A 50,019-nucleotide genomic window follows, 5' to 3' on the forward strand; every position below is an offset into this window, starting at 1 on the left:
GCGCCCTCGGTGTCCTCGTCGGACTCCGGGTGCTCGGCGGAGTCTCCGCGACGGCGGCGACGGCCGCCGCGGCGGCGACGACGGGAGGGGCGGTCCTCGGACTCGTCCTGCTCCTCCGCCTCGTCGGCGGCCTCGGGCTCCGCTTCGGCGGGCTCGACGGCCTCGGCGACGGGCTCGGCGGGCTGCTCGGGGGCTTCGGCGCGACGACGACGGCGACGACGGCCGGCCGGCTCGGCGGCGGGCTCGGCCGGGGTCTCGACCGGCTGCTCCACCGCCTCTTCGAGCTCGTCGGTCTCTTCCGTCTCCTCGGGCGCCTCGTACGCGGCGGCGGCCGCGGCGGCCGTCTCCGGGGTCTGGAACATCGGCTCGGCGAAGACCGGGGCCTGGAAGACGGCGACGGCGGGGCGGGCGGCCCGGCGCTTCGCGCCACCGGCCTCGGGGGGCTCGGCGGTGAACTGCGGGGCGACGACCCGGCGGCGGGAACGGCCCCGGCTCGCTGCGCTCTCGGCGGCGGCGACCTGGTCGCCGTGGGCGGCGATCTCGGTCACGGCGTTACCGGGCAGCGTCTCGCCGGACCCGGCGGCCTCGGCCGCGACGGGCTCGGGAGAGGTGGTCTTACGGGTGGCGCGGCGACGGGCACGCGGCGCGGGCTCCTCCGCCACGGCCTCGGCGACCGGCTCGACAACCGTCTCGGCGGCGACCGGCTCGGGGGACGTGGTCTTACGGGTGGCCCGGCGGCGGGCACGCGGCGCGGGCTCCTCCACGACGGCCTCGGCGACGGGCTCGGCGACGACCGGCTCGACAGCGGCCTCGACCGCGACCGGCTCCGGCGAGGTGGTCTTACGGGTCGCGCGGCGACGGGCGCGGGGAGCGGGCTCCTCCGCCACCGCCTCCGCTACAGCCTCGGCGACGACCGGCTCGGCGACCGCGTCGGCGGACGTCGCCTTACGGGTGGCACGGCGACGGGCACGCGGAGCGGACTCCTCCACGACGGCCTCGGCTACGGGCTCGGCGACCGGCTCGACAACCGCCTCGGCGGCGACCGGCTCGGGGGACGTGGTCTTACGGGTGGCCCGGCGACGGGCCCGCGGAGCGGGCTCCTCCGCCACAGCCTCGGCTACGGGCTCGGCGACGACCGGCTCGGCGGCGACGGGCTCCGGGGCGGTGGCCGCGCGTGTCGCCCGGCGGCGCTTGCGCGGGGCCTCCTCCTCGGCCGGCTCCGCCGCCACCGGCTCGGTGGTGGTCTCGGCCGCGACCGGCTCGGCGGACGTCGCCTTGCGCGTGGCGCGGCGGCGGGTACGCGGCGCGGCCTCCTCGGCCACGGCGTCCGCGGCGGGCGGTCCCGCGGGGCGGGAGGCGGCGCGGCGGCGGCGCGGGGGCAGGGTGTCGCTGGGGCTGTCGGCCCCGGGGGTGGTGGTTCCGGCGGTGCCGGATTCGTTCGACTCGTGCATGCGGGCGGTTCTCCCGTCACGCTCCCGGGCGGACGCGTTCACGGTCCGGCCATGTCCGCGCTCGGCGCGGTGATGCCGTCCGGGGCGAGGCCGCCGCACGGGAGCTGAATTGTCTGGCTCGCCGGTTCCGTGCGCGATGTACACACGGCCTGGCGAAAGTCTTGTGGTCTTCCGCGGCCCGACCCAGGTGGCTTCCGCGTACGAGGGCCGCGCTCGACGACGATCCGGTCGCGAACGGGACCGGACCCGCGTCCCCGTGGGGACGCCCTCGCGTCATCGAGGGGAGACGGTCCCGGCGGCCATGGTTGGAGCGGCCGGTACTGCCTCGCGGTCGACTGCGAGCGGGTCGGTCACCGTGCCGGACTCCTCGTCGAAGAGCCCCTGCGCCAGCCTGGTCACCGCTGCGGGGACCGGCGGCGCCAGGTCGGCCACAGCGCGGAGACCGGACAGGACGTCGTCGGGTCGTACAGCAGGCGTCACGTGCCGTACTACCAGCCGCAGTATCGCACAGGCCCGCGCCGGCGGCCCATCGGCCTGCGGGGGGAACACGTCGAGTGACACGACCGCGCCGCGGGCGTCGAAGGTCCGCATGCCGTTCTTCGTCCGCCGCTCGACCTCGACGGTGTCGGCCGCGAGGAAGGCCGTGACGGCCCGTTCGGCGTCCGCCGGGTCGACCCGGTCGAGCCGGAGCTCCCAGACGGAGGCGGTCAGCCGGTCGGCGAGCCCGGACGTACGGGCCTCGACGGCGTCGGTGATGTCGAGACCGTCCGGCAGCGACTCGTTGAGCAGGTCGCGGAGCGCGTCGGGGTCCCGGGTCTCGGTGAGGGCGATCTCCAGGTACTCGGCCTCGGAGCCGGTACCGGTGGGGGCGGCGTTGGCGTACGACACCTTCGGGTGCGGGGTGAAGCCCGCCGAGTACGCCATGGGCACCTCGGCCCGGCGCAGAGCCCGCTCGAAGGCGCGCTGGAAGTCTCGGTGGCTGGTGAACCGGAGGCGGCCGCGCTTGGTGTAGCGCAGGCGGATGCGCTGTACCGCGGGTGCGGGCGGTGGGCCTTCGGGCTGTCGCTTGCCCAGTGGTTCTTCTCCTCGGTGCGGGGCGGTCGCGGGTGACGCCGCCCTCGGAATGCCTGATGTCCCGTGGGCGCCCGCCCGGCTCGCACCCGCTTCGCGCGGGGGAGCCCGGGGGCGGGCCGCCGCTGTCCGTGACAGTCGTTCTTCTACCCAGAGTACGCGCCGGGGCCCCCACCGGTTCCCGGGGTTCCGGGACGGATACCGGCGGCGATGCCGGATTCCCGGGTACGGGCGCCGTCCGCGGGGGCGGCCGGGACCGCCCCCCGGGGGACTACTTCACCACCGTCAGCGGGAGCAGCTTCTTGCCGGTGGGGCCGATCTGGATGTCCAGGCCGAGCTGGGGGCAGACCCCGCAGTCGAAGCAGGGGGTCCAGCGGCAGTCCTCGACCTCGGTCTCGTCGAGGGCGTCCTGCCAGTCCTCCCAGAGCCAGTCCTTGTCGAGCCCGGAGTCGAGGTGGTCCCAGGGGAGGACCTCCTCGTAGGTACGCTCCCGGGTGGTGTACCAGTCGACGTCCACGCCGTACGCGGGGAGCGCCTTGCCGGCACAGGCCATCCAGCGGTCGTACGAGAAGTGCTCGCGCCAGCCGTCGAAGCGGCCGCCGTCCTCGTAGACGGCGCGGATCACATCGCCCACGCGGCGGTCGCCGCGCGAGAGCAGGCCCTCGACGATGCCGGGCTTTCCGTCGTGGTAGCGGAAGCCGATGGAGCGGCCGTACTTCTTGTCGCCGCGGATCTTGTCGCGGAGCTTCTCCAGCCGGGCGTCGGTGGCCTCGGCGGAGAGCTGCGGGGCCCACTGGAAGGGGGTGTGCGGCTTGGGGACGAAGCCGCCGATGGAGACGGTGCAGCGGATGTCCTGGGAGCCGGAGACCTCCCGGCCCTTGGCGATGACGTTGACCGCCATGTCGCCGATCTGGAGGACGTCCTCGTCGGTCTCGGTGGGCAGACCGCACATGAAGTACAGCTTCACCTGGCGCCAACCGTTGCCGTAGGCGGTGGCGACCGTACGGATCAGGTCCTCCTCCGAGACCATCTTGTTGATGACCTTGCGCAGCCGCTCGGAGCCGCCTTCGGGGGCGAAGGTGAGGCCGGAGCGGCGGCCGTTGCGGGTCAGCTCGTTCGCCAGGTCGACATTGAAGGCGTCGACGCGGGTGGACGGGAGGGAGAGCCCGATCTTGTCAGCCTCGTACCGGTCGGCGAGTCCCTTGGCGACGTCGCCGATCTCGGAGTGGTCGGCACTGGAGAGCGAGAGCAGGCCGACCTCCTCGAAGCCGGTCGCCTTCAGACCCTTGTCGACCATCTCGCCGATGCCGGTGATGCTGCGTTCCCGCACCGGGCGGGTGATCATGCCCGCCTGGCAGAACCGGCAGCCGCGGGTGCAGCCGCGGAAGATCTCCACGGACATCCGCTCGTGGACGGTCTCGGCCAGCGGGACCAGCGGCTGCTTGGGGTAGGGCCACTCGTCGAGGTCCATGACGGTGTGCTTGGAGACCCGCCACGGCACGCCGGAGCGGTTCGGTACGACCCGGCCGATCCGCCCGTCGGGCAGATACTCGACGTCGTAGAAGCCGGGGACGTACACCCCGCCGGTCTTCGCGAGCCGGAACAGCACCTCCTCGCGCCCGCCGGGGCGGCCCTCGGCCTTCCAGGCGCGGACGATGTCGGTGATGTCGAGGACGGCCTGCTCGCCGTCGCCGATGACGGCGCAGTCGATGAACTCGGCGATCGGCTCGGGGTTGAAGGCCGCGTGGCCGCCCGCGAGGACGATCGGGTCGTCGATCCCGCGGTCCTTCGCCGCCAGCGGGATGCCGGCGAGGTCGAGGGCGGCCAGCATGTTCGTGTACCCCAGCTCGGTGGAGAAGCTGAGGCCGAAGACGTCGAACGCGCCGACCGGACGGTGGGAGTCGACCGTGAACTGCGGGACGCCGTGCTCCCGCATCAGCTCCTCCAGGTCCGGCCAGACGCTGTACGTCCGCTCGGCGAGCACACCCTCGCGCTCGTTCAGTACCTCGTAGAGGATCATGACGCCCTGGTTGGGCAGTCCGACCTCGTACGCGTCCGGGTACATCAGCGCCCAGCGGACGTCACACGACTCCCACGGCTTGACGGTGGAGTTCAGCTCACCGCCGACGTACTGGATCGGCTTCTGCACATGCGGGAGCAGAGCCTCTAGCTGTGGGAAGACCGACTCGGCAGCAGACATCTCAGAGATCTCAGGGCTTTCGTGAGCTGGCAGGGGTGACCATCCAGCGTACCCCGATCGGACGATGCCCTCAGCCGACGCCGTGCTGGTGCAACTTCCCCCGGTCGGCGGCGGCCCAGACGTCCGGCAGCTCCAGCTCCCGGTCGGCGGCGGCCCGCTGCTCACGCCCGTACAGGAGTCCCCAGGTGAAGGCCGACTCCCCCGCCGCGTGCGCCTGGATCGCGATATCGCGCAGGGTGTCCCGGGCGACGACGCTGTCCTGGTGCTCGCCGAGCACGGTCTGGACCGCCTTCATCCGTTTGGCGAACCACCGGGCGGGGCGGCCGAGGGCCGCGGTGGCCGCCTCGCCCGCGTACCGGGCGCGTTTGGCGGCCTTGCGGGCGTCGTGCATGGCCAGATCGCGGTCCCTGCCCGCGGGCAGGGAGAGGGCGTGGTCGATCCGCTCGGAGAGCCGCCCGTAGTCCTTGAGCAGCGCCTTGGGCAGGACGGCTTCCGGCGCGCCCGCGGCCCGTTTGCGCAGCGGTGGATCGGCGAGCAGGGTGTCGAGGGCGGTGAGCAGGGCGAGATAGCGGGCGCTGTCGAGGGCGGTCAGGGCGCGGCGGCGGGCGCCGGAGCCGCGGGAGGCCGTCCAGATCCGCAGCCGGCCGCGGACGGGGCCCAGCAGCAGGGGCCTGGGGAGGGCGTCGAGTCCGCCCCGCAGCCGTTCGGCCAGGACCTCGGTGTCGCGGGCCGCGCCCAGCTCGCCCGCCAGCCATTTCAGCTCCTCGCCGACCGGGTCGGTGACGGCGCGGTCGAGTACCGAGGAGTACGAGCGGAACGCGCTGCGCAGCCTGCGGGTGGCGACCCGCATCTGGTGGACGGCGTCGGGGGTGTTGCGGCGTACCCCGGGGTCGTGGGCGAGGAGGGCGGTGACCTGCTCGCGCAGATAGACCAGGACGGAGGAGCCCGCGTCGTCGCCGGGGGCGGGCGGGGCGGGGGCGAAGGCGGCGTCGAGGCCGGTCTCGCCGAGGGCGCGGGCCAGCTTGGAGGGGGCGTCGGCGGCCCTGATACCGGCCTTGCGGAGGCGTTTGCCGACCTTGTCGAGAAGGGCCGGATCGCCGTCGTCGGCGAGTTCGACCTCGATCTCGTCCCAGCCCGCGGTCCGCCCGTCGTCGAGCCGTTCGGCGCGTACCGCGTCCCGGCTCAGCTCGGCGAGGAGGACGCCGTCCGCGTCGAGGAGGTGGTGGATCTCCCGGGTGGAGAGCAGCCGGATCACGGGTTCCGGCTCGGTGGACCTGGTGCGGGCCCGGATCAGGGCCCGCAGGGCGCGGGGCAGCGCCGGGGAGAGCGGGGCCGTGATCTCGTCGCGCACTCCGGGGGCGACGGGCAGTTTGAGGTGCCAGCCCGCGTCGGCGCCGCCGGTACGGCGCCGGAGGGTGATGGACGCGGCGGCGAGCCGCAGGTCCTGGGTGTCGTAGTAGACCGCGTCGAGTTCGGTGGTGCCCTGGTCGACGACGGTGGAGACGCCCGGCACCCGGGTCAGGTCGGGCAGCCGGGTCTCGGGAGTGGCTTCGTACTTCCGCTCGATTTCGCGCTTCGTGTCCGCCATACATCGAATCTAATTCGGGATGATTCGTTACGGCAGCCCCGGAACACCGCCGAATCGCGCGTTCGCCGTGCTCGGGCGGTGTTCCGGGGGCCGGGCGGGACGGGCCGGGTGGTGGCTCAGGCCGTTATGGGGCGCTGTACCCGGATGGACTGGAGGAGTCCGACCGCCACCCAGACGGCGAACATGGACGAGCCGCCGTAGGAGACGAACGGCAGCGGGAGTCCCGCGACCGGCATGATGCCGAGGGTCATCCCGATGTTCTCGAAGGACTGGAAGGCGAACCAGGCGATGATGCCGGCCGCCACGACGGTGCCGTACAGCTCGGTGGTCTCCCGGGCGATCCGGCAGGCCCGCCACAGCACGACGCCCAGCAGGACCAGGATCAGCGCGGCACCGACGAAGCCCAGTTCCTCGCCCGCGACGGTGAAGACGAAGTCGGTCTGCTGCTCGGGAACGAACTGCCCGGTGGTCTGGGACCCCTTGAACAGCCCGGTGCCCATCAGCCCGCCGGAGCCGATGGCGATCCGGGCCTGGTTGGTGTTGTAGCCGACACCCGCCGGGTCCAGCTCGGGGTTGGCGAAGGCGGCGAACCGGTTGATCTGGTACTCGTCGAGCAGTCCGAGCGCGGCGACCAGGACGGCACCGGCCACCCCGCCGCCGATGAGTCCGAGGACCCAGCGGTTGGGCGCCCCGGAGGCGAGCAGCACCCCGAGGACGATCACCACCATCACCATCACGGAGCCGAGGTCGGGCATCCGCATGATGATCAGCATCGGTACGACGGCGAGCACCAGCGATTTGGCGATGACGCGGTGGTCGGGATGGGCCGTATCGCCCGCGTCGACCCGGGCCGCCAGCAGCATCGCCATACCCAGAATGATGGTGATCTTGACGAACTCGGACGGCTGGATGGTGAGGCCGCCGCCGATCACCAGCCAGGCGTGGGCGCCGTTGATCGTCGCCCCGAGCGGGGTCAGCACCAGCAGGATCAGGAGGATGGAGATGCCGTACAGCACGGGGACGGCGCCGCGCAGGGTGCGGTGGCCGAGCCAGATGGTGCCGACCATCAGGGCCAGGCCGATGCCGGTGTTGAGGGTGTGCCGGAAGAGGAAGTAGTACGGGTCGCCCTGGTTCAGCTCGGTGCGGTTGCGGGTGGCGGACCACACCAGCAGGGCCCCGATGGCGCTGAGGGCGAGGGCGGAGAACAGCAGGGGCCAGTCGAGGCGGCGGACCATCGAGTCGCGCGAGCTGAGCTGCGCCCACAGTCCACCGCGTCGTGGGCCGTAGCCGGAGACGGAGAAGCCATTGGTGCCGGCCATGTGCCCTTAGTCCCTCCGAGCGGGTGGTCCCGCGAGCCGCTGATCCTGGTCCTGCTGGTCCTGCTGGTCCTGGTCCTGCTGATTCGGGTCCTGCTGGTTCTGCTGGTTCTGGTCCTGCCGGGTGTCGGCGGTGCCCTGTTCGTCCTCCGGCTTCGGGGGGACGTACGGCTTGATCTCGGGCGCGTCGATGTTCCCGTCGGGCTGGACCTTCGGCAGCGTCTTCTGCGGTCCGGGCAGCAGGGCCCGCTTCAGGTCCTGGCCGCCCTTCTCGTCGAGGCCGTACATCGCCTCGTAGATATTGCGGACCGCGGGTCCGGACGCGCCCGAACCCGTACCGCCCTGGGAGATCGTCATCACGATCGTGAAGTCGTCCGTGTACGTGGCGAACCACGAGGTGGTCTGCTTGCCGAAGACCTCGGCCGTGCCCGTCTTGGCGTGCATCGGGATCTTGTCGTGCGGCCAGCCCTGGAACCGCCAGGCGGCCGAGCCGGTCTTCACGACTCCCGCGAGGGCATCGTTTATCTGGTCCCTGGTCTGCTTGTCCATCGGCAGCCTGCCGTGCGACTTCGGCTTGATCTCCTCCACCTTCCTGCCGTCGGGGCTGATGATCGCCTTGCCGACGGTGGGGTTGTAGAGCGTGCCGCCGTTGGCGATGGCCGCGTAGGCGGTCGCCATCTGTATCGGGGTGACGAGGATGTCGCCCTGTCCGATGGAGTAGTTCACCGAGTCACCGGCGCGCATCTGGTTGCCTTCGAGGCAGTTCTCGTACGCGACCTGCTCGCCGTAGTCCCCGCCCTTCTTGCCGGTCTTGCACCAGGACTCCTTGTTGGCCTCCCAGAAGCTCTGCTTCCACTCCCGGTCCGGAACCCGGCCCTTGACCTCGTTCGGCAGGTCGATCCCGGTCTCCGAGCCGAGCCCGAAGTCGTGGGCGGTGCGGTAGAACCAGTTCTTGGCGTCCTTCTTCGGCTTGATGCCGCCGTCCTTGGCCCACTCGTTGTACGCGAGGCCGTAGTAGACCGTGTCGCAGGAGACCTCCAGGGCCCGGCCGAGGCTGATGGAGCCGTAGCCCTTGGACTCGAAGTTCTTGAACTCCCGGCCGCCGAAGGAGAGCGACGACGGGCAGGGATAGTTGCCGTCGAACTCGTAGCCGGCCCGGACGGCGGCGGCCGAGGAGACGATCTTGAAGATCGAGCCGGGGGCCGCCTGGCCCTGGATGGCCCGGTTCAGTAGCGGGAAGTTGGAGTCGTCGCTGGTCAGGGCGGCGTAGTCCTTGGCCGAGATACCGCCGACCCAGGCATTGGGGTCATAGGTCGGCAGGGACGCCATGGCGACGACCCGGCCGGTCTTGTTCTCCATGACGACGACGGCGCCCGCGTCGGCCTTGTAGTTCACCTGGGTGTTGCGGTCGAGTTCCTTGCGGGCGGCCTTCATCGCCTCGTTCAGCTCGTACTCCGCGACCGCCTGCACCCGGGCGTCGATCGACGTGACCAGGTTCGCCCCGGCCCTGGCCTGGTCGCGTTCGGCCTCGCCGATCACCCGGCCCAGGTTGTCGACCTCGTAACGGGTGATCCCGGCCTTGCCGCGGAGCGCCTTGTCGTAGGTGCGTTCGATGCCGGAGCGGCCCACCTGGTCGGAGCGGAGATAGGGCGATTCGCTGTCCTTGGCCTTCTGGATCTCACCGTCGGTGACGGGTGAGAGATAGCCGAGGACCTGGGCGGTGTTGGCCTTGCCGGGCGCGGTGTAGCGGCGGACGGCGGTGGGTTCGGCGGTGATGCCCCCGAAGTCCTCCGCGCGCTCCCGGATCTGGAGCGCCTGCTGGGTGGTGGCCTCGTCCGTGACCGGGATGGGCTGGTAGGGCGAGCCGTTCCAGCACGGCTTGGGGGTCTTGGAGTCGCAGAGCCTGACCTTGTCCATGACCTCCTTCGGCTTCATGCCGAGGACGTCCGCGAGCCGGGTGAGGACGGCCTTGCCGTCGTCCGGCATCTTCATCAGCTCGGTACGGGACGCGGAGACCACGAGACGGGTCTCGTTGTCGGCGAGCGCCACGCCGCGGGCGTCCAGGATGGAGCCCCGGACCGCGGGCTGGACGACCCGCTGGACGCCGTTGTTCTTCGCCTCGTCCGTGTACTCCTGGCCGTTGCGGATCTGGAGGTACCAGAGCCGCCCGCCGAGGGTGAGGAGGAGGGAGAAGACCAGGACCTGGATGACGACGAGCCGGATCTGGACCCGGGGGGTCCGGCCGGTCTCCGGGATGTTGCTCATGGTGTGTGTGCCCCTCCCTCGGTCACAGTCGCTTGACGCCCTTGATCCGGCCCGCGCGTGAGGCCCTCGACCGGGCGGACCGCAGTCTGAGGCCGCCGCGCTGGCTGCCGATCCGCAGTCCGGTGCCGGAGGCCAGCCAGCCGGACGAGACGTCCCCGCCGCCCTGGGCCTCGGTCACCGGGTCGTTCTCCGTCCGGCGGGCCAGGGCCATCACGACCGGCACGGTGAACGGGGCGAGCAGCAGATCGTAGACCGCCGCCGTGAACAGCAGACCGCCCAGGCCCACCTGACGGGCCGCGCTGTCGCCGACGAGGGCGCCCACGCCCGCGTAGAGCAGGGTGGAGCCGACGGCCGCGGCGACGACCACGACCATCGGTCCGGTGGCGGAGCGGACCTTGCCGTCCTGGGGGCGGGCGAGCCCCGCGAGATAGCCGATCACGCAGAGGACCAGGGCGTACCGTCCGGCGGCGTGGTCGGCGGGTGGCGCGAGGTCGGCGAGGAGTCCGGCGCCGAAGCCGATCAGGGCGCCGGAGACGTGCCCGTAGACGAAGGCCAGTCCGAGGACGGTGAGCAGCAGCAGATCGGGGACGGCGCCGGGCAGCTGGAGCCGGGCGAGTACGGAGACCTGGACGACGAGCGCGACCACCACGAGCGCGCTGGACAGCAGGATCCGGTTGATGCGCATACGGATCTCCTACCGCTGCTCGTCGGTCTGGCCTGCGGGGCGGCCCGGTGGTGTCGCGTCGGCCCGTCCGGGGTCCGGGCCCGGGGCCTGTCCGGTGTCCCGGGCGGCGTTCGGATCCGCGTTCGGGTCCGGGTTCGGGTCGGCGCCCTGTGCCGTACCGGGATCGGCGTTCGGGTCGGCGTTCTGATCGGTGCCCGGCACGGTGCCGGTGTCGCCGCCCTGCTGCCGCAGATCGGCCGACGCCGACGGGTTGACCGTGACGGTGACGGTCGGTACGGGCTTGACCTTGGGCTTGGGCGGCAGGACGGAGTCGCGCGGGTCGCTGCCGGGCGCGGCGACGACGACCCCGACGATGTCCAGCCGGCTGAAGCCCACATAGGGGCGGACGTAGACGGTACGGGTCAGATCGCCGCCGAGCGGGTCGACCTTGACGACCTCGCCGATCGGGACGCCGGGGACGAACGGCCGGGACGCCTGCGAGCCGAAGGTGACCATCCGGTCGCCCTTCTTCACCTTCGACTTGCCGTTGAGGAGCTGTACGGAGACGGGGCGGTCGCCCTGCCCGGTGGCGAAGCCGAGTTCGTCGGTCTTCTCCATCCGGGTGCCGACGGTGAAGCGGGGGTCGTTGGCGAGCAGCACGGTGGCGGTGCCGGGGCCGACGGTGGTGACCCGGCCGACCAGGCCGTCACCGTTGATGACGGTCATGTCCCGCTTGATTCCGTCCTCGGAGCCGACGTCGACGGTGACGGTCCAGGAGAAGCCCTGAGCCGCTCCTATGGCGATGACCTCGGCGGCCTTGACCCGGTACTGTCCGGCGCCCGCGGTCCGCAGCAGCTTGTCCAGCTCCCGGGCCCGGCTGCCGTTGCGGTCGTCGCTGCCGAGCTTCGTCCGCAGCTCGGCGTTCTCCCGCTCCAGCTCGGTGATGCGGTTGTGCCGCTCCCCCGAGTCCCGGATCGCCCCGATGGCGTTGCCCACGGGATCGACGGCGGTCGCCACGCCGTTCTGGACCGGACCGAAGACGGTCGCGGCGGCCTGCCGGGCGCCGTCGACCGGTGAGTCCTCGCCGCCGCGGATATCCACCGTGATCAGTGCGAACGCGATGGCGATCAGCAGCACCAGGAGCAGCCGGCTCTCTCGTGTGTCCCTCACGTGCGGCGGCCGTGCCTTCCTCGTCGGAATGTCGGTGTCGTGATGGTCGTGATGGTCGTGATGTTCTTCCGTACCGCTCGACGATCGTCACCGCTCGGCGATCGTCACTGCCCGGCGATCGTCCGTACGGGTCGGCAGACGCCCGTACCGGGGTTCCCGGGACCCGTCCGGGCTCCGGGGCCGATCGCCCCTCCCCCGCGCGCCCCGACCGCCGGCGCGCCCTCGTGCGCATTGTTCTGTTGGTACGTCACCGGCCGCCCGACCGGTCCGACCGGGCGGTCCGGCCGGCCGCTAGCGCCGGGGCTGGGCGTCCAGCACCTGCTGGAGCGCCTCGAACTCCTCGACGCACTTGCCCGACCCGAGCGCCACCGAGTCCAGCGGGTCCTCGGCGATATGGATCGGCATCCCGGTCTCCCGGCGCAGCCGCTCGTCGAGTCCGCGCAGCAGCGCCCCGCCGCCGGTGAGCACGATCCCCCGGTCCATCACGTCGCCGGAGAGCTCCGGCGGACACTTGTCGAGGGTCGTCTTCACGGCGTCGACGATCGCGTTGACCGGCTCCTCGATCGCCTTGCGGACCTCGGCCGCCGAGATGACCACGGTCTTGGGCAGCCCGGAGACCAGGTCGCGCCCGCGGATCTCGGTGTGCTCGTCCTGTTCGAGATCATAGGCCGAACCGATGGTGATCTTGATGGATTCGGCGGTGCGCTCACCGAGGAGGAGGGAGTACTCCTTCTTGATGTGCTGGATGATCGCGTTGTCCAGCTCGTCGCCCGCCACCCGGATGGACTGTGCCGTGACGATTCCGCCGAGGGAGATCACGGCGACCTCGGTGGTGCCGCCGCCGATGTCGACGACCATGTTGCCGGTGGCCTCGTGGACCGGGAGCCCGGAGCCGATGGCCGCGGCCATGGGCTCCTCGATGATGTGCACCTGGCGGGCCCCCGCCTGGGTGGACGCCTCGATGACGGCGCGGCGCTCGACGCCCGTGATGCCGGAGGGCACACAGACGACGACCCGGGGCCGGGCCAGATAACGACGCTTGTGGATCTTGAGAATGAAGTAACGGAGCATCCGCTCCGTGATCTCGAAGTCGGCGATCACGCCGTCCTTGAGCGGCCGGACGGCCACGATGTTCCCCGGCGTCCGGCCGATCATCTTCTTCGCCTCGGAGCCGACCGCGAGAATGCCACCGGTGTTGGTGTTGATCGCGACGACGGACGGCTCGTTGAGAACGATCCCCCGGCCCCTGACGTACACCAGCGTGTTGGCGGTCCCGAGGTCGACAGCCATATCACGGCCGATGAACGACATGTTCTTCCCCAACAGGATGCGTGACGCCTTCCCTGCGGGAGCTTTGACGGCTCTTCAGGAAGGCGTGGATGGATGCTTGTGGAGTGGCGACTTCCATCGTAGTGCCGCCACGGGTGAAGCGGCGCGGTGGACCGCCTCTTGTAATAGGTGACGTGGTGTCGCAGCGATGCGTTCCCGAAAAGTGTCCGCATATGCCGACAGGCGACCGAATTCCTTCGGTCGCCCCAGGTCACCGAAGTCCACCCACCCGTTTGACGACGCCGAACGGGCTCTTACGGTTCCACCGGGCCGGCGGGAACCGGCGTATCGTCAGGAAAGACCGGGGAAGAAGATCTTCTGTTCCCGAATGGCGGACTCGGCGGAGTCCGAGGCGTGGATGAGATTCTCGCGGACGATGGTTCCATAATCCCCCCGGATGGAGCCGGGCGGTGCGGCGATCGGGTCCGTCGGGCCCGCCAACTGGCGTATGCCCTCGATCACCCGGTCACCCTCGACGACGAGCACGACGACCGGCCCGGAGAGCATGAACTCGACCAGCGGCTCGTAGAAGACCTTGCCCACGTGCTCGGCGTAGTGCCGCTCCAGGGTGGGACGGTCCAGGGTCCGCTGCTCCATCTCCTCGATGGTCCAGCCGGCCTTGGCCTCGATCCGGCCGAGGATCTCGCCGACGAGCTTACGGCGCACGGCGTCCGGCTTCAGGATGACGAGGGATCGTTCCGTCATGTGTGGTGCTCCTTGCGATGTTCGTTAGCGGTGGTGCGAGATTATCGCCCATCACTCGAACAGCGGCAGGCGGTCCGGAAGACGACCTGCCACATCGGCTCGTAGCACCCCGAAGAACCCGAACGTCACCGAACGCGCTACGCGGGATCCGCGTTCCCCGACTCGGCGGCCCAGCGGGCCTTCGCCTCGTCGATCTTCCGCCCGTAGTGGACGGAGGCCCACCACAGGCCGGCGAAGCAGACCCCGAGGAGGAACATCATCGGAACCACGAAGCCGCTGGCGATCAGCCCGATCTGGAGCACCCAGCCGAGCTGCACCCCGCCCGGCCTGGTGAGCATCCCGCACAGCAGCAGCGACAGCGCCATGGCGATCCCGCAGACCGTCCAGACGGTGCCGACGGTCAGACTGTCGTCCTTCATCGCCACCAGGCCCGCGAAGCCGATCACGAAGAACTCGCCGATCAGTGTGGACGCCGCGAGGGTACGCATCGCTTCTCAGCCCTTCTTCAGCAGCAGCCGGGCCTCGCCGGCCGTGAACACCGAACCGGTCACGAGCACCCCGGCGCCCGCGTACTCGGCCTCCTCCTCGGCGAGGGAGACCGCCGCCTCCAGCGCGTCGTCCAGCCGCGGCTCGACCACCACCCGCTCGTCGCCGAAGACCTCCACGGCGATCGCCGCCAGCTCGTCGGGGTCCATGCTCCGCCCGGTGGAGTTCCGGGTGATCACGATCTCCGTGAACACCGGCTCGAACGCCTCCAGCAGACCGCGGACGTCCTTGCCGGCGCTGGTGCCCACGACGCCGATCAGCCGGGAGAAGCCGAACGCCTCCGTCATCGCCTCGGCCGTCGCCCGGGCGCCCGCCGGATTGTGGGCCGCGTCCAGCACGACCGTGGGGCTGCGGCGGACGACTTCCAGCCGCGCCGGGCTGCTCACCCTCGCGAACGCCCGCCGCACCGTCTCCAGGTCCAGGACCCGCGCGTGTTCGGCGCCCACCCCGAAGAACGCCTCGACCGCGGCGAGCGCCACGGCCGCGTTGTGCGCCTGGTGGGCCCCGTACAGCGGCAGGAAGACCTCGCCGTACTCGCCGCCCAGTCCTCGCAGGGTGAGCAGCTGGCCGCCGACCGCGACCTCCCGGGAGACCACGCCGAACTCCATGCCCTCGCGGGCCACCGTGGCGTCCACCTCGACGGCCTTCTTCAGCAGCACCTGCGCCGCGTCCACCGGCTGCTGGGCCAGGACGACGGTGGCGCCCCGCTTGACGACGCCCGCCTTCTCCCCGGCGATCTCGGCGTGGGTGGTGCCCAGCCGGTCGGTGTGGTCGAGGTCGATGGGGGTGACCACGGCCACCTGTCCGTCGATCACATTGGTCGCGTCCCACTCGCCGCCCATACCGACCTCGACGACGGCCACGTCGACCGGCGCGTCCGCGAAGGCCGCGTACGCCATCCCGGTGAGGACCTCGAAGAACGACAGCCGGTACTCCTGCGCCGCGTCGACCATCTCGACGTACGGCTTGATGTCCTCATAGGTGGCGATGAACCGCTCGGCGCTCATCGGGGCGCCGTCGAGGCTGATCCGCTCGGTGACCGACTGGACGTGCGGGGAGGTGTAGCGGCCGGTCCGCAGATCGAACGCGGAGAGCAGGGCCTCGATCATCCGGGCCGTGGACGTCTTGCCGTTGGTCCCGGTGATGTGGATCGAGGGGTACGACCGCTGGGGCTCGCCCAGGACGTCCATCAGCGCCGCGATCCGCCGGACCGACGGCTCCAGCTTGGTCTCGCCCCAGCGGGTCGCCAGCTCCGTCTCCACCGCCCGCAGCGCCGCGTCCACCTCGGGGTCGGCGGGCCGCCCGGGTACGTCGGCGTCCGGCGGGACGGCCTGGGTACGCAGGGTACGGCTGCCCGCCTCGATCACCGCCAGGTCGGGGTCGCGGTCGGTCTCGGCGTCGACGATCTCGTCGAAGACGTCGCGCTCGTACGGCTCGGGCTCGTCGTCCGGCTGGGGGTCGGCGGGGTGCTCACTCACGCGCCCAGTCTAGGCGGCCGGGCGCGCCGTCCCGCCGGGGGTTCACGGCGCGCCGGTCCTGCGGCCCGCCGGGAGGACGGCGACGACCTCGTACACCTCGTCGCGCGGCCCGGCGGTGAGCGTGCCGCCCATCGCGGTGACGCGCTCCCGCATGGAGAACGTGCCGGTACCGCTGGAGACCGGTTCGGTGACCGGGGCTGCGGCCGGGAGCGGATTGCGGACGACGACCCGCAGCCGGGGCCCGTCGAGGCCGATGCGCACGGTCACCCGTTCGCCCGGGGCGTGCTTGGCCGCGTTCGTCAGACACTCCTGGACCACGCGGTGGACGGCGGCCTGGCGCAGCGGTGAGAGACCGTAGGCCGCGTCGGCGACGTCCACGGTCACCGGGCTGCCCATCGCCGCGCCCTCCTCCGCGAGGGCCCTCAGGCCGTCGAGACCGGGGGTGGCGGTCCGTTCGTCGGCCCGGTGCACGATCGTGTCGTTGAGGATCTGATGCGCCCGCCGGGCGGTGTCGGCCAGCTCCTCGAAGTCCTTCTCGTGGGAGTCGCCGCGGGCCCGTACCGCCAGTACCTCGGCCCGGACCGCGAGCACCGTCAGCTCCCGGCCGACCAGGTCGTGGACGTCCCGGGCGACGGAGATGCGTTCGTCCTGGACGGCTTTGAGCACGGCGGTACGGGCGCGTTGCGCCGCCAGCTCGCGCACCAGGTCGTGCCGGTAGGCCGCGATGCCGACGCCCGCCGCGAGGACGCCGATCGGCACCACGAGGGAGAGGAAGGAGCTGAGGCTGTCCCCGCCGCGCCGGGGCCAGCCGGCGAGGACGAAGAACCCGTAGGCGACGGCGACGTATCCGGCGGTCGCCAGGACCCCGGCGGCCCGGCCGCGGAACCGGCCGATGGAGTACAGCGCGAACTGGATCATGGTCAGTTCGTGCAGCCAGCCGAGGAGCGCCAGGGCTATGGCGTACGGCACCCAGGGCGCCCGGCGCCGCAGGACGAGGGTCGCCGCGCCCGCCGCCAGGACCAGGGTGGCGGTGAACCCGGTGAGGGAGTTGTCGGCGCCGGCCAGCCCGGGTACGTCGAGCACCATCAACGAGAAGCAGCTCAGGGCGGCGATGACGTCGAGGGCGGGGGGTGACGCGGCCCAGCGGCGGGTGCGCCGCCGCACCTCGGTGACGAGGCGAACCACGACGTACCTGACGGGCGACATGCCCTCCATGATGCGTCCCGCCCTCCCGGCGGCCCAGCCCGGGACCACCCCGGGAGCCCGCCCCGTCCCGGAGCACCGGAACCCCAGGTTCCAGGGGCGCGGGGAACTGCGCGACCAGCCACTCACGGTGTGAGGTCCGGGGCCGGGCGCACCCGGCAGACGCTGCCGGGTGCCCCGGGGCGGCGGCTTCCCGCCGTAGGGGCGATGTGGAGTTCCGACCGCGCGCCGTCGACGGCTGGTCGCGCAGTTCCCCGCGCCCCTGGATACCCGAGGCCGAGCCACCCCGGAAAGGGACCGCGCCCCTGGATACCCGAGCCCCCGACCGCCCCGGAAGGGGTCGGCCGGGGGTGGTGGCGAGTGAGCCGAAGGGGCGCGTCGTGGTCTGGAAGGAGAGCGCGCGCAGGCCGCGAGGAACGAGCGGTCGAGCACGGTCGACTGAAGAACACGGCTAAAGCGCCCCGGAGGCGAACCGAGCCCTTTAAAGGGAAGGCAGGCTCTCCAGCTGGGCGGAGATGCGGGTGATGTCCGCCTCGGCCGAGGCAAGGCGGGTGCGGATCTTGTCCACCACCTGGTCCGGCGCCTTCGCCAAGAACGCGTCGTTGCCCAGCTTCGCCTCCGCCTGCGCCTTCTCCTTCTCGGCCGCCGCGAGGTCCTTCGCGAGACGCTTGCGTTCGGCGGGGACGTCGATGGCGCCGGAGAGGTCGAGGGCGACGGTCGCGCCGGCCACCGGCAGGGTGGCCGTGGCGTGGAAGGCGTCGCCTTCGGGCTGGAGCCGGAGGAGCTGACGGATCGCGGCTTCGTGCGGGGCGAGCGTCGTCCCGGTGAGGCCGAGCCGCGCGGGGACCTTCTGGCCGGGCTGGAGGCCCTGGTCGGAGCGGAACCTGCGGACTTCGGTGACGACGCGCTGGACCAGTTCGATCTCCCGTTCCGCGGCGTCGTCGCGGAAGCCGCTGTCGGCGGGCCAGTCGGCGATGACGACGGACTCGCGGCCGGTGAGGGTCGTCCACAGCGCCTCGGTGACGAACGGGGTCACGGGGTGCAGCAGCCGCAGGGTGACGTCGAGCACCTCGCCGAGGACGCGGGCGGAGACCTTCGCCTGCTCGCCGCCGGCGAAGTAGGTGGTCTTGGAGAGTTCGACGTACCAGTCGAAGACCTCGTCCCACGCGAAGTGGTAGAGCGCGTCGGACAACTTGGCGAACTGGTAGTCGTCGTAGTACGCGTCGACTTCGGCGACGGTCTTGTTGAGCCGGGACAGGATCCACCGGTCGGCCGCCGACTGCTGCTCCACGGGGGGCAGGTCGCCTTCGACGTTGGCGCCGTTCATCAGCGCGAACCGGGTCGCGTTCCAGATCTTGTTGGCGAAGTTGCGGGACGCCTGGACCCAGTCCTCGCCGATCGGGACGTCGGTGCCCGGGTTGGCGCCGCGGGCGAGGGTGAAGCGGACGGCGTCGGAGCCGTAGGTGTCCATCCAGTCGAGCGGGTTGACGGTGTTCCCCGCCGACTTGGACATCTTCTTGCCGAACTCGTCGCGGACCATGCCGTGGAAGGCGACGGTACGGAACGGGGGCTCGCCGTCCATGGTGTACAGGCCGAACATCATCATCCGGGCGACCCAGAAGAACATCAGGTCGTAGCCGGTGACGAGGACGTCGGTGGAGTAGAACTTCTCCAGGTCGGGGGTCTGCTCGGGCCAGCCGAGGGTGGAGAAGGGCCACAGGCCGGAGGAGAACCAGGTGTCGAGGACGTCGGGGTCCTGCTCCCAGCCCTCGCCCGCCGGGGGCTGCTCGTCGGGTCCGACGGCGACCATCTCGCCGTTCGGGCCGTGCCAGATCGGGATCCGGTGGCCCCACCACAGCTGGCGCGAGATGCACCAGTCGTGCATGTTGTCGACCCAGTCGTAGTAGCGCTGGGTCATGTCGGCGGGGTGGATGGCGACCTTGCCGTCGCGGACCGCGTCGCCGGCGGCCTTGGCGAGCGGCTCGACCTTGACCCACCACTGGAGCGACACGCGCGGTTCCAGGGTCGTACGGCAGCGGGAGCAGTGGCCCACGGAGTGGGTGTAGGGGCGCTTCTCGGCGACGATCCGGCCGTCGGCGCGGAGCGCGGCGACGATCGCCGAGCGGGCCTCGAAGCGGTCGAGGCCCTCGAAGGGTCCGTGGACGGTGATGATGCCCCGCTCGTCGAGCACCTCGATGGACTCCAGGCCGTGGCGCTGGCCGATGGCGAAGTCGTTGGGGTCGTGGGCGGGGGTGACCTTGACGGCGCCGGTGCCGAACTCGGGGTCGACATGGGTGTCGGCGACGACGGGGATGGTGCGGTCGGTGAGCGGCAGGGTGATCCGCTTGCCGATGAGGTGGGCGTACCGCTCGTCGTCGGGGTGGACGGCGACGGCGGTGTCGCCGAGCATCGTCTCGGCGCGGGTGGTGGCGACCACGACGGTCTCGTCGCCGTCGCCGTACTTCAGCGACACCAGCTCGCCGTCGTCGTCCTGGTAGTCGACCTCGATGTCGGAGATGGCGGTCAGACAGCGCGGGCACCAGTTGATGATGCGCTCGGCGCGGTAGATCAGCCCCTCGTCGTACATCTTCTTGAAGACGGTCTGGACGGCCCGGGAGAGGCCCTCGTCCATGGTGAAGCGGTCCCGGCTCCAGGCGACGCCCTCGCCGAGGCGGCGCATCTGTCCCTGGATCTGGCCGCCGGACTCGGCCTTCCACTGCCAGACACGCTCGACGAACGCCTCCCGGCCCAGGTCGTGGCGGGACTTGCCCTCCTTGGCCAGCTCGCGCTCGACGACGTTCTGGGTGGCGATACCGGCGTGGTCCATGCCGGGCTGCCACAGCGTCTCGTAGCCCTGCATCCGCTTCCGGCGGGTCAGGGCGTCGATGAGGGTGTGCTCGAAGGCGTGGCCCATGTGGAGGGAGCCGGTGACGTTCGGCGGGGGGATGACGACGGTGTACGGGGTCTTGTCGCTCTTGGCGTCCGCCTCGAAGTAACCGCGACCTACCCAGCGCTCGTACAGCGTCCCCTCTACCTCGGCCGGCGCGTACTGGGTCGGCAGTTCGGGGGTGGTGGCTGGCTGCTGCTGAGTGTTCTCGGTCACGGAGCCAGTCTAGGGGGTGTCACAGGGCCGTACGGAAACGGGAAGGTTCGGTAACGGTGTGACCCCCGTCGCCCCACCGCACGGGCGGGTGGGTGAGGATGTGAAATCCAGATAAGCGTTCTCACATGGGGGACTCACGAGGATGAGCCAGAACCAGCCGGGCCCTTACGACGGCCAGCCGCAGCAGCCCGGACCGTACGGTCAGCCGGGGCCGTACGGGGGCCCTCCGCCGCAGCAGCCCCAGCAGCCTCCGGCCTCTCAGCCCGGCTACGGCTATCCCCAGCAGCCCGGTGGCCAGCCGGGACCGTACACCCCGCCGCAGGGCGCCGGCTACGGCTTCCCGCAGCAGCCCGCCGGGCAGCCCAACCCCTACGGCGGTCCCGAGCAGGGCGGGGCGCCGGGGCAGGGGCAGCAGCCGGGCCAGTGGGGCGCGCCGCAGCAGCCGGGTCCGTACGGCCGGCAGCCCGGCTACCCGGGTCAGCCGCCCGCGCCGGACGCGCCGCGGAAGAAGAAGACCGGTCTGGTGATAGCCGCCGCCGTGGTGGCGCTCGCGGTCGTCGGCGGTGGTGGCTATCTGCTGCTCGCCGAGGACAACGGCTCCGGCGGGGTCGCGGACAGCACCCGCGGCTACAAGATCACCCCGCCCGCCTCGGTCGACGAGTACACGAAGCAGAGCGGCGGCGACGGCGACGAGAAGATGTCGTCGTCGGACCGCAAGGACGCCGAGTCCATGGGGATCAAGGACCCCCAGCAGGTGGCCGCGAGCTACAAGGCGGGTGACGACCCGACCACCGGCAAGATGCTGGTGATGACCGGCTTCTGGGGCAAGGTCGACCAGCCGGAGAAGGCCATCGACAACTTCTTCAAGCTGGTGGAGAAGGACTCGGGCAAGAACGGCGAGGCCGAACTGGTCGGCAGCGCGAAGGCGGTGAAGCCGAACGGCTTCAACGGCGCCGTGATGAAATGCCAGAACATCAAGGACAAGTCGGGCAAGCAGCCGTTCGAGATCCCGGTGTGCGTCTGGGGCGACCACAGCAGTGTCGTCGTGGTGATGCACATGGAGCTGTCGATGCTGTCGGAGGCGACCGGTGGTACGCCGGCCAAGCCCATGGCGCAGGACAAGCTGGCCGACCTGGCGGCGAAGCTGTACAAGACCTCGCGTACCAAGATCTGACCCCGGGCGGTCCGCCCCCGGAAAAGACCCCCGCCTCCGTACGGTTCGTGTACGGAGGCGGGGGTCTTCGGTCTTCCGGGGCGAACGGCCCCGGGCGGGCGGCTACGCCGACTTCTCGTGGCGGCCGTCGCCCTGGACGATCCGGGGCACCAGGGTGGGGTTCACATTGTTGCGGACGACATCGGCGGTGATCACGACCCGGGCGACGTCCTTGCGGGACGGCACCTCGTACATCACCGACTGGAGGACCTCCTCCATGATGGCGCGCAGTCCACGGGCGCCGGTGCCGCGCAGGATCGCCTGGTCGGCGATGGCCTCCAGGGCGGGGCGGTCGAAGTCCAGCTCGACGCCGTCGAGTTCGAAGAGCCGCTGATACTGCTTGACGAGCGCGTTGCGCGGCTCGACCAGGATCTTCAGCAGCGCCTCGCGGTCGAGGTTGTGGACCGAGGTGATGACCGGGAGCCGGCCGATGAACTCGGGGATCATCCCGAATTTCACCAGGTCCTCCGGCATGACCTCCTGGAACTGGTCGCTGGCCTCGATCTCCCGCTTGGAGCGGATGGTGGCGCCGAAACCGATGCCCTTGGCGCCCGCCCGGGACTCGATGATCTTCTCCAGACCGGCGAAGGCGCCGCCCACGATGAACAGGACGTTCGTGGTGTCGATCTGGATGAACTCCTGGTGCGGGTGCTTCCGGCCGCCCTGCGGCGGTACGGAGGCGGTGGTGCCCTCCAGGATCTTCAACAGCGCCTGCTGCACACCCTCGCCGCTGACGTCCCGGGTGATCGACGGGTTTTCGCTCTTACGGGCGACCTTGTCGATCTCGTCGATGTAGATGATCCCGGTCTCGGCCTTCTTGACGTCGTAGTCGGCGGCCTGAATGAGCTTCAGCAGGATGTTCTCGACGTCCTCGCCGACATACCCCGCCTCGGTCAGCGCCGTGGCGTCGGCGATGGCGAACGGGACGTTCAGCATCCGGGCGAGGGTCTGGGCGAGCAGGGTCTTCCCGGAGCCGGTGGGGCCGAGGAGCAGAATATTGGACTTGGCCAGCTCGATGGCGTCGTCCCGGCCGTTCGGGCCGCCGGTCTCACCGGCCTGGACCCGCTTGTAGTGGTTGTAGACCGCGACGGAGAGGGCCTTCTTCGCGGGCTCCTGCCCGACGACATAGCCTTCGAGGAACTCGTAGATCTCGCGTGGCTTGGGCAGTTCCTCCCAGCGCACCTCGGAGGTCTCGGCGAGCTCCTCCTCGATGATCTCGTTGCAGAGTTCGATGCACTCGTCGCAGATGTACACACCGGGGCCTGCGATGAGCTTCTTCACCTGCTTCTGGCTCTTTCCGCAGAACGAGCACTTGAGCAGATCGCCGCCGTCACCGATGCGTGCCACGAGGTGCTTCCCCTTCGCCTGGGAGCGGCCTGGTGCAGCCGCTCCTCGTGCCTCATATTCGACGGTACCGTGCCCGGGGCCCCGTTCGGGCCCCTCTTGGCGCGGTTCACATTCTCATGGACCGCGCCAAGACCGAGGGCACCGGGTCAGACGGCCGCGCCCGCCGTGGTCTTGCGGGTCGAGACGATCTGGTCGATCAGACCGTACGCCAGCGCGTCCTCGGCGGTGAGGATCTTGTCGCGCTCGATGTCGTCGCGGACCTTCTCCAGCGGGGTCGTGGAGTGCTTGGCCAGCATCTCCTCCAGCTGGCTGCGCATCCGCAGGATCTCGTTGGCGGCGATCTCCAGGTCGGAGAGCTGCTCCCGGCCGGTCTGCGAGGACGGCTGGTGGATCAGCACACGGGCGTGCGGCAGGGCCATGCGCTTGCCCGGCGTACCGGCGGCGAGCAGGATGGCCGCGGCGGAGGCGGCCTGGCCCATGCAGACCGTCTGGACGTCGGGCTTCACGAACTGCATGGTGTCGTAGATCGCGGTCAGCGCCGTGAAGGAGCCGCCGGGGCTGTTGATGTAGATCGAGATGTCCCGGTCGGGGTCCATCGACTCCAGGCACAGCAGCTGGGCCATGACGTCGTTGGCGGAGGCGTCGTCGATCTGCACCCCGAGGAAGATCACGCGCTCCTCGAAGAGCTTCGCGTACGGGTCGTACTCGCGCACGCCCTGGGAGGTGCGCTCGACGAAGCGCGGGACGACATAGCGGTTGTCCGGCTGCGGGCCGGTGTAGAGGCCGCTCGCGGAGAAGTTGCTCATGGGGGTGTTCTCGGCCTTCCGGTTCGAGTGGCCCGGTGGCGCCTTACGGGCGCCGCCACGGGCTCGGTGGCTTGGGCGTGGGGTACGCGGACGCTCAGGCGCCGGTGCCGCCGCCGCCCGGGACGTGCGACGCGGACGACATGATGTCGTCGATGAGGCCGTACTCCTTGGCCTCCTCCGCGGTGAACCAGCGGTCGCGGTCGCCGTCGCGGAGGATCGCCTCGATGGTCTGGCCGGAGTGCCGGGCGGTGATCTCCGCCATCCGCTGCTTGGTCCGGAGCAGGTACTCGGCCTGGATCTTGATGTCGGAGGCGGTGCCGCCGAGGCCGGCGGAGCCCTGGTGCATCAGGATGTCGGTGTTCGGCAGCGCGAAGCGCTTGCCGGGGGTGCCGCCGGTGAGCAGGAACTGGCCCATGGAGGCCGCCATGCCCATACCGATGGTCACCACGTCGTTCGGGATGTACTGCATGGTGTCGTAGACCGCCATGCCGGCCGTCACCGAGCCACCGGGGCTGTTGATGTAGAGGTAGATGTCCTTCTCCGGGTCGGCGGCCAGGAGCAGCATCTGTGCGGTGATCTTGTTGGCGATGTCGTCGTCGACCTGCTGGCCGAGGAAGATGATGCGCTCGCCGAGCAGTCGGTTGTAGACATGGTCGCCGAGGCCACCGAGGGACGGCTCACCTGCGGCTTGGGGCATCAGATTCGTCACGTGTCCACCTGCTCGTCTCTGACGGCTGCCCGCCGTCTCAGCGTCTCTTCAGCCGGGGCCGGGTACTCCCCTGACCCTCGTATTCATGGACCCTAACGCGCAGGTCGGACAACGCCATCCCGGTTCCCGAACTGTTCGCTCGGAGCGCAAGGTCACGGGCGGGGAATGCCGCGCGGGCGGGCCGGCGACGGGCGCAGGGCCCGGACGCGGGTGCGTCCGGGCCCTGCGGGCGTTCCTGCGGGCGGACCGGGCCGCCCGGAGGGGTTACGCCTCGGCCTTGTCGGCCTTCTCGTCCTTCTCGGCGTCGGCCTCGGCGGCGTCGCCTTCGACGGCGGCCTCGACGGTCTCGGCGGCGGCCTCCGTCTCGTCCTCGTCGTCCAGGTCGACGGGCTCACCGTTGGTGTCGACGACCTTGGCGGCCTCGACGACCACGGCCAGCGCCTTGCCGCGGGCGACCTCGCCGACGAGCATCGGCACCTGGCCGCCCTCGACGACGGCCTGGGCGAACTGGTCGGGGCTCATGCCGGAGGAGGCGGCACGGCGCATCAGGTGCTCGGTCAGCTCGTCCTGGCTGACGTTGAGCTTCTCCTTGCTCACCAGCGCGTCGAGGACGAACTGGGTCTTGATGCCCTTGATCGCCTGCTCGCGGGTCTCGTTGTCGAACTCCTCGGCGGTCTTGCCCTGGATCTCCAGGTACTTGTCGAGGTCGAGGCCCATCTGGCCGAGCTGGTGGTGCTCCAGGTTGTGCTTGCGGGTGTTGGCCTCGTCCTCGAGCAGCTTCTCGGGGATCGGCACCTCGACGAGCTTCAGCAGCTCGTCCAGCACCCGCTCCTGGGCCTGGGTGGCCTGGTCGTACGCCTTCATGTTCTGCAGGCGCTTACGGCTGTCGCCGCGCAGCTCCTCCAGGGTGTCGAACTCACTCGCCAGCTGGGCGAAGTCGTCGTCGAGGGCCGGCAGCTCACGGGCGGCGACCTGGGTGACCTTCACGGTGACCTCGGCGTCCTTGCCCGTGGCCGAGCCGCCCTTCAGCTGGGAGGTGAAGGTGGCCTCGCCACCCGCCTCCAGGCCGGTGACGGCGTCGTCGATGCCGTCCAGCAGCTCGCCCGAGCCGATGGTGTAGGAAACACCGTCGGCCACGCCGTCGGCGAGCACCTCGCCGTCGACCTTGGCGGTCAGGTCCACGGTGACGACGTCGCCGTCGGCGGCGGCGCGCTCGACCGGGGTGGTGGTGACGAAGCGCTCACGGAGCTGCTCGACCGACTTGTCGATGTCCTCGTCGGTGACCTCGACCGCGTCGACCTCGATCTCGATGCCGGAGTAGTCCGGGATCTCGAGCTCGGGGCGGACGTCGACCTCGGCGGTGAAGTTCAGCGTCTCGCCGTCCTTCAGCTCCGTGATGTCGACCTCGGGCTGGCCGAGCACGTTCAGCTCGGCCTCGCGGACCGCCTCGGAGTAGAACTTCGGAAGCGCGTCGTTGACCGCCTCCTCCAGAACCGCACCCCGGCCGAACCGCTGGTCGATCACCCGGGCCGGGATCTTGCCCTTGCGGAAGCCCTTGACCGTGACCTGCTGGTTGATCTTCTTGTACGCCGCGTCGAGGCTGTCCTTGAGCTCCTCGAAGGGCACCTCGACAGTGAGCCGAACCCGGGTCGGGTTCAGGGTCTCCACGGCGCTCTTCACGGTTCGGTCTCCTTGATGGCTGAATACTGGGGTCATACAGCGTCCCCGCACCTCGGCGCGGCTCGGGTCGCCGACCCGGGCGGTCACGCCGCGGCCGGTTTCGGCACTCGCCCGTGTTCGGACACGCGGGCACGCAGTTTGCATAGTAGCTGTATGCAGGATGCGCCCCACAACGCGATCTTGCGGGGCGCCGGAGACAGTGGTCGGGGTGGCCGGATTCGAACCGACGACCTTCCGCTCCCAAAGCGGACGCGCTACCAAGCTGCGCCACACCCCGTCGGTGCGACACGTAGGGTACATGTTCGCAGGCAGGGTGGCCGCTGGTTATCGCGTGCACGGGGAGGGCGCACGGGCGCACGGGGGTGATCCGGCGGACCGCCGCGGCCCTCGCCCGACGACCGGCGGACGCCGGGGGGCGATACGGGTGTGCGGGGGGCGCCCGGGACCCGCTACGATGCTCCTCGTGCCGCGGACCTGCGGCACCGGCACCGTTCAGGTGCTCGCGGGCGTAGCTCAATGGTAGAGCCCCAGTCTTCCAAACTGGCTACGCGGGTTCGATTCCCGTCGCCCGCTCGGACAGAGGCCCGTGGCCGGTTTGCGAACCGGCCGCGGGCCTCTCCATTTTTCCGGCGGCGTCGGCGGGCCCCGGTACGCGCGGCGTTCCCGGCGCGCCCCGGAACGCTCTCGCGCCGGGGCGCCCCGGCGCGCTCCCGGTGCGCCGGGCGGGACGGGCGCCGGGTGACGGGGATCAGAAGGAGATACCGCTGATGCCGTCGGCCAGGGAGTCGAGGAATCTGCGGATGTCCGGGGCCATGCCGGACGAGGCGAGGAAGAAGCCGAAGAGGACGGCCGCGACGGCCGGGCCCGCTTTGAGCGATCCCGAGCGCATCAGCAGGACGAGGACGATGCCCATCAGGAGCACCAGGGACAGGGAAATGGCCACGGCGATCACACTCTCGGTCGATCCGTCTCGCGGACGCGGCGGGCGGGCCCGCCGCCGTCTGCCCGGGATCGTGCCACCGGGAACGCGATGTATGCCGCGTCACGGATGATTCGTCCCTGAGCGGAATCCATCGGTCCGCCCGGCCCGTGCCACGAGAAGCCGGCCGCCCATCCGCGTCCGGTGCGCGCGAAGGCGTCGTGGCCGTGGCGTCGAGGTGAGGGCGCGGCTGAGGACGTGCCGGGGTGGGGACGGGGTCAACAGGGCGGCGGCGCGGGGGAGTCCGGGGGCGCTACGACCGCACTTAGTTGCGAACATCAATCTTTTGGTAAACTAATTACTGACGGTTCCTTGACGCCCTTTTGACTCGTCCCCAGTCGGCTGCCCCGTCCCCGTCATCCGGTGGCCGACTCAACCGTGAAGGATTGAGCCATCGGACACGCAGACACCCTCATCGCCATGGGCGGCGCCTTCCTCGCCGCCGCCTTCCTCGCACGGCTCGGCGGCCGGATAGGACTGCCAACGATCCCCCTGTTCATCCTGGCCGGGATCCTGCTCGGACCGCATACCCCCGGCTTCGTGCTGGTCTCCGACCCGCACGACCTGGAGATGCTCTCCGCCCTCGGCCTGGTGCTCCTCCTCTTCTACCTCGGTCTCGAATTCCATCTCGACGACCTCAAGCGCGGCGGCCGGCGGATGGCGATGGCGGGAGGGGTCTATCTCCTCCTGAACGTCGGCGCCGGGCTCGCCTTCGGGTTCGCCCTGGGCTGGGGCACGTCGGAGGCGCTGGTACTCGCCGGTGTCCTCGGTATCTCCTCGTCCGCGATCGTGACGAAGGTGCTGGTCGACCTCGGCCGGATCGGCAACGAGGAGACCAAACCCATCCTCGGCATCATCGTGGTCGAGGACATCTTCCTGGCGCTCTACCTCGCCGCGCTCCAGCCGATACTCTCCGGCGCCGACAGCCTCTCGGCCGCCGTCATGGACGCCGGCAAGGCGTTCGGCTTCCTGCTGCTGCTGGCGCTCGCCGCCCGTTTCGGTACCCGGGTCGTGGGACGGCTCATCAACACCAAGGACGACGAGCTGCTCGTCATCTCCTTCCTCGGTGCCGCCGTCTTCCTCGCCGGGGTCTCGGAGTGGTTCGGGGTCGCGGACGCCATCGGCGCCTTCATGGTCGGTCTGATGCTCGGCAGCACCACGTCCGGCGACCGGATCCGCAGGCTGGTCCATCCGCTGCGGGACGCCTTCGGCGCGATCTTCTTCTTCGCCTTCGGCCTCTCCATCGACCCGGGCGATCTGCCGGTCGTGCTCTGGCCGGTGCTCGCCGCGGTCGCGGTGACGCTGGCGATGAACGTCCTGGCCGGGATAGCCGCCGCCCGGATGTACGAGTTCGGTCCGCTGCCGGCCGCGAACATCTCCACGACCCTGCTGGCGCGCGGTGAGTTCGCGCTGATCCTCGCCACCATGGCGGCGGGCGCCGGGCTCGACGACCGGCTCTCCCCCTTCATCGCCGGATACGTCCTGATCCTCGCGGTCCTCGGCCCGCTGGCGGCCGGCCGCTCCGGCCTCATCGCGAAGATCATGCCGTCCCGCCAACCCGCGGCAGTGGGTTAGGAGGAAAGGCCCTCACCACGGCCAAGAGCGTTACGGAGCGCGGCGGTTGCCCTCGGGCGGCCGCCGCGCTCCGTCGCGTACGGCCGCGCCTCCCGCACTTCCGCGCGCCCGCGCCATCCGGGTGAGCGGCGGGGTTGGGGGATTCGGGGCATGGACATCTCTCCCCCGTCGCCGGAAAGGTCCGGCACTCCTCCATGAACCGGGAGATCTCCCATGCGCCGTTTCGCCCTGCTCGCCGCCGCCGCGCTGACCGCGGGTCTCGCCCTCGCACCGTCCGCGATCGCCGCGGCCCCCGCCGCCCCGGTCGCCCGGGCGGCCGCGGCTCCCTCGCACTTCTCGGGATCCAACTGTCCGTCGAACAGCCTCTGTCTGTACCGCGATTACAACTACACGGGGGGTGGTATCGCGATCCAGGCCGGTGACTACATCGGCAACCTCGGGGACTACGGCTTCAACGATCAGATGTCGTCGTGGTCCAACGACTCCGGTACCACCTGCTATTGGTGGGTGCACGCCTACCAGGGCGGCGACCGGCATGTGCAGTACAACGGCTACCGCGTGAACGTCCTCGCGAGCGAGAACGACCAGGCGTCGTCGGTCCGGTGCTGAGCTGAACCGCGGCGCGTCGGGCCCAGTCGCGTCGGGGCGCGTCGGGTCGGGTCGTCGTCGTGGAGCGGGACACCGGGCGTGGTGGAGGAGGTGGCGAGGAGCCGCCGGTGCGGGGGCCGGGCCGGAAACGGTCCGGCCCCCTTCGTCGTGTCCCGGCCCGGCGAGGCCGTCACTCCGAGCGGGTCAGCCGGCTCAGGGTCCAGCCCTCGCCGTCCGGGTCCAGCTCCCGCGTCGCCTGTTTGAAGAGGTACTCGGCGCGCTCGTAGCTCAGCCGCGCCGGGGCGGGTCCCGCCCGGCGCACGGTACGGAACAGGGGGCCTTCGGTACGCTCCCCGATCAGCTCGGGGAGCAGCCGGGCCGTCCCCGCGCGCCAGGTGATCCAGCGCCGCCCCGACCGGGCCCGGCGGTCGTCGGCTTCGACGGCCTCCACATCGAGCGCGAGAACGGCGGTGACCGGCGCCCCCGACTCGTACAGCAGCCGCCACAGGGTCCGTTCGCGCGGCGCGAGGTCGGTACGGGCCCACAGCGCTTCGAGCCCGGCGGCGGGGATCGGCCGGATCGGGGCGGAGGTTCCGGTACGCCGGGGCGGCCCGGCGGCGACCTCCGCGTCCAGCGGCACCCAGGCGGCGAAGGAGCGGTACGCGGAGCGGTGCCGGTTCCAGGTGGCGGGCGCGGCCGTGGACCAGGCGGTGTCGAAGACCCGGGCGACGGTCCCGGGGGTGAGCGACTCCAGGGGGAGCCGGTCGCCGAGGGCGCGCCGCAGCCGGGTGAGTGTCCGGCCGTACGAGCGGAGGGTCGCGGGGTCGAGTCCGTCCCGGGCCAGGAAGGCGTCGGCGGCGGGCCCGAGCAGGGGGCCCTCGTCGGCGGCGGGCCCGGGGGGCGCGCTGTGGACGGCCGCGAGGGCGGCGGCGTCGGCGCGGCGGCGCAGGAAGGCCCGCTCGGCGGTGTTGGCGGTGAGGGCGGCGGCCCGTTCGAAGTCGATCCCGGCCTCGGCGTACCGGCCGAGGCGGGCGAGCAGATCGCCCCGTACCCCCGGCAGCAGGTGGTAGTCGCGCAGCGCCGGATCGGTGGCGAGGCCGTCGACGAGGGCGAGCGCGGCGGCCGGTCCCCGGGCGTGGCCGACGGCGACGGCCCGGTTGAGCCGGACGACCGGGGTGGGCAGCAGCCGGACCAGGGAGTCGTACAGCCCGGCGATGCCCGCCCAGTCGGTTTCGGCGGCGCTGGGGGACTGGGCGTGGGTGACGGCGATCGCGGCCTGGAGGACGTACGGGCCCGGGGGCGTCCCCTTCGCCCGGCCGGCGTCCCGGGCGCGCAGCATGGCGGCGAAGCCCCGGCGGATCAGCAGCGGGTCCCAGCGGCCCCGGTTCTGCTCGTGGAGCCGTACGGGCTCGCCGGACGCTCCGGTCCTGGCGGCGGCGCGGGACTCCTGGATCTCCATCAGGGCGACGAGTCCGTGGACTTCGGGCTCGGTGGGGGCGAGCCGGGCCAGCAGCCGTCCGAGACGGAGCGCTTCGAGGGTGAGTCCGGGGCGCAGGAGGTCGTCGCCGCCGGTGGCCGCGTACCCCTCGTTGAAGATCAGGTAGACCACTTCGAGTACGGCGGAGAGCCGCCCGGCCAGCTCGTCGGCCGGCGGCAGCTCGAAAGGGACGCCCGCGTCGGCGATGGCGCGTTTGGCGTCGGCGATCCGGCGGGCGGTCACGGTCTCGGTGACGAGGAAGGCGCGGGCGATCTCGGTGGTGGTCAGTCCGCCGACGAGGCGCAGGGTGAGGGCGACCCTGGCGGGGGTGGAGAGGACGGGGTGGCAGGAGAGGAACATCAGCCGCAGGACGTCGTCCTGATCGTCGTCGAAGGCGTCGCCGGGGGCGTCTTCGGAGGCGCCGGGGCCGTCTCCGGGGACGTCGTGCGCGGCCGGCTCAGGCGCGGTCTCCTCACGCCACTGTTCCCGGACCCCGTGGGCGAGTTCGCCCTGCTTCTCCTCCAGGGTCCGGGCACGGCGGATGGTGTCGATCGCCCGGCGGCGGGCGACGGCCGTGAGCCAGGCGCCCGGGTTCTCCGGGACGCCCGAAACGGGCCATTTCTCCAGGGCGGATACCAGGGCTTCCTGGGCCGACTCCTCGGCGATTCCGACGTCGTGGACGAGCCGGGTGAGCCCGGCGACGATCCGCGCGGACTCCTGTTTCCAGACGGCGCCGACCACGGCGTGGACATCCGTCACCGGTTCACCCGCCGCTCCCCGTCGTCCCGGTCTCCGCCCCTGGTCCCGGTCAGCCGCCGAAGACCTGCTGGATCACGCTCTCGCCGTCGCCGACGATCCGGCGGAAGCGGCGGGCCAGCTCGACGGCCTCCTCCTGGCTGCGGACCTCCACCAGGGCGAAGCCAGCGACGGCCTCCTTGGCCTCGGTGAAGGGGCCGTCGGTGACCGTGATCTCGTCGCCGGACAGGGAGACGCGCACACCTTCCGGCGCCAGTCCGCCGGTGGCCAGCAGAACGCCGGACGCGGTCAGCTCCTCGACGAAGGCGGCCATCTCGGTGAAGAGGCGCTCGTCGGCGGCGGGGGTGGTCTCCGTGACCCGGGTCGTCATCAGGTATCGCATCGCGCTCTCGCTCTCTCTCGGTGCGTCGGGCCCGGCGTGGGATCCGCCGTGCTCTCACCACCACGTCGAACAGCATAGGTGACAGGGAATGGTAGCCATTCCCTGTCGTATCGCCGGATCGACGTGGTGGTGAGAGCAGGAGCACCACAGCGGAAGGAACCCCTCCCATGGCCACCGACACCCTCAACTCCCCCGTCTCCCGGGTTGCTTCGTCCGCGTCCCGTGGCCGTGCCGCCGCCGGGGGCCGGACCCGGGCCCTTCTCGTGGCCGGAGCCGTCGCCGGTCCGCTGTGGGCGGCCGTATCGGTCGGCCAGGCCGTCACCCGGGAGGGCTTCGAGCTCACCGTGCATCCGATGAGCATGCTGGCCAACGGGTCGCTCGGCTGGCTCCAGATCACCAACTTCGTGGTCGCCGGGGTGCTGGCGCTCGCCGGGGCCGCCGGGGTGCGGCGGGTCCCGTACGGTGCGACCGGCGGGGTCTGGTTCCCCCGGCTGCTGACCGTGTACGGCCTCGGGATGATCGCGGCCGGGGTCTTCGTGATGGACCCGTCGCACGGCTTCGCCGGGGCACCGGAGGGGGCGCCGGATTCCATGTCGGCGCCGGCCGTCGCCCATCTGGTCGCCGGTATGGTCACCTTCGGCGCCCTGATCGCCGCGAACTACGTGCTGGGGCGGCGGTTCTCCCGGGCCCGCCGGCGCGGGGCGGCCGTCGCCTCCCGGATCGCCGGTACGGCGCTGCTGTTCGGCAACGTCTGGGGGATGAGCGGCGGTCCGGCGGGATCCCTGGTCCTGGCGACGGGCTCGATCACGGCGATGGTCTGGATCGCCGCCGTCACGGCCCGGCTCGCCCGCCGGTCCGTCTGAAAGCCGGGGTCTCCCGCGGGAAGTCGGCCGGATCGACGGGATCCGGCCGGAAGGCCCGGGTCAGGAGCCTCGGCAGAGCAGCAGCAGGGCGCGGTCGTCGTTGACGTCCTTGGCCACCGCCTCGATGAGATGCCAGGCGGCGCCCTCGAACCCGGCGTGGACATAGCGGTCGGCCTCGCCGGTGAGCCGGTCCATCCCCTCACCGAGGTCGCGGCCCGGGGCCTCCACCAGGCCGTCGGTGAAGAGCATCAGGACGTCACCGGGGCGCAGTGACCCCTTCACGGGGTCGAACTGCGCCCCGTCGTACACCCCGAGGAGCGGCCCTTCGGCGGCCTTCTCCTCCCAGACCCCGCTGCCCGCGTTGAGCTGGAGCGCCGGGAGATGGCCCGCCGAGTACAACTCGAAGTCACCGGAGTCCAGATCGAGGACGAGGTGGACGGAGGTCGCGAAGCCCTCGTCCCAGTCCTGGCGGAGCAGATAGCCGTTGGCGGCGGTCAGGAAGCCGTGCGGGGGCAGCGACCCGAGGAGGCCGCCGAAGGCCCCGGAGAGCAGCAGCGCCCGGGACGCCGCGTCCATGCCCTTGCCCGAGACATCGGTGAGCACGATCTCCAGGGTCCGGCCGCCGTGGGTACGGGCCGCGACGACGAAGTCCCCCGAGAAGGACTGTCCGCCGGCCGGGCGCAGCGCCATCTCCCGGTGCCAGCCCTTGGGCAGCCGGGGCAGGGCGCTCTGGACCCGGATCCGTTCGCGCAGGTCGAAGAGCATGGTGCCGCCGCGCCGCCAGGGCACCCCGACCCGGGCCCTGAACTGGGCGATGAGCAGCCCGAAGAAGCCGCAGGCCGCCACCACGAGCACGATGCCGGGGGTGACCCGGGCCGGTCCGTCGCCGTACGGGCCGAGGGCGAAGCTCTCCACGATCAGTCCGCCCGCGCAGGCCGCGTAGAGGCCCAGCAGGCTGGCGGGGCGCAGCACCAGCGCGCCCGCGACGATCGGCAGAACGAGGGCGGCGGGTGAGATCCACTCGGAGTTGAGGGTCGTGCCCCAGGTCAGCAGGGGGACGGTGACCAGCAGCCCGGCGAGGGCGAGGGTGTCGGAGCCGTCGCCGCGGAAGTAGTCGACGGCGGATTTGCGCAGCGAGACACGGACCCGGTGCACCGCTTTGCGCATCCGGGCCCGCATCGAATCTGCCGCGTATCTCTGGGCCATTGTCGTGTGACCTTATCGATCCATACGGTGTTCGTGCAGGGGGACCCCTCAGACAATGTGTTCGAAATCGGATCGCACTGTCGATATATCGCCCGATCATCATGGCATATGACAGGACACAGTCCCGGGGCCTCCGAGACTCCTGGGACAACGGAAAAGTCACTGGTTGTCCCGGGGCTCCTGAGGTACAGATGGCCGTATGACCAGAACTGAGCTTCAAGTGCTGTCCCCCAAGGATGTGGACGCGTGGTACGACGTCCTGCAGAGCGCCTTCGGAGGCGCCGGCAAGGGGCCGGAGCACCGGGAGCTGGTCCGGGCCGTCATCGATCCCGGCCGGGCGATCGCCGCCCGGGACGGCGACCTCGTCGTGGGGACCGCCGGCTCCTTCCACTTCGAAGTGACCGTGCCCGGCGGCCGGCTCGCGCCGTTCGCGGGCGTGACGATGGTGAGCGTCGCCGCGACCCACCGGCGGCAGGGGATCCTCACCGCGATGATGCGGCGTCAGCTGGACGATCTGCGGGAGCGGGGCGAACCGCTCGCCATGCTGACGGCGTCCGAGCAGGCGATCTACGGACGGTTCGGATACGGGGCCGCGAGCCGGCTGCTGCGGGTGGAGATCGACACTCCGCGGGTCCGGCTCGGTCCGCTGCCCGACGGCACCGACGCGATCCGGCTCCGGACGGCGCCGGTCGGGGACGACGCCGTGGTCGCGGCGTGCGAGGCCGTGTACGCGCGGGCCGTGCCCACCAGGCCCGGCATGATCGCCCGGCTGCCCCACTGGGCGGACCTCCAGGTACTCGACCGTGATCCGTCCGCGCCGCTGCTGTGCGTACTGGCCGAGCGGGACGGCGAGGTCACGGGTTACGCCCGCTACCGGAACCGGCAGGAGTGGGACGCGTCGGGACCGGCCGGGACGGTCGAGGTCCAGGACGTGCACGCCGACGACCCGGCGTCACGGGCGGCGCTCTGGCGCTATCTCTTCGGGATGGATCTGACGTCGAAGCTGGTCAAGTACAGCCTGCCGGTGGACGATCCGCTGCTCCAGCTGGTCTCGGACCAGCGGCGGTGCGGGTTGCGCCAGTGGGACGGCCTCCATGTCCGGCTGGTCGAGGTCGGCGCGGCGCTGACGGCCCGGGGTTACCGGGCGCCGGTCGATGTGGTCCTCGACGTCGACGACGCGTTCTGCGGCTGGAACACCGGCCGTTGGCGGCTGTCGGCCGACGCCGGCGGCGCGGTCTGCGAGCGGACGGCCGACCCGGCCGATCTCGCGCTGTCGGTGGGGTCCCTGGGCGCCCTCTACCTGGGCGGGGTGACGCCGGTGAGCCTGGCGGCGGCAGGGCTGCTCCGGGAGCTGCGGCCGGGGGCGGTCGCGGCGGTCTCCACCGCGTTCGGCTCCGACCCCGCGCCCTGGAATCCGCACGACTTCTGATCCGCCGTCCGAACGGCCCGTGCCCGGGGTGCCCCGGGCACGGGGTGCCTCAGGCGGGCTGGCAGGTGGGGCACCAGAAGAGGTTGCGGGCGGCCAGGTCCGCCGTACGGACCGGGGTCGTACAGATATGGCAGGGGAGGTTCGCCCGGCGGTAGACGTAGACCTCGCCGCCGTGGTCGTCGACGCGCGGCGGGCGGCCCATCGCCTCGGGGGTGTGCTCGGGCCTGACGGTGTCGATGCGGTTGTGGCGGACGCCCTCCCGCATCAGGGCGACCAGATCGGCCCAGATCGCGTCCCACTCGGCCCGGCGCAGCTCACGGCCTGTGCGATAGGGGTCGATACCGTGCCGGAACAGCACCTCGGCGCGGTAGACGTTGCCGACCCCGGCGACGACCTTCTGGTCCAGCAGCAGGGCGGCGATCGTGGTCCGGGAGCGGCTGATCCGGGCGAACGCGAGATCCGGGTCCCCGGACAGCGGATCGCCGGGCGGGCGCAGCGGATCGGGGCCCAGCCGGTCGTGTATCGCGCCCTTCTCCCCGTCGGTGATCAGGGCGCAGGTCGTCGGGCCGCGGAGATCCATGTACGCGTCCCGGTTCGCCAGCCTCAGCCGGACGGTGTCGAGCGGCGGTGCGGGCGGCGGCGTACCGAAGTCGACGCGGCCGAAGAGGCCGAGGTGGACATGGATCCAGCCCTGGGCGCCGAAGCCGAGGAACAGATGCTTGCCGTGGGCCTCGGTGGAGGTCATCGGCCGGCCGTCGAGCAGGGCGGCGGCGCCGGAGAATCTGCCCTGCGGGCTGCTCACCCGGACCGGCCGGGCGGCGAACCGCTCCCGGTGGTCGGCGGCGAGCCGGTGGATCGTATGCCCTTCGGGCACGTACTGCTCCTGGAGGGGTGGGGCGGCGGCAGTAGTGCGGGCGGCCGTGGGCACGGCCCCCCCCCGGGTGTCACGGCTGCGGGTGTCCCTCGGGGACGGGGGGCAGCTCGCCCGTGGTCTCGTAGCGGCTCAGCATGTCGATGCGCCGGGTGTGGCGCTCCTCGTCCGAGTACGGGGTGGCGAGGAAGATCTCGACGAACTTCACCGCCTCCTCCTGCGTGTGCATCCGGGCGCCGACGGCGACGACGTTGGCGTTGTTGTGCTGGCGGCCGAGGGCGGCGGTCTGCTCGCTCCACGCCAGCGCCGCACGGACGCCCTTCACCTTGTTCGCGGCGATCTGCTCGCCGTTGCCGGAGCCGCCGATGACGATGCCGAGGCTGTCGGCGTCGGCGGCGACGCGCTCGGCGGCGCGCAGGCAGAAGGGCGGGTAGTCGTCGAGGGCGTCGTAGATGTGGGGGCCGCAGTCGACGGCCTCGTGGCCCTGGGCAGTGAGCCACTCGACGAGGTGGTTCTTGAGTTCGTATCCGGCATGGTCGGAACCGAGGTACACGCGCATGGTCCGAGTGTGGCACGGGCCGGGCCGCGGGACCGTGGCAGGGGCCACTCCTGTGGACAACTCCGCCGACTCCGCCGACTCCACCTGGGCCGCCGACACCGCAGGGGCTGTACGGCCGCCGGAACGCGCGGGAGGCTCCGCCGGGTCGCGTGACCGTACGACCCGGGGAGCCTCCGGCCCCGACGCGGACCCGGTGCTCAGCCCTTGCGGCCGACGAGCTTCCAGGCGGCGGGCAGTGCGCCCATCGCCAGGGCGGCCTTCACCGCGTCGCCGATCAGGAAGGGGGTGAGCCCGGCGGCGACCGCCTGGGAGAACGTCATCCCCGTGGCGAGCGCGAGATAGGGGACGCCGACGGCGTAGATGATCGCGGACCCGAGGGCCATCGCGCCCGCGGTGCGCCACACCGAGCGGTCGGTGCCGCGGCGGGCCAGCGCGCCGACGACCCCGGCGGCCAGCAGCATGCCGAGGATGTAGCCGAAGGACGGCATCCCCCAGCCGGACTCGCCCTCGGCGAACCAGGGCATGCCCGCGACGCCCGCGATCGCGTAGAGCGCGAGGGAGAGCAGACCGCGGCGGGCGCCGAGGGCGGTGCCGACGAGGAGCGCGGCGAAGGTCTGGCCGGAGACGGGGACCGGCGAGCCCGGGACGGGGACGGCGATCTGGGCGGCGAGCCCGGTGAGTACGGCACCGCCCGCGACGAGCGCGATATCGCGGGTACGGGAGGCGGGCAGCAGGTCCGCGAGGACCGCGCCGGGACGGTAGGTGACGGTGGCAGTACTCATCGGGTCTCCGCGGAAGGTGGGAAGGGGCACGGCCCGTCCGGCGCCGCTGGGGCCGGAACGTTGTCGACAAGGGAACAGGCCGACCGTAGCCCAGGGTCCACGGCCCGATCACCATCAGTGGCCGACAAAGGCGGACCCGAGCGATTCATGGGGATCTCACAAAGCCTCGTTCACACCTCGGCCGGGACGTGACGCTGATCACGTGCAAAGCGGGGCAGGCGCGCATCGAGGCGACAGGGGGTGCTCTGTAGGGTCTCTCCAAAGGTCCCCAGGTCGACATACCCATGATCGATTTATTACCCGCGGGTAGGCCGTGGATACGATGTGTGAGCCTCGTGACCGTATAGCGGACAACCGTTCCCTCTGGGCGGTCGCGCCGCTCAGACTGTGGCCCTTTCCCGCCGACGGTCCCGCTCCCCCGCTCCCGGTCGTGCCGTCGGCCGAAACCGCTACCGAAGAGGGCCTCCCCATGTCCCGTACCTCAGCCTCCGCCGAGCACACGGAACCCGCCGGGCCGCCCGGCGGCCGGGACGGCGGTGAGCGCCGCCCCGGCGATGTCGCCCTCTCCCAGGGCCTCAAGCAGCGCCATCTGTCGATGATCGCCCTCGGCGGCGTCATCGGCGCCGGGCTCTTCGTCGGCTCCGGCGCGGGCATCGCCGCGGCCGGACCCTCCATCGTCGTCGCGTACACCCTCTCCGGGCTGCTCGTGATGCTGGTGATGCGGATGCTGGGCGAACTGTCGGCGGCCAACCCGGCGTCCGGCTCGTTCTCCGTCCACGCCGAGCGCGCGATCGGGCCCTGGGCCGGGTTCACCTCCGGCTGGGCGTTCTGGTTCCTGCTCTGCGTCGCCGTCGGCCTGGAGGGCATCGGCGCCGCGAAGATCATGACGGGCTGGCTGCCGGGCACTCCGGAATGGGCGTGGGTCGCCCTCTTCATGGTGGTGTTCTGCGGGACGAACCTCGCATCTGTGAAGAACTTTGGTGAATTCGAGTTCTGGTTCGCCGCCTTGAAGGTGGGCGCGATCGCCCTCTTCCTGGTGATCGGCGGGCTCGCCATCGCCGGTGTCCTGCCCGACACCGACGCCCCGGGCACGGCCAACCTCTTCGGCACCGGCGGCTTCCTGCCGAACGGCGCCGACGGGCTGATCGTCGGACTCCTCGCCTCCGTCTTCGCCTACGGCGGCCTGGAGACCGTCTCCATCGCCGCCGCCGAGTCCGAGCACCCCGTCCAGGGCGTGGCCAAGGCGGTCCGTACCGCGATGTGGCGGATCGCCGTCTTCTACATCGGCTCGATGGCCGTCATCGTCACCCTCGTGCCGTGGAACGACCCCGACGTGGTGAGCAAGGGCCCCTACGTCGCCACCCTCGACCATCTCGGCATCCCCGCCGCCGACCAGGTCATGAACGTCGTCGTCCTGATCGCCCTGCTCTCCGCGATGAACGCCAATATCTACGGCGCGTCCCGGATGGCCTGCTCCCTCGTCGCCCGCGGCCAGGGCCCCGCGTTCCTGGGGAGGACGTTCGGCAAGGTGCCCCGGATCGCCGTCGTGGCGTCCTCCGTCTTCGGCTTCGGCTGCGTCCTGCTCAGCTACTGGCGGCCCGACGACGTCTTCATGTGGCTGCTGAAGATGATCGGCGCGATCATCCTCGTCGTCTGGATCTTCATCGCCGTCTCCCAGCTGGTACTGCGCCGCCGCACCGAGCGCGAGGCGCCGGAACGGCTCGTCGTACGGATGTGGGCGTACCCCTATCTGACCTGGCTGGCGCTGGCCGCGATGGCCGCCGTCTTCGTGCTGATGGCCCGTGAGCCGGCGACCAGGACCCAGCTCTACTACACGGGCGGTCTGGTGGCGGCGCTGGCCGCGGTCGGCTACGCACGGCAGCGGTTCGCGCGCACCGAGCGAAAGGTACGCGCGAACGATTGACGCTCCGGGCCCGCGGTTCCAAGCTCGGATCCCATCGACGGGTCGACGAGTCGACGGACGGTCGGGCCGGCCGGGGGGCCGGGCCGGGGGCGGCGGGCCGGCGCCCGCACACGCGGAGGCGATGCATGAGAGTCCTGGCTGCCGGTGACCACTTCGTCCGCAACTCCCTGATCGCCGAGGCCCTCAGACGCGATCTGCCGGACGCGCCGCTCGATCTCACCGAACTGACCCTGCCCTGGCCGCTGGAGCCCTTCGGTCCGGTCGGCGAGGTCGAGGAGGCCAGCGACGGCGAGGACGCGCTCATCGCGGCGCTGGACGGGGTCGAGGTCTGCGTCACCCAGATGGCGCCCTTCACCGAACGGGTCCTCGACGCGGCCCCGGCGCTGCGGATGATCGCGGTCTGCCGCAGCTGGCCCGTGAACGTCAATGTCGCGGCGGCCCGGGCCCGGGGCATACGGGTGGTCTGCGCGCCGGGCCGCAACGCGGCGGCCACCGCGGAGTTCACCCTCGGACTGATGCTGTCGGCGCTGCGGCGCATCCCCGAGGCACACAACTCGCTCACCGCGAAGGGCCACTGGGACGGCTCCTACTACACCTATGAACACAGCGGTACGGAGCTGGAGGACGCGACCGTCGGCGTCGTCGGCTACGGCGCGGTGGGCAGCCGGGTCGCCCGGGTGCTGGGGGCGTTCGGCTCCCAGGTGGACGTCTACGACCCGTATGTACGCGGCGACGTCCACGGCATACGGGCCGCGTCCCTGGAGGCGATGCTGGTCCGCTGCCGGATCGTGACCCTGCACGCCCGGCTCACCCGGGAGACCCGGGGCATGATCGGGGCGCACGAGCTGTCCCTGATGCCGCGCGGCTCGGTCCTCGTGAACACGGCGCGCGGGGCCCTCGTGGACACCGAGGCGCTCTGCGACGCGCTCGACAGCGGACAGCTCTCGGCGGCGGCGCTCGACGTCTACGACGAGGAGCCGCCGCGCCCCGGGAGCCGGCTGTTCTCCACCCCGAGCCTGGTCCTGACACCGCATGTGGGAGGCGCGAGCCGGGAGGTGGCGCGGAAGGCGGCGGCATTCATCGCGGCCGAGGTCCGGCGGTACGCCTTGCGCTCGCATTAGGGGGCACACCCCCGGCGCCGCGCCGTCCCCGGGCCCGTTGCGCCCGGCAACCCGGAGGTAGCGGCGCGCCGTAGGCATGACCGTTCGATGGCGTCCGCACGCCCGTCGTGGCTTGTCGCGCAGTTCCCCGCGCCCCCAAACCTCCGGCCCGAGGCCGCCCCGAAGCCCCCGCGCCCCAAAACCTCCGGATGGCCCCTCTCGCCCCCGAATACTCCGGGCGGGGCGGAAGTCCTAGGACCAAGGCATGATCCGGCTGGGGCCTTTCCTGCTGCTAACGTGCAGATGCATAAGATGTGCAATAAGCAGCACCCGGAGGGACCACCGGACATGACCGTCTACACACTTCCCGAACTGCCCTACGACTACGCCGAGCTCGCCCCGGTCATCAGCCCGGAGATCATCGAGCTGCACCACGACAAGCACCACGCCGCGTACGTCAAGGGCGCCAACGACACGCTGGAGCAGCTCGCCGAGGCGCGGGACAAGGACGCCTGGGGTGCCATCAACGGGCTGGAGAAGAACCTCGCGTTCCATCTCTCCGGGCACATCCTGCACAGCATCTACTGGCACAACATGACCGGTGACGGCGGCGGTGAGCCGCTGGACAAGGACGGTGTCGGCGAGCTGGCCGACGCCGTCGCCGAGTCCTTCGGCTCGTTCGCCAAGTTCAAGGCGCAGCTGACGAAGGCGTCCGCGACCACGCAGGGCTCCGGCTGGGGTGTGCTCGCCTATGAGCCGGTCAGCGGTCGGCTGATCGTGGAGCAGATCTACGACCACCAGGGCAACGTCGGTCAGGGCTCGGTGCCGATCCTGGTGTTCGACGCCTGGGAGCACGCCTTCTACCTCCAGTACAAGAACCAGAAGGTCGACTTCATCGAGGCGATGTGGCAGGTCGTCAACTGGCAGGACGTGGCCAAGCGCTACGCCGAGGCGAAGGGGCGCACCCCGCTCATCGCCCCCTGACCGGGATAGTCGTCCTGCTCGTGATCGTCTTCTCAACCTTCACGCGCGGGCGGTAAGAGGGAAGGGCCCCCGCGAGGACGTGACTCGCGGGGGCCCTTTCACGCGCGGCGCGCGGGCCGCGGGACCGTCAGAGGTTGGAGAAATCGGGCTCCGCCGTACGGGTGCGCTTGATCTCGTAGAAGCCGGGGGTGGAGGCCACCAGCAGGGTGCCGTCCCAGAGCCGGGCCGCCGCCTCGCCCCGCGGCGCGGGGGTGACCACCGGTCCGAAGAAGGCGATCTGCTCGCCGTCGGCGCCGGGGACCGCGATCACCGGCGTGCCCACGTCCTGGCCGACCTTGTCGATGCCCTCCTGGTGGGAGGCGCGGACATCGGCGTCGTACGTGTCCTTGTCGGCGTACTCCAGCAGCTCGGCGGGGAGTCCGGCGTCCTTGAGGGCGTCGGCGACGGCGCCCCGCGTGGCGCCCCGGCCGTCGTTGTGGAAACGGGTGCCGAGCGCCGTGTACAGCGGTCCTACGACCTCGTCGCCGTGGAGCGCGCGGGCCGCGGCGACCACCCGGACCGGGGCCCAGGCGTCCTTCAGCCCCTCGCGGTACTCCTCCGGCAGTTCGTCCAGCTTGTCCTCGTTGAGTACGGCGAGGCTCATCACATGCCAGCGGACCTCGATATCCCGGACCTTCTCCACCTCCAGGATCCAGCGGGAGGTCATCCACGCCCAGGGGCAGAGGGGGTCGAACCAGAAATCGGCGGGCGTTCTGCCGTTGTCGGACATCATCTCTCCTCGCAAGGGACCGGCGCTCTCGCGCGGCACAGCCGTCAGCCGCGACAACAAGGTAGGTGACCGGCCGATTCCCCCCGGTCCGCCCGGTCGGGGCGCATGGGAGGATCGGGCCGTTGGAACGAGACACGAAGGAGTGCCCGTGCCGGGTGAGAATCTTTCCCGCGACGAAGCCCGCGAGCGGGCCGAGCTGCTGTCCGTCGACGGGTACGAGGTTGCCCTCGACGTCACATCGGCGACCGGGGGCGACGCCGCCGGAGAGGGCGGTACGGGTGGCGGGGGTCCGCTGACGTTCCGCTCCACGACGACGATCCGCTTCCGCTGCGCCCGGCCGGGCGCAGACAGCTTCGCCGATCTGGTCGCCCCCGCTGTCACGGCGGTCAGCCTGAACGGCGAGAAGCTGGACCCGGCCGAGGTCTTCGACGGCGCCCGGATCAGGCTGGACGGTCTGGCGGCGGAGAACGTCCTGGTGGTGGACGCGCAGTGTGCGTACAGCCGGACGGGTGAGGGGCTGCACCGGTTCGTCGACCCTGAGGACGGCGAGGTCTACCTCTACACCCAGTACGAGCCCGCCGACGCCCGGCGGGTGTTCGCCAACTTCGAGCAGCCCGACCTCAAGGCGCCGTTCCGCTTCGAGGTGACCGCGCCCGACGGCTGGACCGTGTGGAGCAACGGCGCCGGTGAGAAGGACGCCAGGGACGGGGTCTGGCGGTTCGCGGAGACCCGGCCGATCTCCACGTACATCACGGCCGTCGTCGCCGGTCCGTACCACTACGAGACCGACCTCTACACCCGCACCCTCGACGACGGCACGGTGCTGGAGATCCCGCTGGGCGCGATGTGCCGCAAGGGGCTGGCCCGGCATTTCGACGCCGACGACGTCTTCCTCGTCACCAAGCAGGGCCTCGACTTCTTCCACGACCGGTTCGACTTCCCGTACCCCTTCGGCAAGTACGACCAGGCGTTCGTGCCCGAGTACAACATCGGCGCGATGGAGAACCCGGGGTGCGTCACCTTCCGGGAGGAGTTCATCTTCCGGGGCAAGGTCACCCGGGCTTCGTACGAGCGCCGCGCCAATGTGATCCTCCACGAGATGGCGCATATGTGGTTCGGCGACCTGGTCACCATGGTGTGGTGGGACGACCTGTGGCTGAAGGAGTCCTTCGCCGACTTCATGGGCTCGTACGCGATGGTCGGCGCGACCCGCTTCACCGACGGCTGGATCACCTTCGCCAACAACCGCAAGGCGTGGGCGTACCGGGCCGACCAGATGCCGTCCACGCATCCGGTGACCGCGGACATCCGCGACCTGGAGGACGCCAAGCTCAACTTCGACGGGATCACCTACGCCAAGGGCGCCAGCGTGCTGAAGCAGCTCGTGGCCTATGTCGGCGAGGAGGCGTTCCTGGAGGGCTCGCGGCGCTACTTCAAGCGGCACGCGTACGGGAACACCCGGCTGGCGGATCTGCTGTCGGTGCTGGAGGAGGTGTCCGGACGGGATATGGCCGCCTGGTCCGCCGCCTGGCTCCAGACGGCGGGCGTGAACTCCCTGACGCCGGTCGTCACCTATGACGCGGCCGACCGGATCACCGAGCTGGCGATCGCCCAGGACGCGGGTGTCGTCCGGGGCGAGGCGGGCGTGCTGAGGCCGCACCGCGTCGCCGTCGGGCTCTACCGGCACGAGGACGGCGCGCTGGTGCGGTACGCGTCCGCCGAGGCGGACGTCGACGGCGCGCGGACCGTGGTGCCGGAGCTGGCGGGCGCCGAGCGCCCGGCGCTCGTCCTGGTCAACGACGAGGACCTGACCTACTGCAAGATCCGCTTCGACGAGGGGTCGCTGGCAGCGCTCCGGGAGCGGCTCGGCGACATCGCCGACCCGCTGGCGCGGGCGCTGTGCTGGTCGGCGCTGTGGAACCTGACGCGGGACGGGCTGATGCCCGCCCGGGACTTCGTCGACCTGGTGCTGCGGTTCGCGGGCCGCGAGTCCGATATCGGGGTGCTCCAGATGCTGCACGCCTGGGCCAGGACCGCCCTGACGCACTACGCGGCGCCGGAGTGGCGCGAGGAGGGCGGGCGGCTGCTGGCGCAGGGCGCGCTGCGGGAGCTGCGGCTCGCGGAGCCCGCCGGTCAGCACCAGCTGACCTGGGCGCGGTTCTTCGCCACGGTCGCCGACTCGGCGGCCGACCTCCAGCTCCTCACCGGCCTCCTCGAAGGCACGGCGAAGATCGACGGGCTCGACGTCGACCAGGAACTGCGGTGGGCGTTCCTCGAACCGCTGGCCGCGCACGGCGTCGCGGACGAGGAGCGGCTGGCGGCCGAGCTGTCCCGCGACGACACCGCGTCCGGGACCCGGCACCACGTCCGCTGTCTCGCCGCCCGTCCTTCGGCGGCGGTCAAGGACGAGGCGTGGGCCCGGGTCGTGGAGTCCGACGAGCTGTCGAACGCGCTGGTGGAGGCGACGATCTCGGGCTTCGTCCAGTCGGGCCAGCGGGAGCTGCTGGCGCCGTTCGCGCCGAAGTACTTCGCGGTGATCGAGCGGCTCTGGGCCGAGCGGTCCATCCAGATCGGGATGGACGTCGTATCGGGCCTCTTCCCGTCGTTGCAGGGCGAGAGCGCGCGGGTGGCGGCGGAGGAGTGGCTCGCGGAGCACCCCGACGCGGCACCGGCCCTGCGCCGCCTGGTCGTGGAGTCCCACGACGACCTGGTCCGCGCCCTCGACGCCCGGAAGAGGGACGCGTCCTCGGCGTAGTCCTCCCGCCGGGGAGCCGCCGTTCGGCGCCGCGCGCCCTTCGAGGGTGCGGGTCCGGGAGGCTCTTGAGCCCTGCCGGGGCCGCGCCCCCGAAGGCCCGCTCCCCGGGGCCGCGCCCGCGGAACGGCAGGGGCGTGCCGGGTTGGCGACGGGGCTGTAACAGCGGATAGCGCGCGGCGTGCCGCGGGCATCCCCTTCGCATGACACCCCACACCGCGCTCGCCGCCCTTCCCGTTCCCCCCGACGTCCGTGATCGCGTCCTGTCCGCGGCCCAGTTGCGGCGGTACGGCGTCACCGGGGCGCGGCTCGCCGCCCATTGCCGGGCCGGCGGGCCGTGGCAGGCGCTGCTGCCGGGGGTGTATCTGCTGCGTCGGGGCGTCCCGACCGGCGAGGAACTGCTCCGCGGGGTGCTGTTGTACGCGGGGCGGCCGCCGGGCCGGGAGCGGGACGCGGTGGCGCGGCCGTACGGGGACGCCGTACTGACCGGTGCCGCCGCCCTCGCCCTGCACGGGTTCGCCTCGGTGGGTCCGCCGGGCGGACTCGGCGTCGTCGACGTGCTCGTACCCGGGACGCGGCGGCTGCGGTCGACCGGCCGGGCCCGGATCGTCCGGACCTCCGCCCTGCCGGAGCCCGTGGCGGTGGACGGGCTGCCGGTCGCCCCGGTGGCCCGGGCCGTGGCGGACGCCGTCGAGGGCGTCACGGACCCCGGAGCCGTACGGCTGCTGGTGGCGGAGGCCGTCGGCGGCGGACACTGCGATCCGGCGGCGCTGGTCGCGGAGTTGGAGCGGGCCGGGCTGCTGCGCCGGCCTCGGGTACTGGACGCCGTGGAGGCGCTGCTCGCGGAGGGCAGGTCCCGGGCGGAGGACCGGCTGTACGGGCTGGTGTACGCGTCCGGGCTGCCCGACCCGCTGTGGAACGTCGATCTGCGGCTGCCCGGCGGTCCCGGTCTGGGGCGGGTCGACGCCTACTGGCCCGACCACTGTGTGGCCGTCGTCCTCGACGCGTCCCCCGCGTCCCCCACAGACACAGCCGTCGGGGCGGGCGACACGGGCTGGGCGGCCCGGGTCCGGCAGCGGGAGCATCTGGAGCGGCTCGGGATCACCGTCGTACCGCTGACGCCGCGGAAGGTGCGGGACTGGCCGGAGCAGCAGGCCGTGGTGGTCCGTACGGCGCTGTCGGCGGCGGTGGACCGGGAGCCGCCCGCGTATGTGGTGGTGCTCCCCCGCTGATCCCCCCGGCGACCGGAACGACGGGACGGCAGGGGCGGCAGGGACGGCGGGGCCGGCGGGGACGCCGGACACCACGGCCCGGATACCGGACCGGTCGGACGGACCCGTCCGGACCGGACCCATCGGGCGCTCCGGGGCGGATCGGACCGTTACCGGACCCTCCGTCAGCTCAAGTGGCGGTTTTCGGCCATGGATCCCAGAAGTCCCGTCCGTATCCGGTGGGGACGCCGGGTGTATACGGCGCGTGTCACCTGGAACAACTCTCCTTTTCCGCCCCCTTTTTCCTCTTGACGCGGCCCCGCCGACAGCGGTTTTCTGCCATGGTCACATCACTTTTCCCGAGCGCTCTCCCCAAAACCCCGTCCCGTACGAAAGGCTGAGCGGTCGTCCGGCACCGAAATCCGGACCGATGACCAGCATTGCCATCAGCCAGGGAACCCGTTCCTTCACCAACAGGGATGCCGATGACCCCCGAACCCCAGAGCTCCATATCCGGACGCTCCGCCACCGGGCGCAGACGCGCGGCCCGGATCGCCGCCGCGGCCTCGCTCGTGACCGCCCTGGTCGCCGCGGGCACCGTGCCCGTGTTCGCCGCCCCCGCCGACGACCCCGGCGCCACGGGCAGCACCGGCGCCAAGGCCGTCCAGCCGGCCGAGAAGAAGCTCGGCGCGGCCGACGTCGAACTCCTCGCCGAGGCCGAGGCCAAGGGCGAGAAGCAGATCACCGTGATGATCGCCACCGCCCCCGGCGCCACCGAGCCGGTCGTGGCCCAGCTCGGCGCCGTCGACGGGGCGTACGTCGGCAAGACGTACGACCAGCTCGGCTATGTCCGGGCCACCCTCCCCACCCGGCACGCGGAGAGCGCCCTGCGCACCGCCGCCAAACTCCCCAGCGTGCACGGCATCGACCTCCGGCACGAGGTGAAGCTGGACGACCCGACCCCGGGCGCCGACACCGTCAAGGCGGCGTCGGGCGCGACCGGCAAGCAGGTCCGCAGCTACCCGGCGCCCGACGCGAACACCCCCGCCAAGAACCCGTACAACCCGTCCTTCGAGACGGGCGCCGTCGACTTCGTGAAGAAGAACCCGAAGTACGACGGCCGCGGGATCACCATCGGCATCCTGGACTCCGGCGTCGACATCGCCCACCCGGCGCTGCAGAAGACCACCACCGGCGAGCGCAAGATCGTCGACTGGGTCACCGCGACCGACCCCGTACTCGACGGCGACGGCACCTGGCGCGCGATGCGGACCGAGGTCGGCGGCCCGTCGTTCACCGTCAACGGCCGCGCCTACACGGCGCCCGCCGGGACGTACAAGTTCAACCTCTTCGCCGAGGCGATCACCCGCAACGGCGACATGGCCGGCGACCTCAACCGGGACGGCGACACCACCGACGTCTGGGCGCTGCTGTACGACGCCGCCGCGGGCACCGTCCGGGTCGACCTGAACAACAACGCCGACTTCACCGACGACACGCCGATGAAGCCGTACAAGGACGGCTTCCAGATCGGCTACTTCGGCCAGGACGACCCGGCCACGCCGGTCGCCGAACGGATCCCGTTCGTGATCGAGCTGCGCAAGGACGTCGTCTACAACCCCGCCACCGGGGCCAAGGCCGACTTCGCGGGCATCGGCATCATCGAGGGCTCCCACGGCTCCCACGTCGCCGGTATCACCGCCGCCAACGGCCTCTTCGGCGGGAAGATGAACGGCGCGGCGCCCGGCGCCAAGCTGGTCTCCTCCCGGGCCTGCTCCTGGAGCGGCGGCTGCACCAACATCGCCCTCACCGAGGGCCTGGCCGACCTGGTGATCAACCGGGGCGTGGACATCGTCAACATCTCCATCGGCGGTCTCCCGGCGCTCAACGACGGCAACAACGCCCGGGTCGAGCTGTACAACCGGCTCATCGACACCTACGGCGTCCAGCTGGTGATCTCCGCGGGCAACGACGGCCCCGGCACCAACACCCTGGGCGACCCGGGCGTCGCCGACAAGGCGATCTCCGTCGGCGCCTCCATCTCCAAGGAGAGCTGGGCCGCCAACTACGGGTCGCTGGTGACGAAGAAATACCAGATGATGCCGTTCTCGTCGCGCGGCCCGCGGGAGGACGGCGGCTTCACACCCACCATCACCGCGCCCGGCTCGGCGATCCAGACCACCCAGACCTGGTCGCCCGGCGGCCCGGTCCGCGAGGCGGGCTACCAGCTGCCGCCCGGCTACTCGATGATCCAGGGCACCTCGATGTCCTCGCCGCAGGTCGCGGGCGTGGGCGCGCTGCTGCTCTCCGCCGCCAAGCAGCGGGGCATCGAGCTGACCCCGGCGAAGCTGCGCACCGCCCTGACCAGCACCGCGGACAAGATCCCCGGCGTCAAGGCGCACGAGCAGGGCGCCGGTCTCGTCGACACCCTGGACGCCTGGGACTCGATCAAGGACGGTGTCGCCGCCCACGAGTACCACGTCAAGGCGCCCGTCGACACGGCGATCGACTTCGCCCTGAAGACCCCCGGCTTCGGTACCGGTCTCTACGACCGCGAGGGCGGTCTGAAGGCCGGCCAGTCCCGGACGTACGACATCACCGTCACCCGGACCACCGGCCCGGACCGCGCCGTCTGGCACGAGCTGGACTGGCGGAACAACGACGGCACCTTCCGGCTGCTGACCGGCAAGTGGGTCAAGCTGCCGCTGAACCAGCCGGTCACCGTGACCGTGCAGGCCAAGCCGAGGACGGACGGCGTGCACAGCGCCATCCTGGAGGCCGACGACCCGCGCACCGAGGGCGTCGACAAGCAGATCATGGCGACCGTCGTGGTCTCCACGCCGCTCGCGGCCCCTTCGCACTCCTTCAAGGCATCCGGCTCGGTGGAGCGCAACAGCCACCGCTCGTACTTCATCACCGTCCCCGAGGGCGCGAAGACCCTGGAGGTCGCGCTCGGCGGACTGGCGAAGGACAGCCAGACCCGGTTCATCTCCATCCACCCGTACGGGGTGCAGATGGAGGACAGCGCCACCATCTACTGCTACCCGAATTACCCGAACCCGGCCAACACCTGCCGCCCCGACCTGCGCTCCTACCAGGAGCCTGCGCCGGGTGTCTGGGAGATCGAGGTCGAGTCGCGGCGTACGTCGCCGCTGCTGGACAACCCGTACCAGCTGGACGTCACCCTGCTGGGCGCGGACTTCGCCCCGGCCGTGCAGACGCTGCCCGAGGCGAAGGTCGGCGTCCCGGCGCCGGTCCAGTGGACGGTCACCAACAAGATCGCCGCGATCGACGGGCGGCTGGAAGGCGGCTCCCTGGGCTCCGCCAAGGTGGACCGGCCGACGATCGCGCAGGGCGAGACCCGGCAGACCACGGTGACCGTCGGTGAGGGCGTCGAGCGGCTCGACATCGCCATCGGTAACACCTCCGACCCGAGCGCCGACCTCGACCTCTCCGTCTTCAACCAGGCGGGCCAGCGGGTCGCGGTCGCGGCGGACGCGGACTCCGAGGAGGCCGTGAGCCTGGTGAAGCCCGCGGCCGGCACCTACCGGATCGTCGTCGACGGCTACGCGGTCGCCGCCGGCGGTACCCAGTACGACTACCGCGACGTCTTCTTCTCCCCGTCGCTGGGGCAGATCAAGGTCGACGCGGACCGGCGGATCCCGCTGGGGACCGGTGAGTCGGCGCAGGTCGGCGCGGAGGTCGTGGTCGCGGGACCGGCGCCCGAAGGCCGGCAGTTCTTCGGGGACGTACGGCTCGTGAACGGTCGCGGCACCGCGGCAGGCACGGGCAGTGTCGTGATCGGTTCCGTCGTCCCGTAACGGACGCGGCGAACCCCCGGCGGCCGGTTCCGCACCGGCCGCCGGGGGTCTCGCACCGGGGCCGCCGTACGGGAGGGGGAGCTGTATCTTATACACATAAGACGCTGCCGAAGACTAAAGCAGTGAAGATCACGGTGGTCGCCGAAT

The 50,019-nt window shown here is 71.4% G+C and carries 36 protein-coding genes, 2 tRNA genes and 1 pseudogene; 12 read left to right on the forward strand and 27 right to left on the reverse strand.

The features are described from left to right. From ACFXG1_RS14990 to ACFXG1_RS15055, 14 genes and pseudogenes are all read right to left on the reverse strand, one after another. Positions 1-1,451: pseudogene (locus ACFXG1_RS14990) on the reverse strand (ribonuclease E/G); the annotation flags it as partial. A 273-nt stretch (positions 1,452-1,724) separates the two neighbouring features. After that, positions 1,725-2,525: a TIGR03936 family radical SAM-associated protein gene (locus ACFXG1_RS14995; RefSeq protein ID WP_384718974.1), complete on the reverse strand. Its 801-nt coding sequence runs from the start codon at positions 2,523-2,525 to the stop codon at positions 1,725-1,727. Between the two features lie 268 nt (positions 2,526-2,793). Continuing rightward, a complete protein-coding gene (locus ACFXG1_RS15000) occupies positions 2,794-4,722 on the reverse strand; it encodes a TIGR03960 family B12-binding radical SAM protein (RefSeq protein ID WP_384742715.1) in 1,929 nt (642 codons plus the stop codon). Positions 4,723-4,792: 70 nt separating this feature from the next. Continuing rightward, positions 4,793-6,310, reverse strand: a complete 1,518-nt coding sequence (locus tag ACFXG1_RS15005) for a CHAD domain-containing protein (RefSeq protein ID WP_384718972.1) — start codon at positions 6,308-6,310, stop codon at positions 4,793-4,795. A 116-nt stretch (positions 6,311-6,426) separates the two neighbouring features. Beyond that, on the reverse strand, positions 6,427-7,629 hold the full coding sequence (rodA, locus tag ACFXG1_RS15010) for a rod shape-determining protein RodA (RefSeq protein WP_384719413.1): 1,203 nt from the start codon (positions 7,627-7,629) through the stop codon (positions 6,427-6,429). 6 nt (positions 7,630-7,635) lie between these two features. After that, positions 7,636-9,891 carry a penicillin-binding protein 2 gene (mrdA, locus tag ACFXG1_RS15015; protein ID WP_384719411.1) on the reverse strand — a complete coding sequence of 752 codons (2,256 nt, stop codon included), beginning with the start codon at positions 9,889-9,891 and terminating at the stop codon, positions 7,636-7,638. A 22-nt stretch (positions 9,892-9,913) separates the two neighbouring features. Then, positions 9,914-10,576, reverse strand: a complete 663-nt coding sequence (gene mreD, locus ACFXG1_RS15020; RefSeq protein ID WP_384742719.1) for a rod shape-determining protein MreD — start codon at positions 10,574-10,576, stop codon at positions 9,914-9,916. A gap of 9 nt (positions 10,577-10,585) precedes the next feature. Next, positions 10,586-11,725, reverse strand: coding sequence for a rod shape-determining protein MreC (mreC, locus tag ACFXG1_RS15025; RefSeq protein ID WP_384742721.1), 1,140 nt, complete (start codon positions 11,723-11,725; stop codon positions 10,586-10,588). Between the two features lie 291 nt (positions 11,726-12,016). Then, on the reverse strand, positions 12,017-13,036 hold the full coding sequence (locus ACFXG1_RS15030) for a rod shape-determining protein (RefSeq protein ID WP_358823557.1): 1,020 nt from the start codon (positions 13,034-13,036) through the stop codon (positions 12,017-12,019). A 309-nt stretch (positions 13,037-13,345) separates the two neighbouring features. Next, positions 13,346-13,759, reverse strand: coding sequence for a nucleoside-diphosphate kinase (gene ndk / locus ACFXG1_RS15035; RefSeq protein ID WP_384717610.1), 414 nt, complete (start codon positions 13,757-13,759; stop codon positions 13,346-13,348). A 137-nt stretch (positions 13,760-13,896) separates the two neighbouring features. Further along, positions 13,897-14,247 (reverse strand): DUF4233 domain-containing protein, encoded by a 351-nt coding sequence (locus tag ACFXG1_RS15040; RefSeq protein WP_384717613.1) that lies wholly within the window; start codon positions 14,245-14,247, stop codon positions 13,897-13,899. A 6-nt stretch (positions 14,248-14,253) separates the two neighbouring features. Then, positions 14,254-15,783, reverse strand: coding sequence for a bifunctional folylpolyglutamate synthase/dihydrofolate synthase (locus tag ACFXG1_RS15045; RefSeq protein ID WP_384717616.1), 1,530 nt, complete (start codon positions 15,781-15,783; stop codon positions 14,254-14,256). Positions 15,784-15,825: 42 nt separating this feature from the next. Beyond that, entirely contained in the window at positions 15,826-16,989 is a 1,164-nt protein-coding gene (locus ACFXG1_RS15050) for a sensor histidine kinase (RefSeq protein WP_384717619.1), read from the reverse strand. A 478-nt stretch (positions 16,990-17,467) separates the two neighbouring features. Continuing rightward, positions 17,468-20,089: a valine--tRNA ligase gene (locus ACFXG1_RS15055; protein ID WP_384742726.1), complete on the reverse strand. Its 2,622-nt coding sequence runs from the start codon at positions 20,087-20,089 to the stop codon at positions 17,468-17,470. Between the two features lie 142 nt (positions 20,090-20,231). Between ACFXG1_RS15055 and ACFXG1_RS15060 the strand changes: the two genes are divergently transcribed. Then, positions 20,232-21,263 (forward strand): hypothetical protein, encoded by a 1,032-nt coding sequence (locus tag ACFXG1_RS15060; protein WP_384720107.1) that lies wholly within the window; start codon positions 20,232-20,234, stop codon positions 21,261-21,263. 102 nt (positions 21,264-21,365) lie between these two features. On the opposite strand, the gene clpX is transcribed toward ACFXG1_RS15060, so the two are convergent. The 5 genes from clpX to ACFXG1_RS15085 form a co-directional block, all read right to left on the reverse strand. Next, on the reverse strand, positions 21,366-22,649 hold the full coding sequence (gene clpX / locus ACFXG1_RS15065; protein ID WP_384718888.1) for an ATP-dependent Clp protease ATP-binding subunit ClpX: 1,284 nt from the start codon (positions 22,647-22,649) through the stop codon (positions 21,366-21,368). A 146-nt stretch (positions 22,650-22,795) separates the two neighbouring features. Next, positions 22,796-23,455: an ATP-dependent Clp protease proteolytic subunit gene (locus ACFXG1_RS15070; RefSeq protein ID WP_384718890.1), complete on the reverse strand. Its 660-nt coding sequence runs from the start codon at positions 23,453-23,455 to the stop codon at positions 22,796-22,798. Between the two features lie 94 nt (positions 23,456-23,549). Next, complete coding sequence (locus ACFXG1_RS15075; protein ID WP_384718893.1) at positions 23,550-24,152, reverse strand: ATP-dependent Clp protease proteolytic subunit; 603 nt, start codon at positions 24,150-24,152, stop codon at positions 23,550-23,552. Positions 24,153-24,428: 276 nt separating this feature from the next. Beyond that, positions 24,429-25,844, reverse strand: a complete 1,416-nt coding sequence (gene tig, locus ACFXG1_RS15080) for a trigger factor (RefSeq protein ID WP_384718891.1) — start codon at positions 25,842-25,844, stop codon at positions 24,429-24,431. 200 nt (positions 25,845-26,044) lie between these two features. After that, a tRNA-Pro gene (locus tag ACFXG1_RS15085) sits at positions 26,045-26,121 on the reverse strand. Positions 26,122-26,346: 225 nt separating this feature from the next. Between ACFXG1_RS15085 and ACFXG1_RS15090 the strand changes: the two genes are divergently transcribed. Beyond that, a tRNA-Gly gene (locus tag ACFXG1_RS15090) sits at positions 26,347-26,417 on the forward strand. 175 nt (positions 26,418-26,592) lie between these two features. On the opposite strand, the gene ACFXG1_RS15095 is transcribed toward ACFXG1_RS15090, so the two are convergent. Continuing rightward, positions 26,593-26,787 carry a hypothetical protein gene (locus tag ACFXG1_RS15095; protein WP_384717424.1) on the reverse strand — a complete coding sequence of 65 codons (195 nt, stop codon included), beginning with the start codon at positions 26,785-26,787 and terminating at the stop codon, positions 26,593-26,595. 456 nt (positions 26,788-27,243) lie between these two features. Here ACFXG1_RS15095 and ACFXG1_RS15100 point away from each other — a divergent pair, with 456 nt between their 5' ends. Both ACFXG1_RS15100 and ACFXG1_RS15105 read left to right on the forward strand, forming a co-directional pair. Then, positions 27,244-28,398: a cation:proton antiporter gene (locus ACFXG1_RS15100; protein ID WP_384717422.1), complete on the forward strand. Its 1,155-nt coding sequence runs from the start codon at positions 27,244-27,246 to the stop codon at positions 28,396-28,398. A gap of 213 nt (positions 28,399-28,611) precedes the next feature. Beyond that, entirely contained in the window at positions 28,612-29,007 is a 396-nt protein-coding gene (locus ACFXG1_RS15105) for a peptidase inhibitor family I36 protein (protein WP_384717419.1), read from the forward strand. 169 nt (positions 29,008-29,176) lie between these two features. Here the strand turns inward: ACFXG1_RS15105 and ACFXG1_RS15110 are convergent, their stop codons facing one another. Both ACFXG1_RS15110 and ACFXG1_RS15115 read right to left on the reverse strand, forming a co-directional pair. Beyond that, a complete protein-coding gene (locus tag ACFXG1_RS15110) occupies positions 29,177-31,222 on the reverse strand; it encodes a DUF6596 domain-containing protein (RefSeq protein WP_384742732.1) in 2,046 nt (681 codons plus the stop codon). Between the two features lie 49 nt (positions 31,223-31,271). After that, the gene (locus ACFXG1_RS15115; RefSeq protein WP_384742734.1) at positions 31,272-31,589 is read right to left on the reverse strand and encodes a YciI family protein; all 318 of its coding nucleotides are present in this window, start codon (positions 31,587-31,589) and stop codon (positions 31,272-31,274) included. 179 nt (positions 31,590-31,768) lie between these two features. Between ACFXG1_RS15115 and ACFXG1_RS15120 the strand changes: the two genes are divergently transcribed. Next, complete coding sequence (locus ACFXG1_RS15120) at positions 31,769-32,464, forward strand: DUF998 domain-containing protein (protein ID WP_384717410.1); 696 nt, start codon at positions 31,769-31,771, stop codon at positions 32,462-32,464. A gap of 60 nt (positions 32,465-32,524) precedes the next feature. On the opposite strand, the gene ACFXG1_RS15125 is transcribed toward ACFXG1_RS15120, so the two are convergent. Further along, entirely contained in the window at positions 32,525-33,670 is a 1,146-nt protein-coding gene (locus tag ACFXG1_RS15125) for a PP2C family protein-serine/threonine phosphatase (protein ID WP_384742737.1), read from the reverse strand. Positions 33,671-33,869: 199 nt separating this feature from the next. On the opposite strand from ACFXG1_RS15125, the gene ACFXG1_RS15130 reads away from it, so the two are divergent. Continuing rightward, positions 33,870-35,099, forward strand: a complete 1,230-nt coding sequence (locus ACFXG1_RS15130; protein WP_384722636.1) for a GNAT family N-acetyltransferase — start codon at positions 33,870-33,872, stop codon at positions 35,097-35,099. A 49-nt stretch (positions 35,100-35,148) separates the two neighbouring features. Here ACFXG1_RS15130 and ACFXG1_RS15135 read toward each other — a convergent pair whose 3' ends face one another. The 3 genes from ACFXG1_RS15135 to ACFXG1_RS15145 all read right to left on the reverse strand — a co-directional run bounded on the left by ACFXG1_RS15135 (position 35,149) and on the right by ACFXG1_RS15145 (position 37,311). Then, positions 35,149-35,973, reverse strand: coding sequence for an Fpg/Nei family DNA glycosylase (locus ACFXG1_RS15135; RefSeq protein ID WP_384712278.1), 825 nt, complete (start codon positions 35,971-35,973; stop codon positions 35,149-35,151). A 70-nt stretch (positions 35,974-36,043) separates the two neighbouring features. Further along, positions 36,044-36,529, reverse strand: coding sequence for a ribose-5-phosphate isomerase (locus ACFXG1_RS15140; protein ID WP_384712257.1), 486 nt, complete (start codon positions 36,527-36,529; stop codon positions 36,044-36,046). Positions 36,530-36,726: 197 nt separating this feature from the next. After that, positions 36,727-37,311, reverse strand: coding sequence for a biotin transporter BioY (locus ACFXG1_RS15145; protein WP_384712260.1), 585 nt, complete (start codon positions 37,309-37,311; stop codon positions 36,727-36,729). A 469-nt stretch (positions 37,312-37,780) separates the two neighbouring features. On the opposite strand from ACFXG1_RS15145, the gene ACFXG1_RS15150 reads away from it, so the two are divergent. The 3 genes from ACFXG1_RS15150 to ACFXG1_RS15160 all read left to right on the forward strand — a co-directional run bounded on the left by ACFXG1_RS15150 (position 37,781) and on the right by ACFXG1_RS15160 (position 41,319). Beyond that, positions 37,781-39,235 (forward strand): amino acid permease, encoded by a 1,455-nt coding sequence (locus ACFXG1_RS15150; protein ID WP_384742742.1) that lies wholly within the window; start codon positions 37,781-37,783, stop codon positions 39,233-39,235. A 125-nt stretch (positions 39,236-39,360) separates the two neighbouring features. Beyond that, positions 39,361-40,356, forward strand: coding sequence for a 2-hydroxyacid dehydrogenase (locus ACFXG1_RS15155; RefSeq protein ID WP_384712266.1), 996 nt, complete (start codon positions 39,361-39,363; stop codon positions 40,354-40,356). Between the two features lie 327 nt (positions 40,357-40,683). Next, the gene (locus ACFXG1_RS15160) at positions 40,684-41,319 is read left to right on the forward strand and encodes a superoxide dismutase (protein ID WP_384712269.1); all 636 of its coding nucleotides are present in this window, start codon (positions 40,684-40,686) and stop codon (positions 41,317-41,319) included. 127 nt (positions 41,320-41,446) lie between these two features. Here ACFXG1_RS15160 and ACFXG1_RS15165 read toward each other — a convergent pair whose 3' ends face one another. After that, positions 41,447-42,088, reverse strand: a complete 642-nt coding sequence (locus ACFXG1_RS15165; protein ID WP_384712281.1) for a DsbA family protein — start codon at positions 42,086-42,088, stop codon at positions 41,447-41,449. Positions 42,089-42,236: 148 nt separating this feature from the next. Here ACFXG1_RS15165 and pepN point away from each other — a divergent pair, with 148 nt between their 5' ends. The 3 genes from pepN to ACFXG1_RS15180 all read left to right on the forward strand — a co-directional run bounded on the left by pepN (position 42,237) and on the right by ACFXG1_RS15180 (position 49,872). Next, on the forward strand, positions 42,237-44,843 hold the full coding sequence (gene pepN, locus ACFXG1_RS15170) for an aminopeptidase N (protein ID WP_384712272.1): 2,607 nt from the start codon (positions 42,237-42,239) through the stop codon (positions 44,841-44,843). 200 nt (positions 44,844-45,043) lie between these two features. Further along, positions 45,044-46,072 (forward strand): hypothetical protein, encoded by a 1,029-nt coding sequence (locus tag ACFXG1_RS15175; RefSeq protein ID WP_384742747.1) that lies wholly within the window; start codon positions 45,044-45,046, stop codon positions 46,070-46,072. A gap of 464 nt (positions 46,073-46,536) precedes the next feature. Then, positions 46,537-49,872, forward strand: a complete 3,336-nt coding sequence (locus ACFXG1_RS15180; protein WP_384742750.1) for a S8 family serine peptidase — start codon at positions 46,537-46,539, stop codon at positions 49,870-49,872. Positions 49,873-50,019 lie beyond the last annotated feature (147 nt).

The organism is Streptomyces sp. NPDC059248, from assembly GCF_042753905.1.
In the GTDB taxonomy this organism is placed as follows: domain Bacteria; phylum Actinomycetota; class Actinomycetes; order Streptomycetales; family Streptomycetaceae; genus Streptomyces.

What these genes read in the sequence shown, in the direction of transcription:
- mreD (WP_384742719.1), bottom strand. Translation starts at nt 10,576, where the DNA reads ATGCGCATCAACCGGATCCTGCTGTCCAGCGCGCTCGTGGTGGTCGCG.
- ACFXG1_RS15125 (WP_384742737.1), bottom strand. Translation starts at nt 33,670, where the DNA reads ATGGCCCAGAGATACGCGGCAGATTCGATGCGGGCCCGGATGCGCAAA.
- ACFXG1_RS15050 (WP_384717619.1), bottom strand. Translation starts at nt 16,989, where the DNA reads ATGTCGCCCGTCAGGTACGTCGTGGTTCGCCTCGTCACCGAGGTGCGG.
- ACFXG1_RS15180 (WP_384742750.1), top strand. Translation starts at nt 46,537, where the DNA reads ATGACCCCCGAACCCCAGAGCTCCATATCCGGACGCTCCGCCACCGGG.
- ACFXG1_RS15130 (WP_384722636.1), top strand. Translation starts at nt 33,870, where the DNA reads ATGACCAGAACTGAGCTTCAAGTGCTGTCCCCCAAGGATGTGGACGCG.
- ACFXG1_RS15070 (WP_384718890.1), bottom strand. Translation starts at nt 23,455, where the DNA reads ATGAGCAACTTCTCCGCGAGCGGCCTCTACACCGGCCCGCAGCCGGAC.
- ACFXG1_RS15105 (WP_384717419.1), top strand. Translation starts at nt 28,612, where the DNA reads ATGCGCCGTTTCGCCCTGCTCGCCGCCGCCGCGCTGACCGCGGGTCTC.
- ACFXG1_RS15165 (WP_384712281.1), bottom strand. Translation starts at nt 42,088, where the DNA reads ATGTCCGACAACGGCAGAACGCCCGCCGATTTCTGGTTCGACCCCCTC.
- ACFXG1_RS15155 (WP_384712266.1), top strand. Translation starts at nt 39,361, where the DNA reads ATGAGAGTCCTGGCTGCCGGTGACCACTTCGTCCGCAACTCCCTGATC.
- ACFXG1_RS15100 (WP_384717422.1), top strand. Translation starts at nt 27,244, where the DNA reads ATGGGCGGCGCCTTCCTCGCCGCCGCCTTCCTCGCACGGCTCGGCGGC.
- ACFXG1_RS15140 (WP_384712257.1), bottom strand. Translation starts at nt 36,529, where the DNA reads ATGCGCGTGTACCTCGGTTCCGACCATGCCGGATACGAACTCAAGAAC.
- ACFXG1_RS15175 (WP_384742747.1), top strand. Translation starts at nt 45,044, where the DNA reads ATGACACCCCACACCGCGCTCGCCGCCCTTCCCGTTCCCCCCGACGTC.
- ACFXG1_RS15040 (WP_384717613.1), bottom strand. Translation starts at nt 14,247, where the DNA reads ATGCGTACCCTCGCGGCGTCCACACTGATCGGCGAGTTCTTCGTGATC.
- ACFXG1_RS15150 (WP_384742742.1), top strand. Translation starts at nt 37,781, where the DNA reads ATGTCCCGTACCTCAGCCTCCGCCGAGCACACGGAACCCGCCGGGCCG.
- ACFXG1_RS15120 (WP_384717410.1), top strand. Translation starts at nt 31,769, where the DNA reads ATGGCCACCGACACCCTCAACTCCCCCGTCTCCCGGGTTGCTTCGTCC.
- ACFXG1_RS15005 (WP_384718972.1), bottom strand. Translation starts at nt 6,310, where the DNA reads ATGGCGGACACGAAGCGCGAAATCGAGCGGAAGTACGAAGCCACTCCC.
- ACFXG1_RS15030 (WP_358823557.1), bottom strand. Translation starts at nt 13,036, where the DNA reads ATGTCGTTCATCGGCCGTGATATGGCTGTCGACCTCGGGACCGCCAAC.
- ndk (WP_384717610.1), bottom strand. Translation starts at nt 13,759, where the DNA reads ATGACGGAACGATCCCTCGTCATCCTGAAGCCGGACGCCGTGCGCCGT.
- ACFXG1_RS15000 (WP_384742715.1), bottom strand. Translation starts at nt 4,722, where the DNA reads ATGTCTGCTGCCGAGTCGGTCTTCCCACAGCTAGAGGCTCTGCTCCCG.
- ACFXG1_RS15115 (WP_384742734.1), bottom strand. Translation starts at nt 31,589, where the DNA reads ATGACGACCCGGGTCACGGAGACCACCCCCGCCGCCGACGAGCGCCTC.
- ACFXG1_RS15145 (WP_384712260.1), bottom strand. Translation starts at nt 37,311, where the DNA reads ATGAGTACTGCCACCGTCACCTACCGTCCCGGCGCGGTCCTCGCGGAC.
- mrdA (WP_384719411.1), bottom strand. Translation starts at nt 9,891, where the DNA reads ATGAGCAACATCCCGGAGACCGGCCGGACCCCCCGGGTCCAGATCCGG.
- ACFXG1_RS15075 (WP_384718893.1), bottom strand. Translation starts at nt 24,152, where the DNA reads ATGCCCCAAGCCGCAGGTGAGCCGTCCCTCGGTGGCCTCGGCGACCAT.
- ACFXG1_RS15160 (WP_384712269.1), top strand. Translation starts at nt 40,684, where the DNA reads ATGACCGTCTACACACTTCCCGAACTGCCCTACGACTACGCCGAGCTC.
- rodA (WP_384719413.1), bottom strand. Translation starts at nt 7,629, where the DNA reads ATGGCCGGCACCAATGGCTTCTCCGTCTCCGGCTACGGCCCACGACGC.
- ACFXG1_RS15060 (WP_384720107.1), top strand. Translation starts at nt 20,232, where the DNA reads ATGAGCCAGAACCAGCCGGGCCCTTACGACGGCCAGCCGCAGCAGCCC.